Consider the following 57,083-nt stretch of genomic DNA (forward strand, 5'->3'; position numbering starts at 1 on the left):
ATGGCGGCGCCGAGATCGTCAGCCTGCTGAAGACCGGTTCGGCCTTCTACGCGCCCGCCGCTTCGGGTATCGCGATGGCTGAAGCCTATCTCAAGGACCAGAAGCGCGTTGTGCCCTGCGCCGCCTATCTCGATGGCGAGTACGGCCAGAAGGACATCTATGTCGGCGTTCCGGTCGTGATCGGCGAGGGTGGTGTCGAGCGCATCGTCGAGATCGAGCTCAATGCCGCTGAAAAGAAGGCCTTCCAGAAGTCGGTCGACGCCGTTGCCGGCCTCGTCGACGCCTGCAAGAAGATCGACCCCAGCGTCGCCAAGGGCGCCGCGCCGAAGGGCAAGAAGAAATAAGTTCGAAGCCTTCGAGGTTTCGATTGCCGAACGGGCGGACAGAAATGTCCGCCCGTTTTGTTTGTCGTTCGTGTGTGCGGACTTGCAGCGGCGTGGCGGCGCGCTAATCTTGCTCACCGAATTGAGGGTAGACGATTCATGGAACTGAAGATCGGCGTGAAGGCCCTTGCGGCCATTGTTGTCATGGCTGCGGCGCTTCCCGGCATCGCCGAAGCGCGCGGCGGCGCCATGCTCTATCGGGACGCGGGGTTTCGCGGTGGCGCCGTGCGTATCGATCGCGACATTCCGAATCTCAACGAGCTGGGCGTCGGCGATGCGGCATCGAGCATGTCGGTGCGGGGCGGCGCGTGGGAAGTTTGCGAGCATGTGAATTATCGCGGACGCTGTGTCGTGATCGATGGCGACATGGCCGACTTCCGCGAGATCGGAATGAACGACAAGGCGTCGTCGATCAGGCGGGCCGATTATCGCGGCGGCTATCCGCGCCCTGATCGCCCGCGCGACAGGGAAGGCGGCATCACGGTCTTCCGGAATGCCGGGTTCTCCGGCGGATCCATGAGTTTCGATGGCGATGAGCCCGATCTCGGGCGGTACGGCATCAACGATCAGATCTCGAGTCTCGACGTCGCATATGGCGTCTGGGAAGTTTGCGAGGACATTCGCTATCGCGGACGCTGCTTCACCGTCGACGGGCGTATCGGCAACCTCGACCGAATGGGATTCAACGACCGGATTTCTTCCATTCGACGGCTTCGCTAAGGACGGCTTGATCGCGCCGCGATACCGATTTAATGTATTACATTAAATCGGAGAGGGGTTGGATCATGAGCAAGGCGCGTATGGCCGCTGCACTCGTCGCGGGGCTGGCATCGGTGGTGGTGGCTGCGGGCGCCGCCGTATGGACGGTGCCGTCGCTTCAGGATGCGCTGGTGCAGCGCGTCATCGATCAGCGGGTCGGTCTGCATGATCGGGACGGGCTCCTTGACGACGGGGCGCTGCACGTCGTGCTTTGCGGCACGGGGTCGCCCATGCCCGATTCGACGCGCGCGGACGCATGCACGGCAATCGTGGCGGGCGGGCATATCGTCGTCATCGATGCAGGCCCAGGCTCCTGGACGAGCTTTGCCGGCACCCGGCTGCCCGCCCAGAAGATCGACGCGGTGCTGCTGACGCATCTCCATTCCGATCATATCGACGGCCTGCCCGAATTCGCGGTGCAGACGTGGATATCAGGCCGCAAGGTGCCGCTCGACGTCTTCGGGCCGGGCAAGGCGCAGGAGGTCAAGCCCGTGGTCGATGCGGCGGGCAGGATACATGGCGCCAGCGGCACGAAGGAAGTGGTGCAGGGGATCTCGCTCGCGCTGGACGCGGATTCCGGCTACCGGATCGCGCATCATGACGCCGATCATCTGATACCGGAGGCGGTGGGCATGACCGCGCATGAGATCGCAACGCCCGCGCCCGGAGAGCTTGTTACCGTCTTCGACAAGGATGGGCTCAAGATTTCCGCCTTCCTTGTCGACCATCGTCCGGTGGAGCCCGCTTTCGGCTACCGCGTGGAATATGGCGGGCGCGTCGCGGTTCTCTCCGGCGACACGAAAAAGAATGCGAACCTCGCGCATATGGCGGTGGGCGCCGACCTCCTCATCCATGAAGCGCTCAACCGGGAAATGGTGGCGAAAGTCGCCGCCGGTCTCGATCGCGCGGGCGATCACCGTCTGGCCAAGATGGCGCGGGATACGCTCACCTATCATACCTCGCCGGTCGAAGCGGCCGAGATAGCGGGGGCGGGCCATGTGAAGCTTCTCGTCTACGCCCATGTGGTGCCCCCGCTGCCCAATGCACTCGTGCGGCGCGTCTTCCTGCGCGGCGTCGATGCGGTGCGGGGCGAGGGCGATACGAAGCTCGGCTATGATGGCATGATGATCACGATGCCGGCCGGATCGCAGGCGATCTCGATATCCGATCTGCTCTGAGCCTCCGATTCCGGGCTTCGCGGAAAGTCGGCGGCGACGGCGGTCGCCCCGACGAGCGCACGGCATAGGCGTCATATTTGTCTGGTTTCATGGGCACGGCCGCCCATGTTGCGGTCATTCGTCGCCCAGTTGCATACAGTCTGTGCAACCTGCCGCAGCGTCGGCGCCAAAAATTTTGTACTGATAATTCTGTAGGTTAGCCGATCCGATACTCTGAACCTGGATTCAGCATTTGGCAGTTGCGCCCCCGGCGCCGGGTGCTATAAATCCCCGCAAATACGATTTCCCATCGGGGCCTGCGACCTTCCGCCGCCCCTCATGCCGGACGGATCGCATGAATATCCATGAATACCAGGCCAAGGCCGTGCTCGCGAAATATGGCGTGGCGGTTCCCCGCGGCTTTCCTGCCTTTAGCCCTGACGAAGCGGTGGAAGCCGCCAAGAAGCTTGGCGGCCCTGTCTATGTCGTGAAGGCCCAGATTCATGCGGGCGGTCGCGGCAAGGCCGGCGGCGTCAAGGTCGTGAAGTCGCTGGACGACGTGAAGAGCGAAGCGACGCGGCTCCTCGGCTCGACGCTGGTGACGCACCAGACGGGTCCGGCCGGCAAGCAGGTCAACCGCCTCTATATCGAGGAAGGTTCCTCGATTGCCCGCGAACTCTATCTCTCCGTGCTCGTCGATCGCGCGACCTCGCGCATCGCCTTCATCGTGTCCACCGAAGGCGGCATGGACATCGAGGAAGTCGCGCACAAGACGCCGGAAAAGATCCTCACCTTCTCGATCGACCCGGCTTCGGGCGTGTCGAGCTTCCATGGCCGCAAGGTGGCTTTCGCGCTCGGTCTCGAGGGCGATCTGAATGCCCAGGCCGTGGCTCTGGTCGAGAAGCTCTACAACGCCTTCGTCGAAGAGGACATGGCGCAGCTCGAGATCAACCCGCTGGTCGTCACGGGCGACAACAAGCTCGTCTGCCTCGATGCCAAGGTCGGCTTCGACGACAACGCGCTTTACCGCCACAAGGACATCGTCGAACTCCGCGACATCACGGAAGAAGATCCGGCTGAAGTCGAGGCGTCGAAATACGACCTCAACTACGTCAAGCTCGACGGCAAGATCGGCTGCATGGTGAACGGCGCCGGTCTCGCCATGGCGACGATGGACATCATCAAATATTACGGCTCCGAGCCCGCCAACTTCCTCGACGTCGGCGGCGGCGCGACGAAGGAAAAGGTCACGGCGGCCTTCAAGATCATTCTTTCGGACAAGAATGTCGAAGGCATCCTCGTCAACATCTTCGGCGGCATCATGCGCTGCGACATCATCGCGGAAGGCGTCATCGCCGCCGCGAAGGAAGTGAGCCTCAAGGTTCCGCTCGTCGTGCGCCTCGAAGGCACGAACGTCGAACTCGGCAAGAAGATCATGGCCGAATCGGGCCTGCCCATTATTTCCGCCGACAATCTCGCCGACGCGGCCGAGAAGATCGTCAAGGCCGTGAAGGAGGCTGCGTAAATGGCTGTTCTCGTCAATTCGGAAACCAAGGTCATCACCCAGGGTTTCACCGGCAAGCAGGGCACGTTCCATTCGGAGCAGGCCATCGCTTACGGCACCAAGATGGTTGGCGGCACGTCGCCGGGTAAGGGCGGCACGACGCATCTCGGCCTGCCCGTCTTCAACACGGTCGCCGAAGCTGTCGAGCGCACCGGTGCGACGGCATCCGCCATCTACGTGCCGCCGCCCTTCGCCGCCGATGCGATCCTCGAAGCGATCGACGCAGGCATCGAGCTTGCCGTCTGCATCACCGAAGGCATTCCGGTTCTCGACATGGTGCGCGTGAAGCGCGCGCTTTCGGGCTCCAGGACGCGCCTCGTCGGTCCGAACTGCCCGGGCGTCATCACGCCGGGCCAGTGCAAGATCGGCATCATGCCGGGCCACATCCACAAGCCGGGTTCGGTCGGTATTGTTTCGCGTTCCGGCACGCTTACATATGAAGCCGTTGCCCAGACGACGGCGGCCGGTCTCGGCCAGTCGACCTGCATCGGCATCGGTGGCGACCCGGTCAATGGAACGAACTTCATCGACTCGCTCGAGATGTTCCTTGCCGATCCGCAGACGGAATCGATCATCATGATCGGTGAAATCGGCGGCACGGCCGAGGAAGAAGCAGCCGACATGATCAAGGCGTCGAAGGTGAAGAAGCCGATGGTTGGCTTCATCGCCGGCGTCACGGCCCCTCCCGGCCGCCGCATGGGCCACGCGGGCGCCATCGTGTCCGGTGGACGCGGCACCGCGGAAGCCAAGATGGAGGCCATGAAGTCGGCCGGTATCCGCGTTTCGCCCTCGCCGGCGGCACTCGGCACCACGCTGGTCGAAGTTCTGAAGGGGCTCTGAAGAGATTGCGGGACCGCAGCTCCGGCTGGCGGTCCCGCATAATAGTTGTCGAGCGTGTCGAAGCCGTCCGGCTCGGGTTTCGGGCGGCAGGCAGCCTCTATCAATAGGGGGTGCGAGGGTTCTTCGCACCGGACACCGAATGAGCAATGACAGCGCCAATGAGCGCTTCGAGCGGACGTCCTTCCTTTACGGAACCAACGCAGCTTTCGTTGAAGAACTATATGCCCGCTACCAGCAGGACCCTTCGTCGGTCGATGCGGAGTGGCGCGATTTCTTCGACGGTCTCGGCGATGCGCCCGAAGATGTGCTGAAGGAGGCCAAGGGCGCCTCCTGGAAGCGGGCGGATTGGCCCGTCGCCGCCACGGGCGATCTCATCTCGGCCTTCGACGGCAACTGGGCCGCGGCCGAGGGCCCGATCAAGCAGAAGATCAGCGAGCGCAAGGGTGGGGCGAGCGAGGCGGAAATCCGCGCCGCGACGCTCGACTCGGTGCGCGCGCTCATGATGATCCGCGCCTATCGCATTCGCGGCCATCTCGACGCCGATGTCGATCCGCTGCAGCTTCGTCCGAAGTCGGAGCATCCCGAGCTTCAGCCGGAAAGCTACGGCTTCGGCCCCGACGATCTCGACCGTCCGATCTTCATCGACAATGTGCTCGGCCTCGAAACCGCGACCGTCCGCCAGATGCTCGACATTCTGCGCCGCACCTATTGCGGCACGATCGGCGTCGAGTTCATGCATATCGGCGATCCGGAAGAAAAGGCCTGGATTCAGGAACGCATCGAAGGCCCGGACAAGGAAGTCACCTTCACCGAGATGGGCCGCCTCGCCATTCTCGACAAGCTGATCGCCGCCGAAGGCTTCGAGCGTTTCGCAGGTATCAAATATATCGGCACCAAGCGCTTCGGCCTCGACGGCGCGGAAGCGATGATCCCGGCGCTCGAACAGATCATCAAGCGCGGCGGCAATCTCGGCGCCAAGGAAATCGTGCTCGGCATGGCGCATCGCGGGCGCCTGAACGTGCTCGTCAACGTGATGTCGAAGTCCTATCGCGCGATCTTCCACGAGTTCAAGGGTGGTTCCGCGAATCCTGAAGACGTGGATGGCTCTGGCGACGTGAAGTATCACCTCGGCGCATCGTCGGACCGCGAGTTCGACGGCAACAAGGTGCATCTGTCGCTGACGGCCAACCCCTCGCATCTCGAAATCGTCGATCCGGTCGTGCTCGGCAAGGCGCGCGCGAAGCAGGATCAGCTTCACGACACGCAGCGCGGCTCCGTCATCCCGCTTCTCATTCATGGCGATGCCGCCTTCGCGGGTCAGGGCGTAGTTGCGGAATGTCTCGGCCTTTCGGGCCTCAAGGGGCATCGCACGGGCGGCTCGATCCATTTCATCATCAACAACCAGATCGGCTTCACCACGAGCCCGATCTTCTCGCGCTCGTCGCCCTATCCCTCCGATGTGGCGAAGATGGTGCAGGCGCCGATCTTCCATGTGAATGGCGACGATCCGGAAGCGGTCGTTCATGCGACGAAGATCGCGACGGAATTCCGCCAGCGCTTCAACAAGCCTGTCGTCGTCGACATGTTCTGCTATCGCCGGTTCGGCCATAACGAATCCGACGAGCCGAGCTTCACCCAGCCCCTGATGTACCAGAAGATCAGGAGCCACCCGACGACGCTCGAAATCTATTCCGAAAGGCTCATCAGTCAGGGCCTCCTCACGAAGGAAGAGTTCGACCGGCGTCAGGATGCCTTCCGCGCCGAGCTCGACAAGGAACTCGAAGCCTCGAACAGCTTCCGTCCGAACAAGGCGGACTGGCTCGACGGTCGCTGGTCCGGTCTCGGCCGGGCTGAAGGCGAGGCGCAGCGCGGTGAGACCGGCGTCGAACTCGATATTCTGCGCGATGTCGGCAAGCGCCTTACCGCAGTGCCTGAAGACTTCAACGTCCACAAGACGATCCAGCGTTTCCTCGACAATCGCGCCAAGATGATCGAGACGGGCGAAGGCGTCGACTGGGGCATGGCGGAAGCGCTGGCCTTCGGCACGCTCTGCAAGGAAGGCTTCAAGGTCCGCCTCTCCGGTCAGGACTCCGAGCGCGGCACCTTCGTGCAACGCCACTCGGTTCTCAACGATCAGGAGACCGAGGAGAAGTACATCCCGCTCAACCATGTGGCCGAAGGTCAGGCGCCCTACGAAGTCATCAACTCGATGCTTTCGGAAAACGCGGTGCTCGGCTTCGAATATGGCTACAGCCTCGCCGAGCCCAACGCCCTGGTGCTCTGGGAAGCGCAATATGGCGACTTCGCCAATGGTGCGCAGGTGGTGATCGACCAGTTCATCTCGTCGGGCGAGCGCAAGTGGCTGCGCATGTCGGGCCTCGTGATGCTTCTGCCGCACGGTTATGAAGGCGCGGGCCCCGAGCATTCCTCGGCGCGTCTCGAGCGCTATCTGCAGATGTGTGCTGAAGACAACATGCAGGTTGCGAACTGCACGACGCCGATGAACTACTTCCACATCCTGCGCCGTCAGATGCACCGGAAGTTCCGCAAGCCGCTCATCATCATGACGCCGAAGTCGCTTCTGCGTCACAAGCGCGTCGTGTCGAACATCGAGGAATTCGGGCCGGGCTCGAGCTTCCATCGCGTGCTCTGGGACGATGCGCAGCTTCTCAAGAACGAGAAGATCAAGCTCGTCAGCGACGACAAGATCAAGCGCGTCGTCATGTGCACCGGCAAGGTCTATTACGACCTCTATGAGGAGCGCGAGAAGCGCGATATCAGCGACGTCTACCTGATGCGTGTCGAGCAGCTCTATCCGTTCCCGGCGAAGTCGCTGATGACGGAGCTGGCGCGCTTCCCGCAGGCGGAAATCGTCTGGTGCCAGGAAGAGCCCAAGAACATGGGTGCCTGGACATTCATGGAACCGAATATCGAATGGGTGCTGGGGCAGGTCGGCGCGCGTTACCGCCGTCCGCGTTACACCGGCAGGCCCGCCTCCGCGGCAACGGCGGTCGGCCTTGCGAGCAAGCATATCCAGCAACTGAATCAGCTTCTGTCGGACGCGTTGCAGATCGACTGAGACTTCCTCTGAAAGGCGGAAAGAAATGGCCACGGAAATCAAGGTGCCGGCACTCGGCGAATCGGTGACGGAAGCGACGGTCGCGCAGTGGTTCAAGCAACCCGGCGACGCCGTTTCGGTGGACGAGCCGCTGGTCGAGCTCGAAACCGACAAGGTGACGGTCGAGGTTCCGGCGCCGGCGTCCGGCGTGTTGTCGGAAATCTCGGTGAAGGTCGGCGAGACGGTTGCGATCGGCGCCATTCTCGGCGCGATCGGCGAGGGCACCGGCAAGGTCTCAGCCAAGCCCGCCGCGAAGAAGGAAGAGCCGAAGGCTGCAGCGCCCAAGCCCGCAGCGGCACCCGCGCCGAAGCCCGCGCCTGCGGCGAAAGCAGCAGCGGCCGAGGGGCTCGCGCCTTCCGTGCGCCGGATCGCCGAAGAGAACGCGCTCGACACATCGAAGATCGAAGGCACCGGCAAGGACGGCCGCATCACCAAGGGTGACGCGCTGGAAGCGGCGGCGAAGCCTGCGGCCGCGCCCGCCGCGCCCGTTCAGGTCCGCGTTGCCACTCCCGCCGATCAGTCGGCGCGCGAGGAACGCGTCCGCATGACGCGCCTGCGCAAGACCATCGCGACGCGCCTCAAGGAAGCGCAGAACACGGCAGCCATGCTCACCACCTTCAACGAGGTGGACATGACGGCGATCATGGCACTTCGCAATCAGTACAAGGACGTCTTCGAGAAGAAGCATGGCGTTCGCCTCGGCTTCATGGGCTTCTTCGTGAAGGCCTGCATCGCGGCGCTGAAGGAAATCCCGGCGGTCAATGCCGAGATCGACGGCGACGATCTGATCTACAAGAACTACTACAATATCGGCGTGGCGGTCGGCACGGATCGCGGCCTTGTCGTGCCGGTGGTGCGCGAAGCGCAGGAGCTTTCCTTCGCCGACATCGAAAAGACGATCAACGAATACGGCAAGCGCGCCCGCGACGGTCACCTGAAGCTCGAAGAGCTGCAGGGCGGCACGTTCACGATCTCGAATGGCGGCGTCTACGGTTCGCTGATGTCGACGCCGATCCTCAACGCGCCGCAGTCCGGCGTGCTCGGCATGCACAAGATTCAGGAGCGCCCCGTCGCCCTCGGTGGCAAGGTCGAAATTCGACCGATGATGTATCTGGCGCTCTCCTACGATCACCGCATCGTCGACGGCAAGGAAGCGGTGACCTTCCTCGTGCGCGTCAAGGAAGCGCTGGAAGATCCCCAGCGCCTTCTCCTCGATCTCTGATTGTCCGTTTTAACGTCCGGTATGAAAGGCTCCCGCCATGGCTGACAGTTTCGATCTCGTTGTCATCGGTGCGGGGCCCGGCGGATATGAATGCGCGATCAAGGCCGCGCAGCTCGGCCTCAAGGTCGCCTGCGTCGAGAAGCGCGATGCACTGGGCGGCACCTGCCTCAATGTGGGCTGCATTCCCTCCAAGGCGCTTCTGCACGCGTCGGAACTTTTCGCCGAAGCGCAGCACGCCTTTCCGGGCATGGGCATCGACGTCGGTACGCCGAAGATCGACGTGAAGAAGCTCATCGCCTTCAAGGACGAGGCGGTTGACGGCAACACCAAGGGCATCGAGTTCCTCTTCAAGAAGAACAAGATCGAATGGGTGAAGGGCGAGGGCGTCATCAAGGCGCCGGGCAAGGTTCAGGTCGGCGACCGTCTGCTTGAGACGAAGAATATCGTCATCGCCACGGGCTCCGATGTTGCGCGGCTTCCGGGCATCGAGATCGACGAGAAGACAGTCGTGTCCTCGACCGGCGCTCTGATGCTCGACAAGGTACCGGGCCGGCTGCTGGTCGTCGGCGGCGGCGTCATCGGCCTTGAGCTCGGTTCCGTCTGGGGCCGGCTTGGTGCCAAGGTCACCGTGGTCGAATTCCTCAACGACATCCTTCCGGGCATGGATGGCGAAGTCGTGAAGAATTTCACGCGCATCCTCAAGAAGCAGGGCTTCGAGTTCAAGCTCGGCTCCAAGGTGACGAAGATCGACAAGGCGAAGACGGGTCTCAAGGTTTCGGTGGAGCCCGCTGCGGGCGGCGAGACGCAGATCCTCGAAGCCGATGTGGTCCTCGTCGCCATCGGTCGTGTCGCCTATACGGGCGGTCTCGGCCTCGACAATGTCGGCGTCAAGACGGACAAGCGCGGTCGCGTCGAAGTCGATCAGCATTTCAAGACCAACGTCGATGGCATCTATGCGATCGGCGATGTGATCGCCGGCCCCATGCTCGCGCACAAGGCCATGGAAGAAGGCGTCGCGCTTGCCGAGCAGCTCGCCGGCCATTGGGGCCATGTGAATTACGATGTCATTCCCGGTGTCGTTTACACCGCGCCCGAAGTCGCCTCTGTGGGCAAGACGGAAGAACAGCTCAAGGCCGATGGCGTCGAATATAACGCGGGCAAGTTCCCCTTCACGGCGAATGGCCGCGCCAAGGCGAACAAGACGACCGATGGCTTCGTCAAGATTCTGGCCGACAAGACGACCGACCGCATCCTCGGCGTTCACATCATCGGCGCCAATGCGGGCGAGATGATCCAGGAAGCCGTGGTGGCGATGGAGTTCTCCGGCAGTTCCGAGGACATCGCGCGCATGTGCTTTGCCCATCCGACGCTGTCGGAAGCGGTGAAGGAAGCGGCGCTCGCGGTCACGGGTTCGCCGATCCATATGTGATCGGCAGGCCGGGGCTCAGTGCCCCGCGCGTGGATGCGCCTTGTCGTAGACCTCGAGCAGCCGCTGGCTGTCGACCTCGGTATACATCTGCGTGGTCGAAAGACTGGCATGGCCCAGCAATTCCTGAATGGTCCGGAGATCGCCGCCGCCCGCGAGGAGATGCGTCGCGAAGCTGTGGCGCAGCGCGTGGGGCGTTACCGTATCGGCGAGGCCGAGCTTGCGGCGGAGCTGGATGACGGCTTCGCGCACGATGCGTTGATCGACGCGCTTGCCGCGCGCGCCGACGAACAATGGATCGTCAGGCGTCAGGCCGAAAGGGCATAGCCGCACATATTCGTCCACGGCTTCGCGCGCGACGGCGAGCACTGGCACCATGCGTTCTTTCCGGCCCTTGCCGATGACGCGCAGCGTGTCGCGCAGCGGCGCCTCCCCGCGGTTGAGCGAAAGCGCTTCCGCGATGCGGAGCCCGCAGCCATATAGCAGCGTCAGAATGGCGGCGTTGCGTGCGGCGATCCAGGGCGCGCCTTCGCGCGCGTTCGCCTCGTCGATCAGGTTGAGGGCGGCATCAGGCGTCAGTGGCTTCGGGATCGCATGCGGGATCTTCGGCGAGCGCAGCGCGGTGATCGCTGCGTTGGACACGATGCCCGCACGATCGAGAAAGCGGAAGAAGGAGCGGATGCTGGAGAGCGCGCGAGCGAGGCTCCGGCTTTGCAGGCCCTCGTTGCGCCGCAGTGTCAGAAATGCGCGGAAGTCGCGCAGCTGGAGCTTCCGCAGCGCGTCCAGATCGGCGGGGCCGCCGAGGTGATCGGTGAGGAATTCGAAAAAGCGGGTGAGGTCGCGCAGGTAGTTCACGAGCGTCGCCGGGCTTGCGCGGCGCTCTGCCATCAGATGCGAATACCAGGAACGAAACTCGAGGCGCAGGTCGGAGGCGGCGGCGATCGATGCGGCCGCCTCGTCGGGCGTGGGCGCGAGAACGCCCGTCAGAGATCCGGCGGAAGCTCGAGCCATCGACGCACGCAGCGCTCCACGACACGGCCCAGGAATTCGAGAAGGTCGGCCGCCTGTTCGGGATGGAACTGTTCCGGCTCGAAGCCGCCAAGCGCGAGCAGGCCGGGCGGTGACACGCGCGAGAATTCGAGCCTGACAAGGGCTTCCGACTGCACCTCGTCGGCGAGGTGGTTGTAGAGGCCGCGGCTGCCGCGCACATTGGCGACGAGGCGATAGGGCACGGTGCCGCCCATCATGCGGGCGACGCCGCCCGGTTCGAGCACACGCACGCTGCGCACGCCGATGGCCGAGACGCCATTCGTCGTTTCGATGCAGATCGCGGCGGCGCGCGAGCCGAGCATGCGGGCGAGGCCGTCCGGCGACGTGATGAAGTCGATCAGGTGCTCGAAGTCGCGCGCATCGAGAAGGGCGAGCGCGGCCTGATGCACCTGTTCGCGGGCAAGGCTGTTCAGCGACGAAGCCTCGATCAGGTCCGACTGGATGTCGCGCAGGGTGCGAACCTGATTCTGGAGCTTGCCGATGATGAACTGCTGCATGTCGACCACATTGTGGCCTTCCATGCGGGCCGGCGCGAGAGCCGCAACCAGCTCCGGATCGTTGGCCAGAAAGTCGGGATGCGCCAACAGGTAGTCCCGCACCTGGGCCACGGAAAGGCTCGGCTCGGAACGCCTGATACGCTGCTCGGCTTCGTTGCGGTCGTTATAGTGGCTCATGGCGTCGGACTACCTTCAACTGGCTTGTCTGTTTGTCGTGTTCCGGGGCAAGCCCGTGCCCAAAGTGCCCCGGAGGTCTTAGAGAATCTTCTGTCCCGTCTTCTTCCAGTCGGCGAGGAACTGTTCGAGCCCCTTGTCGGTCAGCGGATGGGCCGCAAGCCCGCGCAGGACCGCCGGCGGAACCGTCGCGACGTCGGCGCCAACCAGAGCCGCGTCCTTCACATGGTTCGCGGTGCGGATCGAGGCGGCGAGAATTTGGGTCTTGAAGTCGTAATTATCGTAGATGGTGCGGATTTCTTCGATCAGCTCCATGCCGTCGAGATTGATGTCGTCGAGGCGGCCGATGAATGGTGAAATGAATGTTGCACCGGCCTTGGCGGCGAGCAGCGCCTGATTCGCGGAGAAGCAGAGGGTGACGTTCACCATCGTGCCTTCGCTTGTCAGCGTCTTGCAGGTCTTGAGGCCGGCCCAGGTCAGCGGCACCTTCACGGCGATATTCTTGGCGATCTTGGCGAGGAAGCGGCCTTCCTTGAGCATTTCATCGGCGTCGAGGGCCGTCACCTCGGCGCTGACCGGCCCGTCGACGATTCCGCAGATTTCCTCGACGACTTCGAGGAAGTTGCGGCCGGACTTGGCAATCAGGGAGGGATTGGTGGTCACGCCATCCAGGAGGCCGGTGGCGGCCAGATCCTTGATTTCGGCGATATCGGCGGTGTCGACAAAAAACTTCATTTGTGGGGCTTTGCTCTTGAGGCGATTACGGTCGCTTATGTCAGTCCAGTAGAGGTCGCGGCGCAACCGTCTTTTTTCTTTTTTTGCCCATTGGAGGGTCAGGTGCAAGTCGCGACGTTCCGCTTGCTTTATCAGGTATTACACTGTCGCGTCGCCTTTGAACTTTCCTCCCCGAAGTAGAGCGGATGCCCGTTAAGACATTGCCGAAAAGCGTCAGCGTTCTCATTCCGCTCGCCCTGCCAGCACCTTACGACTACGAGGTTCCTGACGGGTTAATCGCGGAGCCGGGTTCCTATGTAATTGTGCCCTTGGGGGCGCAGCAGATTCTCGGCGTCGTATGGGGCGAGGGAACGGGCGAGGTCGATCCGAAAAGGTTGAAACCGATTCTCGAAGTGCTCGACGTGCCGCCCATGCCGGAGGTGTTACGGCGATTTGTCGACTGGCTCGCCGCCTATACGCTCAATCCGCGCGGCTCCGTGCTGCGCCTCGCCATTCGCGCGCCCGGCGCGCTGGAGCCGCAGCGCATGCGGACTGCCTACCGCCTTGTGGACAAGCGCCCTGCGCGGATGACGCCGGCGCGGCAGCGTGTTGTCGACACCGCAATGGATCAGTTTGCGCGCACCACGCGCGAACTTGCGGAGGAGGCGGGCGTTTCAGATGGCGTTGTGCGCGGTCTCGTCGACGCGGGCGCGCTGGTGCCTGTCGATCTGCCGACCGAGGCGCCGTTCCCGACGCCTGACGTTGCGGCTGTCTCGAAGTCGCTCTCGCCCGAGCAGCAGGCGGCCGCGACGACGCTGCGCGAACGGGTCGATGCGAACCGCTTCGCTGCGATTCTTCTCGACGGCGTGACGGGATCGGGCAAGACGGAGGTTTATTTCGAGGCTGTGGCCGAAGCGCTGGCGCAGGGCCGTCAGGTGCTGATCCTCTTGCCGGAAATCGCGCTGACGAGCCAGTTTCTTGAACGTTTCCAGGGGCGCTTTCACTGCCGTCCCGCAGAGTGGCATTCGGAACTTTCGAGCCGCGAACGCACGCGCGTCTGGCGCGGCGTTGCGGAGGGCCGCGCCCGTGTCGTCGTCGGCGCGCGCTCGGCGCTTTTTCTTCCCTTCCCTGAACTCGGCCTCATCGTTGTCGACGAGGAGCATGAAGCCGCTTTCAAACAGGAGGAGGGCGTCACCTATCATGCGCGCGACATGGCTGTGGTGCGCGCCTCGCTCGGACAGTTTCCGATCATCCTCAGCTCCGCTACGCCGTCGCTCGAAAGCGCGGTCAATGCGGAGCAGGGGCGCTATGAACGCATCGTGCTGCCGGAGCGGCATGGCGTTGCGGAGCTTCCCTCGATCACCGCGATCGATATGCGTACCGAGCCGCCCGAGCGCGGACGCTGGCTTGCGCCGCGCCTCGTCGAAGAAATCGCGAATGCGCTGGCGGCCGGCGAGCAGGCGATGCTCTTCCTCAACCGGCGCGGCTATGCTCCGTTGACGCTTTGCCGAACCTGCGGGCATCGCATCGAATGCCCGCAATGTTCGTCATGGCTCGTCGAGCATCGTTTTCGCCGCGAACTCGTCTGTCATCATTGCGGCTATTCGGCGCCAGTGCCGAAGGCATGCCCTTCCTGCGGCGCGGAGGACTCGCTCATCGCCTGCGGACCGGGCGTGGAACGCATCGCAGAGGAAGTGGCGGAGCGCTTTCCCGAGGCGCGGCTTGCCGTTCTCTCAAGCGACAATCTCCGGGGGCCGCAATCGCATGAGGAAATGTTCCGTGCGATCGAGGCGCGCGAAGTGGACATCATCGTCGGTACGCAGATCGTCGCGAAGGGACATCACTTCCCCTGGCTCACGGTGGTTGGCGTCGTCGATGCCGATCTCGGCCTGGAGAACGGAGATCTGCGTGCCGCGGAGCGGACATTTCAGCTCTTGCAGCAGGTGGCGGGGCGCGCGGGCCGCGCAGAGAGGCCGGGCCGTGTCTTCCTCCAAACCTATATGCCAGAACATGCCGTCATGCGCGCGCTCGTCGCGGGAAAGCGCGACGCGTTTTTGAAACGCGAAGCTGAGGCGCGGGAGCGTGTCGGCCTGCCACCTTTCGGTCGGCTCGTCGGCATTGTCGTTTCGTCGGAGAATGCGGCGTTCGCACAGAAATTCGCCCGCGACATGGCGCGGCACGCGCCGCAGGCGGAGGAGGTATCTGTTCTCGGGCCCGCGCCCGCGCCGCTCGCGCTGCTCAGGGGGCGCACGCGGCTCCGTTTCCTCGTCAAGGCGACCCGCAACGTCAATATTCAGGCCTATATGCAGGCATGGCTCGGCGAGATGAAGGTGCCTGCCGCGATCAGGGTCTCGGTCGATATCGACCCTTACAGCTTTCTCTAGGCCCTTGGCCCCCCGCCTGCTGAAAGCATTTCATTAAGCATTCCTTCGTATGGTTTACGGGAAATGAACATCAGCCCGTGAGGCTCATATGAAATGCGCCGTCATTACCCCGGTCGGCCCGGGGCATAAGGACACCTACGAGATTTGCCGCCGATCGATCGAGGCGGCGTGGGACCATGGGCATGGGCCTTTCGAGGCTCTGGCGATTCTGCCGATGTGGGACCTCGAGGGTCAGCATGGCCGCTCCGCCCGGCGCAATGCGGGCATAGACGAGGCGGCCGCGCTCGGGTGCGACTGGCTTTTCTTTCTCGATGCGGACGATCTCTTCAATGTGGGCACCTTCGTCGCCTTCGGAAAATATTGCGACCGCTACGACGCCGTCTGGGGAAACATCTGTGAGAACATGTTCGGGACGGAGCAGATCAAGCTCCGCGAAGGACAACTCGTCGCCACGGAGAGCATCGGCGATATTCTCTCGACGCCACCTTTCCTCACGCTGCAGATGGGGCATTTCGTCCGCACGGAATGTGCTGCGGCGGTGAAGTTCGACACGGAGATGAACGCGGGCGAGGACTTCAAGTTCTACCTTGGACTCTGGAGCAGGTTTCGTTGCGCCAAAGTGCCGGAGATCTTCTTCATCAATCGCCGCGGCTATCATTCCACGGGGCCGCGTTCGGCGGACGGACAGCAATGGACCCGCGCCGTGCAGGGCGTCATTCACGATTGCTGCAAGGCGCTGAATTTTTCCTGCGACGTGAATTTCGACGGCAAGGCAACGCGCTTCGCCATCGACAATCCGTCCGACATCATTCAGCAGCATCACCTGCAGGGCGCGTTCTTCGAGATCGATGAATTGAAGGTGGTTCGCGACGTCGTCGGCCCCGGCAAGACCATTGTCGAGGTCGGCGCGAATATCGGCAACCATCTCGTCTTCTATGCGCAGCACATGGAGTCGAAGAAGATATTCCCCTTCGAGCCGAACCCCGCCGCCATCGGGCTCTTGCGCCGGAACATCGAAGCCAACGGTCTCGGCGAGATCGTCGATGATCGTGGTATCGGCATAGGCGCGGGCGCGCGCTACGGGACTTTCTCGATTGAACTTCCCTATGACAACAATCTGGGTGCCGCGCGGCTCGTCGAAGGAGGGGTGGAGCGGCTGGAGGTCTTTCCGCTGGACGAACGCCTCAAGGGCGAGGCGGTCGATTTCATCAAGATCGACGTCGAAGGCATGGAGTTCGATGTGCTGGAGGGCGCGGCCCGGATCATCGACCAGAATCGGCCGGTTCTCATGGTCGAGGTGTTCCGGGACAAGATTTCGGCCTTCGAGGCCTGGTGCCGGGACCACGGTTACAAGATCAGGAACCGCTTCCACTGTGTCCACGCGGTCAATTTTCTGGCCGTCGCCGCCTGAACCCTCGTCGGGAGCATGCATTAGCGCCGCTGTCCGGCCCGGACAGCGGCTTTTTGCCGTCCCGCTTGTCCAGAATGTCGCACCCTGCCAATTGCAGGCCGGGATGTTGCACATGCGCGGGGCTTATGTTACCAAACGCGCGGCCTTGGGGGCAGCGGGACCTCTCTCTCCCCTTGGCCAAAATAAGCTAGCGAATTCAATTGGTTGGTGGGCCGCCCCGCAGACGGTGCACTGATCGCCAAGAACCTACGGGCGAGCGCGCCAAGTGGCATCTGAACACATCGTTTCCGGCATGGCCGGCCGTTACGCAACGGCACTGTTCGAACTCGCCGAGAGCGAAGGCTCGCTCGACGCGGTTGCGGCTGATCTCGGCCGTATTCGGTCGCTGATCGACGGCAGCGCCGATCTCAAGAGTGTCGTCCTGAGCCCCGTGCTCGGCGCTGAAGAGCAGGGTCGCGCTTTCGCGGCCATTCTCGATCGCGCGGGCATCAAGGGTCTCGTCGCAAATTTCATCGGCCTCGTGGTCAAGCGCCGGCGCCTTTTTGCGCTGCCGGACATGATCGCGGGTTTCAACCGTCTTCTCGCCGCCAAGCGTGGCGAGGTGTCGGCCGATGTGACTTCTGCCCATCCGCTCTCCGATGCACAGCTTTCGAGCCTCAAGACGGCGCTCAAGGCTGCGACGGGGCGCGATGTTCTTATCAATACACGCGTCGATGAGGGGCTCCTCGGTGGGCTCATCGTCAAGGTCGGGAGCCGGATGATCGATTCGTCTCTCAAGACCAAGCTCAATTCTCTCAAGCTTGCCATGAAAGAGGCCTCCTGATGGACATTCAGGCTGCGGAAATTTCCGCAATCCTCAAGCAGCAGATCAAAGGGTTCGGCGCGGAAGCGCAGGTCTCGGAGATCGGCCAGGTGCTCTCCGTCGGTGACGGTATTGCTCGCGTTTACGGTCTCGACAACGTCCAGGCGGGCGAAATGGTCGAGTTTCCGGGCGGCATCCGCGGCATGGCGCTGAACCTCGAAAGCGACAATGTCGGCGTCGTTATCTTCGGTAACGACCGCGACATTAAAGAAGGCGATACGGTGAAGCGCACGGGCTCCATCGTGGACGTGCCGGTCGGCAAGGGCCTTCTCGGCCGCGTCGTCGACCCGCTTGGCAACCCGATCGACGGCAAGGGTCCGATCGTGTCGGACGAGCGCCGTCGCGTCGACGTCAAGGCGCCGGGCATCATTCCCCGCAAGTCGGTGCATGAGCCGATGCAGACGGGCCTCAAGGCCATCGACGCGCTGATCCCGATCGGCCGTGGCCAGCGCGAGCTGATCATCGGCGACCGCCAGACCGGCAAGACGGCCATCGCCATCGACGCCATCCTGAACCAGAAGCCGCTCAACCAGGGCGACGACGAAGGTCAGAAGCTCTATTGCATCTACGTCGCCATCGGCCAGAAGCGCTCGACGGTTGCGCAGATCGTGAAGACGCTGGAAGAAAACGGCGCCCTTCAGTACACGATCATCGTCGCCGCGACGGCCTCCGAGCCGGCGCCGCTGCAGTTCCTGGCGCCGTTTGCCGGCTGCACCATGGGCGAATATTTCCGCGACAACGGCATGCACGGCCTCGTCGTCTATGACGATCTGTCCAAGCAGGCCGTCGCTTACCGCCAGATGTCGCTGCTGCTGCGTCGTCCGCCGGGACGCGAAGCCTATCCGGGCGACGTTTTCTATCTCCATTCCCGTCTGCTCGAGCGCGCCGCGAAGCTCAACGACGAGAACGGCAAGGGTTCGCTCACCGCTCTCCCGATCATCGAGACGCAGGCGAACGACGTGTCGGCCTATATTCCGACCAACGTGATTTCGATCACGGACGGCCAGATCTTCCTCGAGACGGATCTCTTCTATCAGGGCATCCGTCCGGCGGTGAACGTCGGTCTCTCCGTGTCGCGCGTCGGTTCGTCCGCCCAGATCAAGGCGATGAAGCAGGTTGCCGGCAAGATCAAGGGTGAGCTCGCGCAGTACCGCGAAATGGCGGCCTTCGCGCAGTTCGGCTCCGATCTCGACGCCGCGACGCAGCGCCTTCTGAACCGTGGTTCGCGCCTGACGGAACTGCTCAAGCAGCCCCAGTTCTCGCCCCTCAAGGTCGAAGAGCAGGTGGTCGTGATCTATGCCGGCGTGAACGGCTATCTCGACAAGCTGCCGGTCTCCGATGTCGGTCGTTACGAGCAGGAGCTTCTGCGCAATATCCGCACGAGCCACACCGGCATTCTCGATGCGATCCGCACCGAGAAGCAGGTCTCGAACGACACGGAAGCCAAGCTCAAGGCGGCGGTCGAAAGCTTCACCAAGGCGTTTGCCTGATCTAAGAACCGGGTAAGGCCTCATGGCGAGCCTCAAAGACCTAAGAAACCGCATCGCGAGCGTAAAGGCGACGCAGAAGATCACGAAGGCGATGCAGATGGTCGCCGCCGCGAAGCTTCGTCGTGCGCAGGAAGCTGCGGAAGCGGCGCGTCCCTATGCGACGCGCATGGACAATGTGCTTGCCAATCTCGCTGCGGGAATGGCGGGCCGTGACGACGCTCCGAAGCTCCTCGCGGGCACGGGCAGCGATCAGGTCCATCTCGTGATCGTGGCGACCGCCGATCGCGGTCTCTGCGGTGGTTTCAACTCGTCGATCTCGCGTCTCGCACGTGAGCACATCTACAAGCTCCAGCGCGATGGCAAGACGGTGAAGATCGTCACCGTCGGCCGCAAGGGCCGTGATGCGCTGAAGCGCCTTTTCGGCGACAAGATCGTGAAGAGCTACGAGTTCACCGGACTTCGCTCGATCGGTTTTGCCCAGGCTGAAGAGATCGCGCAGGCTGTGCGTGGCATGTTCGACGCGGGCGAGTTCGACGTCGCGACGATCTTCTTCTCGAAGTTCGTCAATGTGGTGACGCAGATACCGACGGCGCAGCAGCTCATTCCGGCAAGCGTGCCGGTCGCGGGCCAGGGCGGCGTCGACCTTGGTGGCGCCGTTTACGACTATGAGCCGGACGAAGCCGAAATCCTGAAGGATCTGCTTCCGCGCAATCTTGCGGTGCAGATTTTCAAGGCGCTCCTCGAGAATGTGGCGGGCGAGTTCGGTGCCAAGATGTCTGCGATGGACAACGCGACGCGCAATGCGGGCGAGATGATCAAGAAACTCCAGATCACCTACAACCGTTCGCGTCAGGCGATGATCACCAAAGAACTGATCGAAATCATTTCGGGCGCCGAAGCCCTCTAAAGACTTGCCCCTGACGGGAAGATTAAGGAAGCCCAATGAGCAACCCAGTCGGAAAGATCGCACAAATCATCGGTGCCGTCGTGGACGTCCAGTTCACCGACGCGCTGCCGGCCATTCTGAACGCGCTTGAGACGAACAATGGCGGAAACCGCCTTGTCCTCGAAGTCGCGCAGCATCTGGGCGAGAACACGGTTCGCACCATCGCGATGGACACGACCGAAGGTCTGGTGCGCGGCCAGGAAGTGCGCGACACGGGAAGCGCGATTTCGGTTCCCGTCGGCGACGGCACGCTCGGCCGCATCATCAACGTCATCGGCGAGCCGGTGGACGAAGCCGGCCCCGTGAAGGCCGACGCGACCCGCGCGATCCACCAGGACGCGCCCGCCTTTGTCGAGCAGTCGACGGAAGCCGAAATGCTCGTCACGGGCATCAAGGTCGTCGATCTTCTCGCGCCCTATGCGCGCGGCGGCAAGATCGGCCTCTTCGGCGGCGCCGGCGTGGGCAAGACGGTTCTCATCCAGGAGCTCATCAACAACATCGCGAAGGCGCATGGCGGCTACTCCGTGTTCGCCGGCGTCGGTGAGCGTACCCGTGAAGGCAACGACCTCTATCACGAGATGATCGAGTCGGGCGTGAACAAGGACCCGCGCGAGAACAATGGCGATACGACCGGTTCGAAGTGCGCCCTCGTGTTCGGCCAGATGAACGAGCCCCCGGGAGCCCGCGCCCGCGTCGCTCTGACGGGTCTGACCGTCGCCGAGCATTTCCGCGACAAGGGCCAGGACGTGCTCTTCTTCGTCGACAACATCTTCCGCTTCACGCAGGCGGGTTCGGAAGTGTCGGCGCTTCTCGGCCGTATTCCTTCGGCCGTGGGCTATCAGCCGACGCTCGCCACCGACATGGGCGCGCTGCAGGAACGCATCACCACGACGACCAAGGGTTCGATCACCTCGGTGCAGGCCATTTACGTGCCCGCCGACGACTTGACCGACCCGGCGCCTGCGACTTCGTTCGCGCATCTTGACGCGACGACCGTTCTCAACCGTGCGATCTCGGAAAAGGGCATTTATCCCGCCGTGGACCCGCTCGACTCGACCTCGCGCATTCTCGAGCCGCGCGTCGTCGGTCAGGAGCACTATGAGACCGCGCGTCGCGTGCAGGAAATCCTTCAGCGCTACAAGTCGCTGCAGGACATCATCGCGATCCTGGGCATGGACGAACTCTCGGAAGAGGACAAGCTCGTCGTCGCCCGCGCCCGCAAGATCGAGCGCTTCCTGTCGCAGCCGTTCCACGTCGCCGAAGTCTTCACCGGTACGCCGGGCTGCCTCGTCGACATCAAGGACACGGTGAAGGGCTTCAAGGGTCTCTGCGATGGCGATTATGACCATCTGCCGGAAGCTGCCTTCTACATGGTTGGCACGATCGAAGACGCGATGAAGAAGGCCGAACGCCTTGCGGCGGAAGCTGCCTAAGCAGATCTAGGACGGAACGAGCCTCATGGCCGATAAGCTGCATTTCGACCTCGTGTCCCCGGAACGGCTTCTCCTCTCGGAGAATGTCGACATGGTGACCGTGCCCGGCAAGGAAGGTGACTTCGGTGTTCTCGCCGGACACTCGCCCATGATGACGGTGCTTCGCCCGGGCGTGATCAATGTCGACGAGGCCGGCAAGCCGCAGCGCCGCATTTTCGTGCGGGGCGGCTTTGCCGAGGTCACGCCGGCGGGTCTCACGGTTCTGGCCGAGCATACGATTCCGGTCGAGGAACTCGATCAGGCGAAGCTCGATCTCGAAATCGGCTATGCCGCGGAAGATGTCGCCGACGCCACGAGCGATGACGCCCGGCTGGCGGCGCAGGAGAAGCTCGATCATCTGAAACAGATGCATCTGGCTCTCTGAGGCTCCCCGAAAATCCATATATCGAAGGGCGGTGCCTAGGCGCCGCCCTTTGTTTTTTTGGGCGATGCTGCGGTTTTTTGGCGCGTGTTGCAGCCTTAACCCGTTGATGCCATTGCGATATAGTTTCCCATGGTGCTTGTTAGAGGGCCGGGGAAGCAGAACGTAGAAAAAGCTGGATCGGAAGATGAGCCGTCACTGGACACTCGACGATATCAAATGGGCGGATTTCGACGCTTCCAAGGTCGATCAGGATATTCTGCGCGCGGTGAAAGCGGCAGCCATGGTCGAGTACAATGCGCCCGACTACGTCACCTATCTGTGCAATGTCTTCTCCGACCGGCCGGACGTGAAGGAAACCGTCCATCGCTGGGGCGAGGAGGAGGTGCAGCATGGTGCGGCGCTCGCGCGCTGGGCAGAGCTTGCCGATCCGGACTTCAGTTTCGAAGCGGCATTCAAGCGTTTCCGCGACAGCTACAAGATTCCCACCGATGCGATCCAGTCGGTGCGCGGAAGCCGCGCGGGCGAGCTCGTGGCGCGCTGCGTCGTCGAAAGCGGCACGTCGTCCTACTACACCGCGATCAAGGATGCGACCGACGAGCCGGTGCTGAAGCAGATCGCAGCCAACATCGCCGCGGATGAATTCCGTCACTACAAGCTTTTCTACGATCAGTTCAACTCGCTTGGCGAGGCGCAGCCCTCCATTCTCTCCCGTGCGCGCATAGCGATCGGGCGCGTTTCAGAGGCCGACGACGACGAGTTGGCCTGCGCCTATTACTCCGCGAACACCCCCGCCGATGGCAGCGTGCCTTACGATCGGGCGCGTTTCGCGAAGGCTTATGAAAAGCGCGCGCTGGGTCTTTATCGCAAGCAGCATGTCGACCGCCTGGTCTCAATGGTCGGCAAGGCAGCTGGCCTGAAGCCGCATGGCGTCATCATGCGGATCGTCGGATCGGCCGTATGGGCCTTCTGGAGCATGCGGTCGAAGCGGCTGGCGAGCGCCGCCGTCTGACCTCAACTGGAGGCGGAGAACCAGGGCAGCGGTTCCGCCAGGCCGTCGCGGTTTCTCATATCGAAATAGACCAGGGATTCCGCGTCGGCATTAAAGGCCGTCGCGAGAGCGGGCGCCGCATCGGCTGAACTCGTCGCCAGAATTTGTCCGCGCGCAATTGTCTCGCCGCGTTTGACCGCCAGCGTTCCAAGCCCCCCGATAACAAGCCGGTGTCCGCCCGACAGGCCGACGATCAGAACCCTCCTGTAGCCCTTGAACTCGCCTGCAAACAGAACGCGGCCATTCACCGGGCTTTGCAGATCGCAGTTGCCCGGAACGTCGAGGGCGATGCCGCCCGATCCCCGTGCAGTCGGCGACACGCCTGAAAAATGCGCCCGCCGGTGATCTATCGCGCCACCGCGACGGATCGCCAATGTTCCCGTTTCGCCGATGGTGCAGGACTGCGTCTCTTTCTGTTTCTCTGCCGGAGCAGGTTCGGCACGCTCCATCGCCGCTCGTGGCGGATTGGGCGCCGCCACCGCCGGTCTGGTCAGGGGCTTGATGGCCGCCGGAGTGTCTTCCAGTTCGGCAGCTATACTCGCGCGAATATCCTTGCAGATCGCGGCATAAGTGCGCGGCCAATAGGACCTGTCGACATTGTGCAGGCAGTCGCCGAGATTTGGTGGGCGCGCTTCGATCCCGGCGACAGACGAGATGAAATCCCGCGCCTCATCAAGATCGAGCCCGGCTCCGAGCCCGACAATGCAAGCGGCGCCGAGGCAGATATTCGCGACGTGGCGCAAGGCGCTCATGGCGTCGCTGCTCTGGTGTGTACGCTTTCCATCCCTGACTCGAACAAGATACTCCGTCAGGGGAATAGCGCGCAGACCTTGTTTTGGTTCCGTCTTCCGCGATGGCGTGCAGCTTGATCCTGTTTGGATATTGTTTTGCACATTAACCATTCTCGCGCGTTCAATGTGAAACGAATGCATGGATGTGGCCGGGCACGTTCAGGGCGCACCATCGTTTGTTCAAGAGGGGGCGGAAGGGGAATGGCGGCCTGAAAATGCGTAGTCAATCCATCGGCACGAGCGAGCAGTATTGGCGAGACCGTTACGGACTTCCTCCGCGCTCCGAGGAGAGAATGCCTCCGGCCTCGCGCTCGACGCGCCGCCATTGGCGCATATCGCCACGGAGGCCCGCGCGCTCCGCGGGCGCGATGCATCTGCTCGACGCCGTGGCGTCAAAGCGAGGATTTGTCCTCAAGCTCGGCTTTGCAGCTCTTGCTGCGATCTGGATTGCCGTCGGCGGTCTGTTCCTTGCCCGTCTCGAGTTGAACTCCGCGCAGGGCGCGTCGGCGCCGGGCACTTTCGACGTCGATCAGGAGGGAGGGCTTGCACGGCTCTTCGTGTCGCGCAGCCATGATGCGTTGTTATCGGACAATGCGGCAGCGAACGAAGCCGCACTCATCGCTCTGCGTGGATATATTCTCACCGGCAGCGAGGGGTTCAGGACAGAGTGGCAACGCAATGTCGCGCTCTTCGATGCGTCGCAGGGAGCCATCGTGAAGAGCTCGCGGGGCTGGACCGACGGTCGGCAGCTTCTTCAGCTGACGGATTTTCGTCGAACCTCGGAGGAGCTTCTCGCCGAAGAGCGGGTGATCGCGGGAATTGTCGGAACGCCCAACCGGTTTCCGGGCTTGAGGCTCTATGACGAGGAAGTTTCGCCAGCCTTCGACGAGGCGCTCAGACTCTGCGATCTGATGCTGCAATCCATCATGACGTCGAACTGGCCGGATAGCGCATCGAGCGTCGACGCACTGGCGCGGCTGCGCGGCGACCTGCGGACGATGAGGGCGGGGCTGGCCTTGTACCTGCACTCGAGAGCGACGACGATGCCGATAGAAGTCGAGGCGGCCTACGAGTCGTTTCAAGGCGCCGACGGCATTCTTTCCGCGCTTCGCATCAAGGCCAGACCGGAAGACCAGGCGAAGTACGACCGTCTGTCGGCGCTGCTCCAGTCGACGGACAAGCAGTTGCAGCAGATTCTTGCACTGAAGCGGACCGCGCGCTGGGACTATGCCGACTATGCGTTCAGGCAGAAGGTCATGCCGCTATCGGAAAAGATTTCGACGACGCTCGGCGACTGGAGGAACGGAAGCTAGAGCGGCTTCGCGAGCGGCCCCAGTTCACGCACGATCTGCTCGTAGACGCCGCGCTTGAACGGGACGATCAGTTCGACGAGTTCGCTCACGGGCACCCATGCCCATTCGCTGAATTCCTGATGCGCGTCGGCGGTGAGGTCGAAGTCCTCGTCGCGGCCGAGATAGCGCATCGCGTACCATTTCTGCTTCTGGCCGCGATATTTCCCTTTCAGCGCGTGGCCGACGAGATGCGGGGGAAGGTCGTAGGTGAGCCAGTCGGATGTCTCGCCGATGATCTCGGCATTGTCGATTCCGGTCTCTTCCTTCAACTCGCGGAAAGCAGCCTCGCGCGGATCTTCGCCCGCGTCGATGCCGCCCTGCGGCATCTGCCATGTGAGAGGCGATCCGGTATCTACCTGCTGAATCCGGTTGCCGGCCCAGACGAGACCTTCCTTGTTGATGAGCATGATGCCCACGCACGGGCGATAGGGGAGGCTCTCGGGATCGACGGTCTTTGGTTCGTCGCGCTTCACCATTTCCATTTGCTCCCGTTACTTCGGTCCGTGCGCGGTCGCCGTCACCGGAACCAGCACAACGCCATTGCCCTTCAGGCCTTCCGCCCAACGCGCCACCTCGTCCACCGTAACGGGGAAGGCGGAGGCGATGCCCACGGCGAGCCCGGACTGTTTGGCGCTATCCTCAAGCATGGAAAGGGACTGCTTGATGACGTCGGGGTTCTGCACGGGATCGATCATGCGCGTGCCTTGCGCGACCGGCAGTCCGATTTCGCCGCCGAGCTTCGGCGCGAGGCTGCGCTGCGATGTGCCATTGTCGACATACATGAGGCCACGCGATTTGAGCGCGGCGAGGATGGGCGACAGCGCATCGGCGGCGCTCGTGAAGCGTGCGCCCTGATAGTTCATGACACCCGCATAACCTGCAAAGCGGCTCATCTGCCATTCGAGGCGCGAGATATTCTCTGGGGCCTGAAGGTTCGTCAGAAGCGTGTAGGGGCCCGGATCGTTCTGCGGATAGCCGAAGGGTTCCATCGGCAGTTCGAGCAGGACTTCGTGGCCCGCCGCGCGCGCCTTGCCGATCCATTCCTGCAGTCTGGCGCCGTAAGGCGCGAAGGAGAGGGTTACCTCAGGCGGCAATACCTCGATCGCATGAGCGGTCGCGCTTTCGCTGATGCCCATGCCGCTGACGACGACGGCAACGCGAGGACCGTCGGGAAGGCCCTTCGGCAAGGGGCGCGCATAAACCTTCCACGCCTGACGGCCATCTTTGGAAATGACGGGCAGCGGGCCTTGCGTGCCATTCGCGACCAGAGCTGGGTCGGGCGCTGGGCGAAGCGGCCCGATAGCGTCCGGCGCAGGCGTGTTGTCGTCGCTCGGTGCTGACTCAGCGCCGACGATTCTGACGCCGTCGGCCGACGCGGGCTCATCGCCCTGTTCGACGCGCTTTGCGGCGTCCAGCAGGGCCTGCTCGTCGGCACTGGGCTGGTCGGGATCGGGAAGTGTCGTCCCGGCCTTGGGCGCGGCTGGCGTCTCGTCCGGATTGCTGGGGCGCAGTTCGGCTGGCGGCGCCGGCGGTTGCGCGGGCTCGGGCGCAACCGCCAAGCGCACCACAGGCTCGCCTGCCAGCTTATGGTCCGAGAGGAACAGCCATCCAAGCGTGCCGCCAAAGACGAGGGCGACAATGATCGCCGCGATGGCGAGCAGCCCGGGACGGCGCGTCTCGTCGCCGGTCATGGCAGACAGCGGGTTACGCGGCATCGCGAATTTCCTGCGGCATGGTCTGCCCAAGCCGTGTATCAGCCGACGCAATCACGCCTTTGCCCCCTTGCTGCCCAGTATACGCCCGGTTTGCGCGCTGTCAGTTCGCGCTTGCCGAGGCCGTGCCCTTGAAAGCGGCATCCTTGCGAACGCCGTTCAGAAGGTCGATCGCATAGAGAAGCTGCCTGTCGTCCTTTTTGTCGGTCGGCACAAAGGAATCCGAACCGGCGACTTCCTTGGCGCCGTCTTCGGCAGCGAGGTGTCCGGGAAGCTCGGCTTCACCGGTGACGAGGGTGCGCTTCTTGAGCTTCGGATCGACGTTTTGCTCGACCTGAATGTCCGGCACGATGCCCTTGGCCTGGATCGAATGGCCCGACGGCGTGAAGTAGCGCGCCGTGGTCAGGCGCAGCGCGCCGTCCGAGCCGAGCGGAATGATGGTCTGCACCGAGCCCTTGCCGAAGGAACGCGTGCCGAGGATCGTCGCCCGGCGGTGATCCTGCAGCGCGCCCGCGACGATTTCAGAGGCCGAGGCCGAGCCGCCATTGATGAGCACGATAACGGGCTTTCCGCCGGTCATGTCGCCGCCGCGCGCATTGTAGCGCTGCGTGTCTTCCGAATGACGTCCGCGCGTCGAGACGATCTCGCCCTCACTGATGAAATCGCTGCTGACGGCGATCGCCTGTTCGAGAAGGCCGCCGGGATTGTTGCGGAGGTCGAGGACATAGCCCTTCACCTTCGCCGTCCCGATCTGCTTCTTCAGCGTCTGGACCGCCTCTTCCAGCAGCTCGCCGGTCTGCTCGTTGAACGAGGTAATGCGCACATAGGCGATATCGCCCTCGCGGTGGTACTTCACCGACTTGATGGTGATGATGTCGCGCGTGAGCTTGACGTCGAAAGGCTCGTCGACGCCCTTGCGCACGACCGTCAGCGTGACTGCGGTATTGACCGGCCCGCGCATCTTGTCGACCGCGTCGCTCAGCGTCATGCCGAGGATCGGCTTGCCGTCGATATGGGTGATGTAGTCGTTGGGGCGAAGGCCGGCGCGGCTCGCCGGCGTTTCGTCGATCGGCGTCACGACCTTCACGACGCCATTCTCCATCGTGACCTCGATGCCGAGGCCGCCGAACTCGCCGCGCGTCTGCACCTGCATGTCGCGGAAGTTCTTCGGATTCATGTAGCTCGAATGCGGGTCGAGCGAGGTGAGCATGCCGTTGATCGCGGACTCGATCAGCTTCGTATCGTCCGTCGGCTCGACATAGTCGGCGCGGACGCGTTCGAACACGTCACCGAAAAGATTGAGCTGGCGATAAGTATCGCTGTCAGCCGCCTCGGCAATGCTGTTGAGGTTGCCCGGCTGCAACGCGAATACGGTGAGGGCCGAGACGATCGTGCCAATCGCAAAACCGCCGATCACAGACTTTTTCATTTATCCACGAGCCTTCTTATCACTCATCATCAGCCACGGGCGGGGATTGATCGGGTCGCCATCTTTCCGGAACTCGATGTAAAGCACGGGCCGCTGCCCGGCTTTCGCGTTCCGGTTGGAGCCGCCGTCCCGTTCGGCTGCCCCATCGTCTTGAGCCAAACTGTCTGGAGAGGGAGACGGGCCCATGATGCCGACGGGCTCCCCGGCAAGAACGGTCTGGCCCGCTGCTCCGTTGATTTTGCTCATGCCCGCCAACAACACATGGTAGCCCTCGCCCACCGATATTATCAAGAGTTGCCCATAGGCGCGAAAGGGGCCGGCGAAGACGACCTTGCCGTCAAAGGGCGCGATAACCTGCGCGTCGGGCCGGGTTGCGATCTGGAGGCCCTGTATCCGCCCGCCGAGACCGTTCGGCGCACCGAATTCCCTTAGCACGGCTCCGGTTACCGGCAGGCGAACAAGACCTTTTGCCTCCGAAAAAAGGCGCGATGAAGGCGATGAACCTTCGCTCCGGGGGGGGCTGAGTGTGGCGACCTGTTCGGGTTGGCCCGAGGGCTCCTGCACAGGTTCCTGGCCGGCTGTCACGACCGGCTCCGGCGGCGCCACAGGCTTCATCCGGGCGGGGTCCGGGCGGGGAAGGGGAATGCGCTGGGCGGCGGTGGCCTCGAGCCGGGAGATCAGATCGGTAAGGTCTGTGGCCTGCCGGGAAAGCCGCTCGGCCCGGCTTTGCTCGGTTTCCGCCGCCGCGACCAGCTTTTGCTGGCGGGCGACCTTCTTGTTCAGCAGGGTTTCGAGCCTCGCCTTGTCGCGTTCGAGCGATGCCTGGGCGTCGGCAAGGGTCTGGCGCTCGGCCATGATGGCAGTGCGCAGCCGCGCGAGTTCCTCGAGCTTTGCCTTCAGCGCCAAGGCCTCGGCGCGAAGTTCCGGCACGGCGGAGCCCAGAAGGATGGCGCTGCGGATGGCCCCCAGCGCATCGTCGGGCCGCACGGCGAGGGCGGGTGGCGGATGGCGGTCGAGGCGCGCCAGCGCCGCGAGAAGGTCGGCCATTTCTCCGCGGCGGTGTTCGAGCCGGAGGAGCAGGTCGGCTTCCGCCGCTTTCAGCGCCACGAGCCGTTCCTCGGAGGCCGAGACGTCCTTTTCGCGCGCCTGCACATTCGCTGCCGTTTCGATGAGGCGGCTGCGTATCTCGGCGATTTCCTTGCGCGCATCCTCGGACTGCGCCTCAAGCGCCTTCTTGCGCTCGACGCTCGTGTCGAGCTGGTGCTTCAGGGTTTCAAGCGCCGACGGGTCGGCGACTTCGGCCCGTGCGGGCCCGGACCACGGCGCGGAGATGGCTTGCATCAGCAGGCCCGCAAGAGCGAGCGGGGCTATGCGCTCAGGCCGTGACACGGGCAGCCTGTTCCGCCCCGGCGAGGAGCGAGAGACCTGTCATGCCTTGCGGAACCTCAATGCCCATCAGGTCCAGCAGCGTCGGGGCCACGTCCGCCAGCGTGCCCGGCCGAAGCATGGAGCTCTTGCCGATTCCGCTCACGATGAACGGGGTGCGCGACGAAGTCGGTCCGCGCCAGGGCGCGCCGGTCGCGGGATCCACCATGACTTCGCCCTTGCCGAATGCGCTGGTCACGACCATCGCCGCCCCACGCTTCTCGACCTGGGCCGCAAGCCTGCCCAGCTGCTTGTCGATGGCCTCGGCGGCATCGACCGTGGCGCGCAGATTGCCCGTGCGGCCGAGGATGGCGACGTTCGGCATATGCAGCGCGACAAAATCGCGGTCGCCCTTGCGCACCGCGTCGATGGCTTCGGCGACGAGATCGGTCGTCGCAAGTTCGGGACGCTTTTCGAGCTTGGCGAAGGGCGGGCTTTCGGCGACGCCGATCGTCTCGCCGTCATGGATATTGCCGACGCCGCCGCGCATGAACAGCGACAGGTTCGTTTCGGCAATGGTCTCCGTCAGCAGGAGTTGCGATCGGCCTGCGCGCGCAATCGTCTCGCTGAGCGTGGGCGTGACGGGGGGCGCGGCGAAAAGCGGCTCGACATGCGGCCTTGCACGGCCGTCGAGTTCGCAGAGCGAGGCGAGGCCGGAGAGAAGCGAGGCTGCGGGGCCGTCGAGCATGGCCTCGATGAGCAGGCGCCCGAGATCGGGCTGAAGGTTGACGAGGAGGAGCGCGTCGTCCTGTCGGATGCCTCTGTACTTCGTCGAGACGGCGGGCGGCACGCGATCGTCGGCGAGCCCCTTCCTGTAGACCTCGCTGAGATAGGCGGTGGGATATTCCGTGCGCGGCGCCTCGGCCGTGAGAATGGCCTTCATCGCCGATTTCAGAAGGTCGCCCTCGCTCGGCTCGTCGAAAGCATAGGCGCGGCCCATGATCGTTCCGAGGCTCGCATGCTCGGCGCCTGAAATATCGTCGAAGAATTCTGAAAGATAGTCGACGCCGCCCTGCCGCGCCGCATCCTGCCCGTCCATGACCGCGTGTACCCAGACCTGCACGCCTTCGTGACTGAGCAATGCGGCCAGAACGGCAAGGTGATGCTGATGCCCGGCGATGCCGCCCGGCGAGATCATGCCGACGAGGTGAATTGCGCCGCCGCGCGAACGGGCGCGCTGGACGAGCCTGGTGAGCGCCGGGTTCGCGCTGATGGCGCGGGCGTCATCCTGCTGAATGGCGCGATTGACGCGAAGGATCGATTGCTCCACCGGGCGGCCGGCGCCAAGGGTGAGATAGCCTGCCCGCGCATTTCCGGGCTTGCCTGCCGAAAGTCCTACATCCTCGCCTGAAGCTGAAAGGAGCGTCTGCGCGGATGCTGCGGCCAGACGGTCATAGATCGGCGTACGCGCCATCGCGAGCGCATTTCCCTCGCGCTCTGCGCGAATTCCCCAGCCGTCCAGAAGGACGAGAACCAGGGGTCTGACGCCGACAAACCCGCTCATAATTTCTGAATTAATCAGCCCCGACTCAATGCCTGCATGTTCGCCACGCAGTACGGACGAAACTATTCCAAGGCATGAATCCTGTCCATGACCACGATGCGACATCGCTGCCATATTGATCGTTCCGGCGGCGCTGCGACGAGGCGGTCAGACGCGGTGATAGGGGTGTCCGGCAAGAATCGTCACGGCGCGGTAGATCTGCTCGGCGAGCATCACGCGGACGAGCATGTGCGGCCATGTCATGGGGCCGAAGGCGAGGACATGGGCAGCCTCTTCGCGAAGCGCTGGCGAGAGGCCTGCCGCGCCGCCGATGATGAATGCGACATCCGAATGTCCTTCGTCGCGCCAGCGGCCAAGGCGTTTTGCGAAGGCCTCGCTTGGCTCGGCGCGGCCGCGCTCGTCCAGCGCGACCAGAAGCGCCCCGCGCGGAATTGCGGCGCGCAGCAGTGCCGCTTCGGCCTCCTTGAGCGGGTTTGTATCGAGGCGACGCTTCTCCTCGACCTCCTTCAGATTGAAGGCCGTGATGCCGATGCCGCGGCCAGCGGCTTCGGTGCGCGAAACATAGTCGTCGAGAAGCTCCTTCTCGGGGCCGGCGCGAAGCCTGCCGACGGCGCAGAGATCGATGCGCATGGGGGCCTTTCTTCAGGCGCGCAAGCGGCACAGCGGACAACCGCTGCGCCCTGTCGCGCAAGGACCGAAAAAATGCGCTGCCGTCAGACGGCGGCTTGCTCGGCCGGAATATTGGCCGACCACATTTTTTCGAGCTTGTAGAAGTCGCGCACCTCGGGGCGGAAGATGTGGATCAGCACATCGCCGCTGTCGATCAGAACCCAGTCGCCCTGCCGAAGGCCTTCGACATGCGCCGCGCCATAGCCGGCTTCCTTCAACCGGCGAAGGAGATGCTCGGCGACGGCGGCGACATGACGCGCCGAGGTGCCGCTCGCGACGACCATGTAGTCGGCGATCGGAGTCTTCCCGGCGAGGTCGATGGAGACAATATCCCCGGCCTTGTCCTCGTCGAGACTCTTGAGAACCAGGGCAAGATGGGCAGCGGCTTTCGACGTTACGGGATCGGCTTTTTTTGAAGCCTTTTTCGCAGCGGGCCTCTTGGCCGTAGCCTTGGCGGCTGTCGCCTTCTTTGCGGCGGGCTTCGCCTTCGCTGCCTTCTTGGGAGCTGCTGCTTTCTTTGGGGCGGCGGCTTTCTTCGGAGCGGCTGCCTTCTTCGGGGCTGCTTCCTTCTTCGGTGCCGAAGCGGCTTTCTTCGCCGTCGACGCCGTCTTGGTTGCGGACCGCTTTTCGGTCTTGGCAGCAGTTGCCTTCGACGCGCTTGCGGGCTTGCGCTGGACCTTGGTGTCCTTCGTGGGGCTGCTCAGGTAATGGCTCCTTCTGTCCTGACTCGAGGATCGAAGCCGACCGCCGAAGCGGATTCGGCTACCCCAAGATTAGGGGCGCGATGCTCCGAGTTCAATCTATCCGTTGAATCGAACGCCTTTATGACTCTCCGCGCGCCGCCCGTATAGAGGTCGCGGAAGCCGGGTGCTCGCGTCCGTCGAGAAACACGAGGGCTGGCGGCGCGACGCGGGCGAGAAGGCGCGCGTCGCTTTGATCGAGCGTCGCCGGCTTGAGCATCATGGCGGCTGGAGAAAGCCGCGCCTTCAGCGTGAAGCCCGGCCTTGGGTAGACTGCCATGGCGATTTCATGCGTCAGTTCCCGCCATTTCGCCCAGCGCGGAAGTTGCAGCAGATTGTCCGCGCCCATCAGCCAGACGAAGCGGATATCCGGGTGACGCGCCTTGAGCGCGCGCACCGTGTCGATCGTGAAGCGGGTGCCGAGCCGCGTTTCGATGTCGGTGACGACGATGCGCGGATCGCCGGACTTCGCGACAAGCTCTTCGGCCGCCTTGACGCGGGCTTCCTGCGGCGCCATTCCCGATGCGCTTTTCAGCGGGTTCTGCGGCGAAACGAGCCACCAGATGCGGTCCAGCGCCAGCGCCTTCAGGCACATGCGCGTGAGATGCAGATGCCCCTCATGTGCGGGATTGAACGAGCCGCCGAGCAGGCCGACCGTCATGCCCGGTGCCAGCGCTTCGCTGCGTTTCATGGGCGGCGTCCGTTCACGGCCTGATCTGGCCGTTGCCGCGCACCACATATTTGAAGCTCGTCAGCTGCTCGACGCCAACGGGCCCGCGCGCATGGAACTTGCCGGTCGCGATGCCGATTTCCGCGCCCATGCCGAACTCACCGCCATCGGCAAATTGCGTCGAGGCGTTGTGGAGCACGATGGCGCTATCCACCACTGCGAGGAAACGATCGGCGGTCTTCTGGTTCGCCGTGATGATCGACTCCGTGTGGTGCGAGCCGTAGCGCGCGATGTGGCGCATCGCTTCCTCGACGCCGCCGACGACGCGCACGGAAATGATCGCGTCGAGATATTCGGTGCTCCAATCGGCTTCCGTCGCGGGCTTCACGCGGGCATCGACCGCGCAGGTGCGCTCGTCGCCGCGCACTTCGCAGCCCGCGTCGAGCAGATCCTTGACGAGAACGGGAAGATGCGTCGCCGCACAGGCTTCATCGACAAGCAGTGTTTCCGCCGAGCCGCAAACGCCGGTGCGCCGCAGCTTCGCGTTCATCACGATCTTGCGCGCCATTTCGAGATCGGCGTCCTTGTCCACATAGACGTGGCAGATGCCTTCGAGATGCGCGAAGACGGGCACGCGCGCTTCCGACTGCACGCGGGCGACGAGGCTCTTGCCGCCGCGCGGCACGATGACGTCGATATTGCCGTCGAGGCCGGCAAGCATTTCGCCGACCGCCGCGCGATCCGTCGTCGGAACGAGCTGGATCGCATGCTCGGGCAGATTGGCGGCCATGAAGCCTTCGACGAGCGATTCATGGATGATGCGGCTTGAATGGCTGCTCTCGGAGCCGCCGCGCAGGATTGCGGCGTTGCCCGACTTCAGGCACAGCGCGCCTGCATCCGCCGTCACATTGGGGCGGCTTTCATAGATGATGCCGATGACGCCGAGCGGCACGCGGATGCGCTCGATGTGAAGACCGTTCGGGCGGTCCCACTCAGCGATCTTCGAGCCCACGGGATCGGGAAGGGCGGCGATATCCTCAAGCCCCTTCGCCATGGCTTCGATGCGCTTCTCGTCGAGCATCAGGCGGTCGAGCAAGGCGCCCGACAGACCCTTCTCCTTTGCCGCGGCGAGGTCTTTCGCATTGGCTGCGAGAATGTCGTCGACATTGGCGCGCAGAACCATGGCGGCGCCGAGTAGGCCCGCATCCTTCTGCTTGGTTGGCGCCAGGCTGAGCTTTTCGGCGGCGGCGCGGGCGCGCTTGCCCATCTCCGCCATGAGGGCGGCAACGCTGTTCCGGTCTGCGTCGATTTTCACAATGCTCACGAGGCCACCTGTTTTCTGCTCGTTCTCTCATGTGTAGCGCCGTCGACCCTACCGCAAGGGGCGGAGGCCGGCACGGGCTTTGTCTCAGGCCTTCATCATCACCAGATCGTCGCGATGGACCATTTCGGCCCGGCCCGCGAAGCCCAGAAGCTCCTCGATCTCGCTGCTGTTATGGCCCTTGATGCGCTGGGCGTCCTCGCTCGAATAGGCGGAAAGCCCGCGCGCGATCTCGATGCCATTCTCGTTGAGAATGCTCAGCGCGTCGCCGCGCTCGAAGCGGCCCTCGACGGCGGTGATTCCGGCGGGGAGAAGGCTCCGGCCATGGCGCAGCGCATTGACCGCGCCGTCATCGACCGTGATCGAGCCCATGGTCTTGAGGCTGCCGGAAATCCAGCGCTTGCGCGAGGCGACGGGCGTGGTGCGCGCCGTGAACCAGGTGCAGCGCGCGCCTTCTTCCAGCGCGCGAAGCGGGTGCAGCGTGCGGCCGTTCGCAATCGCCATGTTGCAGCCGCCATCGGTCGCGATGCGGGCGGCGGCGACTTTCGTCTTCATGCCACCGCGGCTCATCTCGCTCGCGGCGTCGCCCGCCATGCCCATGATTTCGGGTGTGATATCGGCGACTTCGGGGATATGCGTCGCGCCGGGTTCCGAAGGCGGCGCGGTATAGAGGCCGTCCACGTCGGAGAGCAGGACGAGGCAGTCCGCCGAGATCATGCTCGCGACGCGGGCGGCGAGGCGGTCATTGTCGCCATAGCGGATTTCGCTGGTCGCGACAGTGTCGTTCTCGTTGATGACGGGCACGGCGCCGAGACGCAGCAGCGTGTTGATGGTCGAGCGCGCATTGAGATAGCGCCGCCGCTCTTCCGTGTCGTCGAGCGTCAGCAGAACCTGGGCGCATGTGCGGCCGTAGGCGCTGAGGATTTCCTGATAGGCATGGGCGAGGCTGATCTGGCCGACGGCGGCGGCAGCCTGGCTTTCCTCGAGTTTCAGCTTGCCCGAAGGCAGGCCGAGGGCGCGGCGGCCGAGTGCGATGGAGCCGGACGAGACGATCAGCATTTCCTGTCCGCGTGCGCGCATCGTCGCCACGTCTTCGATGAAGGCGTGAAGCCAGGTGCGGTTGAGCTTGCCGGTCTCCTTGTCGGTCAGAAGGGCGGAGCCGATCTTGACGACAACGCGTTGGGCATTGCTGAGGCGCGCGATCATTTGCAGACCTCGCAGCGAACTCCTTGTCCGATCATGGACGCCATCCTTCTTCCGGCTCTTCAGCCGCCTTCTTTTCTTCAGCGTTCGCCGCGGCGATTTCGTCGGCGACCAGGTGCAGCACCTTGTCGACGCCTTCGCCCGAGACGCCGGAGATGACATGCACCTTCTTGCGGCGGCTCGCCTTCACCAGCGCCTTGCGCTTTTCCTCGCGCTCTTCTTCCGACAGCGCGTCGCATTTGTTGAGGCAGAGGATCTCGGGCTTCTCGTCGAGCCCGGCGCCATAGGCTTCGAGTTCGTTCCGGATGACGTGATAGGCCTCCGCCACATCCTCCTGCGTGCCGTCCACGAGGTGAATGAGAACGCGGCAGCGCTCCACATGGCCGAGGAAGCGATCGCCGAGCCCTGCGCCTTCGCTCGCACCTTCGATGAGGCCTGGAATGTCGGCCAGAACGAAAGTGCGCGCATCGACGCTCACCACGCCGAGGCCGGGCGTCAGGGTGGTGAAGGGATAATCCGCGATCTTGGGCTTTGCCGCGCTCACCTTGGCGAGGAAGGTGCTCTTGCCCGCATTGGGCAGGCCGACAAGGCCCGCATCGGCAATGAGCTTCAGCTGGAGCCATACCCACATTTCCTGGCCTTCCTGGCCGGGATTGGCACGGCGTGGCGCGCGGTTGGTCGAACTCTTGAAGTGGGCGTTGCCGAAGCCGCCATTGCCGCCCTTGAGCAGCACGACGCGCTGGCCGACCTTCGTAAGATCGGCGAGGAGCGTTTCCCCCTCTTCGTCATAGACCTGCGTGCCCACGGGTACTTTCAGCACCGCGTCGGCGCCGTTGAAGCCGTGACGGTTCCGGCCCATGCCGTGCATGCCGGTCTTGCCCTTGAAATGCTGCTGGTAGCGATAGTCGATGAGCGTGTTCAGCCCCTCGACGCATTCGACCACGACATCGCCGCCCTTGCCGCCGTCGCCGCCGTCGGGGCCGCCGAATTCGAGAAATTTCTCGCGGCGAAAGCTGACCGCGCCGGCGCCGCCGTCGCCAGCGCGGACATAGATTTTCGCCTGATCGAGAAATTTCATTCTGTCGTCTCTCTTGCGAGGAGGTTGTGCGTGGCCGCCCGCGCCCTCGGCAGTTCCATCCGGAGGCCACGCAGCTTGGCGCGCCGCGCTTCCGACCAGATCTCGTTTTCCGCAATATAGCGGAAGCCGAGCTTGGTCAGAACGCGGCCCGACGCATGATTTTCGACAATGTGCCCCGCCGTCAGCCTTTCAGGGGAAAGGCGCGCGAAAGCCTCGGCGATGAGGCGCCTGCCGGCTTCCGTCGCGATGCCGCGGCTCCACCAGGCCTCGCCGATCCAGTAGCCGAGTTCAAAGGCGTCGCCGCCCTTGTCCGACGCATCGAGACCGATCGAGCCGACCAGTTCGCCGTCCCGCTCGATGGCATAGGCATAGCTCTGCCCTGCGGCGCGGCGCGCATCATGCGTCGCGATCCACTCTTCCGCGAGACCGTCCTTATAGGGGTAGGGCACGCGAGCCAGCATGCTCGCCACTTTCCAGTTGCCGGCGAGCGCCTGAACGCGCGGCGCGTCGTCGAGATTGAAGTGCCTCAGGACCAGCCGGTCCGTTCTCAGAACGTCCTGCATCGGGGGCTCTCCTGGCCCCGAGAGGGCATTAAAAAAGGGAGATGGCGGCCCATCTCCCTCTCGATTTCGATGGTCGCCACCTGCGAGGTGGCGAAACCTCGCGTCTTCAGTCGGCCGCAGCCGCCGGAGCGCCGGCCGGCATGACGGATACGTAGGTGCGGCCGTTTTTGCGCGCACGGAAGGACACAACGCCCTCAACGGTCGCAAAAATGGTGTGATCCGTGCCGATGCCGACATTCGCGCCGGGGTGCACCTTGGTGCCGCGCTGACGAATGATGATGTTGCCCGGAATGACGGCTTCGCCACCGAACTTCTTCACACCAAGACGACGACCGGCGCTATCGCGACCGTTGCGGGATGAACCGCCTGCTTTCTTATGAGCCATTTGTCTCTACTCCTGCCTCAGCCTGCGATCTCGACGATCTTGACGAGCATCAGATCCTGGCGATGGCCGTTCTTGCGGCGATAATTCTGACGACGGCGCTTCTTGAAGACCGTCAGCTTCGGGCCGCGCGTCATTTCGACGATCTCGGCCTTCACGCTCGCGCCTTCGACGAGCGGCGCGCCGATCTTCGTCGCGCTGCCTTCGCCACCGATCATCAGGACCGGAAGGTCGATCTTGTCGCCGGCGTTCGCTTCGACGCGCTCGACTTCAAGGAGTTCGTCTTTAGCGACTTTGTACTGCTTGCCGCCGGTCCGGATGACTGCGAACATGGGAAACCACCATATAACGGAAAAGGGCCAGGCGCGGCGGAAGTGCCGCGGCCCGGGCCGAATTGGGGGGGAATATACAGGGGGAGGACCGCCTGTCAAGGCGAGAAGGCCTTGGGAACCGGCCCTTTCAGCCCCTTTCAGTCTGTCGGAAAGAACGCCAGAGGCAGACTCCGAGAAAATAGACCGAGACGAGCAGGAAGGCTCCATAAGCCACCGGCATGGCTTTCGCCGGGGTAAGGCTGGGCCCGCTCGCCAGCACCAGCGTGAAGGTAAGAGCTCCCCAGGCCCCCGTCATGAGCAGATTTAGTGACCGGAGCGCCCGGACACGGAAGGGATGGATGAATTTGAGCGGCACGAAGGTCAGGGCGCCCAGCACCGCGATGGCCGCCAGATTCGCCCAGGGGCCGCTCGTCGTCAGATAGAAATAGAGGATGACGAGGTTCCAGACCGCCGGAAAGCCGGAGAAATAATTGTCCGATGTCTTCATGTCCTTGTTGCCGAAGCAATAAAGGGACGTCGTCATGATGTAGGCGGCGGCGGGAATCTCGAAGCCCGATGGGACCATGCCGAAGCGGTAGACGATGAGGGCCGGGATTACCGTGTAATTGAGGTAGTCGATGATGTGATCGAGGATCGCGCCGTCGAATCGGGGCGCGAATTCGGTCACGCGGACCTTGCGGGCCATTGGCCCATCGAACCCGTCGATCAGCAGCGCCGCGCCGAGCCAGAGCAGGACGAGGCGCAAGTCGACCGCAATCAGCGCCGCAATGGCCAGCAGCCCGGCCACGGCGCCCGAGGCCGTGAAGGCATGGACCGCCCAGGCGGCAAAGACCCGCGGCCGGAGCCGTTCCACTCCGGGCTTGGCAGCTTTTTGCTCTGTACGCGCGTCGCTCATGGCGAAACTTTAGCAGGATCGCGGCCGCCAAAACGCCCTTTCTGCGCAGCGACGCAAAAAGGAGAGATTTATGGCCGTTCAGGCACTTGTGCCGGCGCAATAGCTCGGTCTACATTCCGCGCCGCTTCCACATGGCAGCCGCGCGCCCCGCCGCCGGCCCCATACCTCGCGGAGAGGTGGCTGAGTGGTTGAAAGCACCGCACTCGAAATGCGGCATAGGGGTGACTCTATCGGGGGTTCGAATCCCTCCCTCTCCGCCAAGAATCATTGTAACTTATTGAAATATATAAATATTTATGATGCGGCTAACTCCGGCCCATCATCCAGCCCCACATCCCATCAATGCCAGCGTGGCTCGCCTGATCCGGGATTTGTCCGAATTTGAGGTGAGGAGCGCCCGAAAAGACCTCGTTGGGATTTGTTGCCCTGCTGCGGGATGAGGTGCGACGAGTAGTTGCTGCATTGGCCGAATCGGTTCAGCCTTTCTTTAAGTCAAACGAAATCAGGGACTTCGTTATCTCTGCCAGTCTGACTGCATTTTCAGTTTGAGCGCATGACGCGCCTTCATCAGCCCGCAAAGCAGCGGGAGAAGGACGCGTATGCCAATTCCTCCAGACGATCTTCATTCTCAGCCCGGTCTGTTCGGTCAGCTCGACCTGCCCGTACCTCACAGGCAGGAACAAGGTGTTGCGGCTCCTGCCCCGGCACGATCTCCGGCGCCCTCTAATAAAGCCGGCGCGGCGGATGAGATGCGTCCCGCTGAACCCGCTGATGCGGTGCCCGTGCGCAGGAAGCGGCGGAAGGCCGGATGTGAGAGCGCAAGCGCGCGCACGATCTCATCTGAAAAATCGGCCTCGTCTGAGAACACGAGCGGGATCGCAACCCTTCAGCCGCCCTCTCAGATGCTCGCTGATTTGCCGGAGCGCTATTTCACCGTGAGGCAGGTGGCTACACGCTATCGCGTCGGCATTGCGACGGTCTGGCGCTGGGTCAAGGAGCAGGACGGATTTCCGGAGCCTGTTCGTCTTTCAAAGGGGACCACACGCTGGTGCGAGGCTGACCTGTTGCGCTTCGAAATCGCAAGGAGGGCGGGCAAATGACGGCCTCCCTTGTGCCCGCCTGGTACGGCGGTTCTCAGCCATCTCTCCACGCCGAGATTTCAATCGACCGTGAGGGAGGCTGCTGATGCGCCGCCGTCACCATCCCAACAAGGCTAAATCAAATTGGGTCTATGACCTCAAGGCGACCCGTTCGCTCTATGACGTCAGCAGAAACACCCCCCTGAACTGGATCAAGCAGGGGCTTCACCCAATCGACGATCAGAAGCCGGTGGCGTTCCGCGGCGACGAGCTCAATCGCTTTCATCTGCAGCGAAGGCAGAATCTGCGGTGTCGCTTGGAGCCGCATGAATTCTTCTGTGTCGGGTGCAAGCGTCCCAAGCAGCCGCTTGATGGTGAGATTGATGTCATCTCGTCCCGCAAAGGCGCAGCTCATATCACGGGCGTGTGCCCGGACTGCAATGGCGCCGTCTTCCGGTTTGTGGACCCGCAGGGGACGTCCGCGTTCTTCGAAAAATATGCGGTCAAGAGCAGAGACAAGAAATGACACTAGTGTGAGGACCCTGTTCTCGCTGTTGTTGTGCATTGAGCAATTCAGGATTGTCGAAATGTCGAACCCGAAAAATGATCGCTGCCGTCTGGCGTATCAGGCGCATCTCCGGCATGCCAAAGGGCTCAGTGAGAAGAGCATGGATGCGGCGCTGTCAGCATTGACCGAATTTGAGGTCTTTACGCGTCATCGTGACTTCAGGCTGCTTCATCGAGAGCAGATCATCGGCTTCAAGGATCATCTGATGACTCGCGCGAGCCGCGCCGATGGCCAGCCTCTCAGCGCCTCTACGATCATTCATACGCTCGGTCACTGTCGGGCATTCTTTACCTGGCTCGTCGAGCAGAGAGGCTATCGCAGCATGAACGCGACCGAGGTGGACTACTTTGCGCCGCCGCGCCGTGAGGTCATGCGTGCGCGTACGCTGCCTCCCAAGCCGGTTCCGACTCCCGACGAGGTCCGCCGTATCCTTTCGACCATGCCCGGAGAAACGCTTCATGCTCGCCGGGACAGGGCGATCATTGCTTTCATGTATTTGACCGGGATCAGGGTCAACGCGGTTGCCTCATTGCGTCTCGGGCATCTCGATATGGTCTCAAGGACGGTCTTTCAGGATGCAGGCGTCGTTCGCGTCAAATTCTCGAAGAGCCAGGTGACTTCGTTCTTTCCTGTTGGGAGCGATATCGAGCAGATCGTTGTGGACTGGGCGCTGGAACTCTGCCAGCGCGGCTATTCACCCGACGATCCGCTCTTTCCTCGGAACGGTGAGCTGGGTGACAACGGCGACAGCGAGATTGCGCGCGAATGCTGGTCTAACTCCGCACCCATAAGACGGATATTCAAACGCGCATTTGAGGATGCGGGCATCAGCTATTACACGCCTCACGCATTCCGAAAGACGCTGACCCGCTTGGGGCTCGAAATGTGCGATACAGTGGAAGAGTGCTGGGCCTGGTCGCTCAATCTCGGTCACAACTCGCTCAATACAACCCTTCAGCATTATGGGGTGCCGTCGGATGAGCGTCGCCGGCAGGTGCTGGGCGCGCTGGGCCGGTCGATAGACGAAACCATGGACGAGGGGACCGAGGCTTTACTGCCATTGTTCAGGACAAATCCTGCCTTTGCGCGAGCCGCCAGAATCTTTGCACGGCAAGAGAGGTCGGCTGAATAATTCCGTGTCTCGACGAGCTTGAAGGAGCGTCGTCATGTCGTGCTGGTCAAGACTGAGGACTCATCCCGTGGGGCAGCTGGACTGCCCTCGCTGGAGGCGCGCGAAGAAGACCGTTCGCAGCTTTCAGGAGAGCAGTTAATCGTTCGATCGGTCCGCTCGAGGTCGATCACATCGACTTCGAGAGCATGAAAGCGCCAGCGGATTGGTGACATGGAATTCCGCATCGCCATCCGCTTGTATAGACGATGCTCAACAAACTCTTCGCTACGAAGGTAGTAATGGGAGCCTAAGGGCGCGCCAAAAAACCTCTCTGGCGGCGTCATGTATGTCTGTAGCCGCCTATTAGGCCTCATCGTCCGGCGGGGCGACGCTGGCCTGCCCGTCGTCAGATGAAACCGAAATTTGCCAACCCAACCGGATCATTCGGTGGGGGAAGGTCATTGAGGTGGAGGAGTGCCCCGCGGGCGAAGGCGCGTCTGGGCGATGCGGAATTTGCCGGAACACACTCAGTGATCGTCTTCGATGTCTTGATCTCATCGGCCACCATGTCGCCCTGGCCGCTTTCCGGGGCGCGACCTGGCGGGATCTCGTGCACCCATAGGCATATTAGGCAGGTCGATGAAGCCCCGTAGGGAGGGGGCAGGGCCCCAATTTGAAGATATGACTTCATCTGGGGACGGAAAGAGCTTGCCGATTCCCGAGTACGGAGTATTTTTGGTTAAGACAACCTTTAGGGACCCTCGCCCGTGAGCTACCCAGCACCCCGCCTAGCATCCTGCAGCCGCATTAACCTGTGCGGACGAGGATGCATATGCGCCAGCTGCATGCTGGGAGAGGGTGCCTTTTAGGCGATCAGGTCGTCACCCAGGCAGGCTTCAGGCCGACGCCCCTCACCCGGTTGAACACGGGGAGGGGCGTCGGCTTTTTCAGACTCTGAGGACTGTCATGGATCACAGAAACTTTAACACTATCTCCGTCGAGAACGGGGTCCCGATCAAGGCCTGGACGAAAGGCGTTCCGGTTGACGCGGCTGCCGAGCAGCAGCTCCGGAATGTCGCTGGCCTGCCTTTCGTGTTTCATCACGTCGCCGCCATGCCGGATGTCCATTGGGGTATGGGTGCCACGATCGGGAGTGTGATTGCGACGCGCAAGGCCATCATCCCGGCGGCGGTGGGCGTGGATATTGGTTGCGGCATGATGGCCACCCGCACAAACATTTCTGCGGCGCGCCTGCCCGACGATCTTCGCTCGATCCGCCTTGCCATCGAGGCTGCAGTGCCGCATGGCCGCACCGACAATGGCGGCGCAAACGATCGGGGCGCATGGAGCGAGGTGCCGCAGGCGGCGGTCAAAGTCTGGGCCGGATTGGCGCAGGATTTTGCTCAATTGTGCGAACGGACGCCGGCGCTTGCCCGGTCGAGGTCCATCGATCATCTCGGGACGCTTGGGACCGGCAATCATTTCATCGAGCTCTGCCTCGACGAGGCCGACATCCTGTGGGTCATGCTGCATTCCGGTTCCCGCGGCGTGGGGAACAGGATCGGCACGGTCTTTATCGAGCTCGCCAAAAAGGAGATGGAGCGCTTCTTCGTGCATCTGCCCGACGCAAATCTCGCTTACCTCCCCCAGGGGACGGAGCACTTCGCGGACTACATGAGAGCGGTCTCCTGGGCCCAGAAATTCGCGCGTGCCAATCGCCAGCTGATGATGGACGGCGTGCTCGCGGCGCTTGCCCAGTTCTTTCCCGACATTGAAACCGACGAGATGGCCGTCAACTGTCACCACAACTATGTCGATACGGAAGAGCATTTCGGGGAAACGGTGCTCGTCACCCGCAAGGGGGCTGTCCGCGCACGGGCGGGCGACCTTGGCATCATTCCGGGCTCCATGGGGGCCCGGTCATTCATCGTTCGCGGCAAAGGCAATCCCGAGAGCTTCTGCTCCTGCTCTCATGGGGCGGGGCGCCTCATGAGCCGCAATCAGGCGACCAGACAGTTTTCGCTGGAAGATCATGCCGTCGCCACCGCGCACGTCGAATGCCGGAAGGATGGCGGCGTAATCGATGAAACGCCGGGCGCTTATAAGGACATCAATGCGGTCATGAATGCTCAGGCCGATCTTGTCGAGATCGTCCACACGCTGCGTCAGGTGGTCTGCGTCAAGGGGTGAGGTGGAATAGCCGTGGAACAAGCCGATGAAGGCGGGCGCCAAGGCGCACGCAAAGGCTCAGTAAGGCAAGGGTGCCGATCTCAGCATTGAGGCAAAGCACGCCGAACTGCTGGCCATCGGTGTGATATCCTCTTCTCGCTCTTGTTGTGCGGTGAGCGGCCGTAGCAGCGGCGCAGAGGCTTCGAGTGGGTTGGCTTGTATTTTATGGTGGCCTTTGGTGCTGAACGCAGACCAATCAGGTGCTTCTTTGTCGGACAGCTAAGCTGAGATAGCGTTTTTATTCGTCTCTTATTGCTTGGAAGATCATCCTGTTGTCAGGGCGTGTCGCCTGGTTGTTGTGATACACGAGATCGTTCATTTGCAGAAGCCACCACACGCGGGCGGTCTGGCGGCATGTGGAGCGCGCCATGACCGATTGCGTGTGGGGCAAGATTTGGTTGGCGGAGCAGGGAGTCAATGCCGAAGGAATCTGAAACGATGGCGGACTATTTCACCAGTGAACACTTCGAACTGCTGAACAGATGGAGGGGGCAGAAGCGCGACGGATCGAACGAAGAGCAGAACCGTGCCTACAACGACCTGAAAGAGGCGTGTCAGGTGACGGAGGCGTGGGCGGAAAGGGTGAAGGACAAACTGTTCCCTCAAGGGCGCGTTAATATCCGCAAGAAGCCAACCAACCAAGGCCAGAATTTCTTGGGTTATAACTGGGCGAAGATCTACCCGTCGTCCGAGGCACCGAAGGAACTGGCCTACACTGTTGGCATCGATGCTGAAGTCGGCTTCGTGGTCAAGATCGATCTGGTTGATACCCAGACGGAGGATGCCGATCTGCGCCCAAAGTACGAAGAGATCCGCGGGCCATTCATGGCATCGCCTATCGTGGCCGTCTTGCCCGCCGCCGATGGACTGAGCAAGTCGTTCTCGGAATTGGTGGAATGGTCCGTGGAGGCCATTCAAACATTCCGACCGCGCTATGACGACCTGGTCGCCGAGCTGAAGCTCGACAAGACACTGAGCGACGAAGATGAGGCTGGCGATTCCGACAAGATGAGTCAGCCCATCAACCGCATCTATTACGGCCCGCCCGGCACGGGCAAGACCTATGAGTTGTCGAAGCTGTTCAAGCGAGAATATGAGCAGGCCATGACCTCGGTGTCCAACGAGGAATGGCGCAATCAGTTCATTTCGGAAAAAATTGCCTCAAGCAAATGGTGGGAAGGCGCTGTGTTGGCCTTGTACGACCTCGGCGGGAAGGCGACCGTCAGTCAGCTCTTGGAGCACCCCTTCATCAATGCCATCGCCGAGGCCAAGGGGCGCAAGGATAACCTGCGTCAGACGATCTGGATCACGCTGCAAGAGCGCACCATTGATGAGTCTGTCACCGTCAAGCAGAGGTTGCGATTCAGTCCGCAGGTGTTCGACAAGGACGAGAACTCGGTCTGGCGCTTGGCCGGTGATTGGCGGGAGGCATGCGGCGGCCTCGCGGCTTTGGTCGACGAATACCGAGCCGGGGCCCCATTCTCGGAGGTGCTTCGCCGCTACAGCTTCGTCACCTTTCACCAGTCCTATGGGTACGAGGAGTTCGTCGAGGGCCTTCGCCCGGTGCTCGGCGGCGACGCAGTGGCTGGCGAGATTCAGTACGAGATCCGATCCGGTGTTTTCAAGGAGCTGTGCCGCCGGGCACGGTCGGCACCACACCAGCGATTTGCAATGGTGATCGACGAGATCAACCGAGGCAACATTAGCAAGATCTTCGGTGAGTTGATCACTTTGATCGAGTCCGACAAGCGCGAGGGTGCAGAGCATGCAGTGTCGGTGACGCTGCCATACTCTGGTGAGAGCTTTTCGGTGCCGGCCAATGTCGATATCATCGGCACAATGAACACAGCAGACCGTTCGCTGGCGCTTCTGGATACCGCTCTGCGCCGCCGGTTCGAGTTCGTACCGGTAATGCCCGATGCCCGTGATGAGCCTGGCGCGCCGCTCGCAGGACTGCGCGTCACGCTGGGTGACAAAGAGATCGACGTGCCTCGCCTGCTCGATGCTATCAACCAGCGTATCGCAGCGCTCTACGACCGGGACCATTGCATCGGCCATGCCTACTTCACGCCGTTGAAGAAGGTGTCTGATGGAGCCGAACGACTGGTGGCGCTGCAGAAAGTGTTCAGTACACGCATCCTACCCCTATTGGAGGAGTACTTCTTCGAAGATTGGCAGAAGATTCGTCTTGTGCTGGCCGATAACCAAAAGCCAACTCTCGCGCAGCTTGTTGTTGTCGAGAGTCTCGACCACGAGGACGATCTGGGTCGTCTGTTCGGTGGCGACCACGGCTTGGACACCTACACCACCAAGCGCCGGTACACGGTGCATGAGGCTGCGTTCTCGAACCCGGATTCCTACATCGGCATCTACCAAAACTTGTCGATCTAAATCCGGAGGCGCTGGTGAACGGCATCACGATCTACGAGGACGAGGCGCTAACCGCTGCGAAGCCGGGCCTGGCAGACGTTGAGGGTTTGCACGGCGTCCCGGTACACGGCGTCCCGGTAAATGTCTATGGGTGGCTGGAGGACCAGTGCCTGCGGTCCGCAGAGCGGGGCGAGGCGGCATGGCTGCGTCTGACCCAGCGCCGTGGGCGCCGCGTTGTGCAGGTCAAAAGCTTCGTCGGCGTGATCCGTGCTCCAGACGGCTTCCAGGTCGAGGTGCTCCCAAAGGTTGGTAAGGCGATTGGTGGTGGCAAGATCGAGGCTCGTCAGCTTCTGATCGAGATGCTCTGCTGCCTCCGAGACTTTCGCCATGTTCAGACCGATAGCGCCAAGATTTTAGCCGTGCGCATGCCGCTGCTGGAGGTGTTCATCGCAGAGTATCTGCGTGCAGTCGAACACGTGGTCAAGCGCGGGCTGCGCAGCGACTATTCGAGCAAGCGGGACAACCTCTTCGCTCTGCGGGGCAAGCTGCTGATGGCGCCACATTTACGGCAGAACCTCTGCCGGGCCGATCGCTTCTTCACCGAGCATGACGAGTTTGAGATCGATCGGCCGGAGAACCGGTTGCTGTGCGCCGCGTTGCGCCGCGTGTTGACGCTGTCGGCCTCGCAGACCAACCAGCAGCTGGCCCGCGAGCTGACCTTCGTGTTTGCGGATGTCCCGGTGTCGGCACAGCCTAGCATCGACTTCCAGCAGGTGCGGATGGACCGGGGAATGGGCTACTACGCCGATGCGTTGGCCTGGGCCCGCCTCATCCTCGACGAGGAGTCGCCCTTGACCGGGGTCGGAGGCCGCAGCGCGCCATCGCTGCTGTTCCCGATGGAGGCGGTGTTCGAGGCGTTCGTCGCCAAGCACCTTGCGAACCAACTGGCGCGGCCTCTGATCCTGAAGACGAAAACCCGAAGCCATCATCTGGTTCGCCATCGCGAGCAGCACTGGTTTCGATTGGAGCCGGATCTGTTGGTCCGTTGCAATGGCAGTGATGTGTTGGTGCTGGATACCAAATGGAAGCTGCTGGATGGGCTGAAGGCGAATGGGACGGACAAGTACGGCCTGTCGCAAAGTGATTTCTATCAGTTACAGGCCTACGGCCTGAGCTATCTGGGAGGCCGGGGTGAGGTGGTGCTGATCTACCCCAAAACAGCCTCGTTTGATCAACCGCTGCCAGTGTTCGAATTCCCCAAAATCGAGGGGCTGAGGCTGTGGGTGCTGCCGTTCTGTTTGAAGTCGCGGCGCCTTTCAATTCCGGAAGAGGCGCCTTTTGCCGATGTATTCCTTGGCAGGAATTGACGTACCATTCTTCTTCCTCCCGGCAGGGTTTCCAATGGGCATAGGGGCTGGTATCCAATCTGCAGACTGATCTTATGGGTAAATTGAATTGCTCAGGGGAAGAAGTGCTCATCGTTGAGCAAATCTTCGACATCGCTTGGCCTGTAGCGAAAGCCGGCGTTCCGGAATTGCTCGATGATTTCAGCCCTTCCCGACGGCGAGAATTGTCGCGCTCCGGAGGGGCCTTCGATATTGCTTACAACCCATCCGAAGAACGCATCTTTTCTCAAGGAGATCACCGCCGGGGCGCCCCCGAGCCAGCGGTAGAAGTAATAGCCGCCTGTGACCATGGGCGTGACATATGAGCGGAGACAGTTCTTAAACTCCTTGGCGACCTCCACGAGTTCCCGGGGGGACTGGATCGGCCTCAGAAGCGAGTTACCCGGCCAAGGCGCCTCAATGGCTGGGGATTTTTCAAGCCAGCGACCAAACCAATGTCTGATCTGCTCAAACTTCTCGATCTTGCTGAATGACTGCCAGATCCGCTGATGATCCTTGGATGGAAAGATCTTGAGCAAGGCATCGAAATAGTAAAGTGCGCTTTCGGCCTGGGTCGATGACCTCACTGCGCCGATCAGGTTCGTCGACAGAACTTCTCCAGGGAGCATCGAAACGACGTCGAGGAGGTCGGGGGTGACCGCTGCGCTATGGGCCAGGAGCTTGAGCCTTTTGTCGGACTCAACTGCTTCGATCAGTTTCTGGTAGTAGCCGAGAGGCAAGGGATAAGCACGGATCTTCCTCAGAATCGAGAGGAGGCCCGTCGGTGTTTTCCCCAGAGTTTCCACGCAGATATCCTTCGCCGGTGCGGATGCAAGCAAATCACCGAGATAGAGCGCCTCGTCGACTGACCGGATTCCGTGAATCTCGATGGCGAGGTAGACAAGGTGATGCCACCAGGTGTCGGCAGTGTCGACATGTCCGGCAAAGCGGGCCGATGAGGCCACAAGAAGCATGACCTGCGGCGCCATTCGGCCGTGCCTTACGGTTGCTTCGGTGAGAATGTCTGCGGGCTCCGTCTTCCTGCTCCGCGGTTTGGGCACATCCATGTCACTGGACTTAAGTTCGCATTCAGAAGGGGCGGACGCTGGGCTCATGTGGAACCTCTCGATGACTTCGACAGGTTCGAAAAATAGTCGCTCTCTACGTCAAATTCTGACGTATCGTTGTCCAAGCATCTGGGAGCCGTGAGCCGGTTTAGGGGGTGGCGTGCAGGCATGAGCTACGAAAAGGCAGAAGAACTTATTCATCTCGCGACGCTCATGCAGGGCTCGGCCGAAGGGGTGTCACTCTTGGATATCACGCGCGAGTTCGGGGTGTCGCGGCGGACCGCCGAGCGCATGCGTGATGCGGTACAACGCCTCTGTCCTGACATCGAAGCCATTGATGACGACGGCGGGCGCCGGCGATGGCGGATCCGAGGTGCCAACGTCCTGGCACAACTTGCAACCGTGAATGCGCCGGAGCTTGCGGCACTCGAGCATGCGATTGAGCTACAGGCGAATGTTCGTCAGGGGGATCACCACGAACGCCTTCTGAGCCTGTCTGAAAAGCTCCGCGCGGCCCTGACGCACCGGCTGCGGACTCGCCTGGAACCGGATATCGAGGCCTTGATGGAGGCCGAGGGCCTTGCGATGCGGCCTGGCCCCCATCCCCTGGATGAGCATCACGTTGTAACAGCGCTGCGCGACGCCATCCTGAGTTCGTCTGTCGTGCTCCTGCATCATCAGCCGCGAGGATCAAAAGCCAAAAGACGTCAAAAGGTCCACCCCTACGGCTTTCTGTATGGTAATCGACACTACCTGGTCGCTTTCAGCATCGAGGCTCGTGATTTCCGCCTCTTTACGTTGAGCAACATCGATCATGTCGAGGCGCAAACGGAGCACTTCGCGCGCGATCCGGAATTCTCGCTCAAGGCATATGCGGAACGATCATTCGGCGTCTTTCAGGGCGACGAAGTCCAGGACGTTGAATGGCGTTTTGCTCCGGAGGTCGCCGACGACGTAAGACGGTTCCTTTTTCATCCGACGCAAACAATGGAAACCAACGACGATGGAAGCATTACTGTTCGCTTCCGTGCCTGCGGCCTTCGTGAGATGTGCTGGCATCTCGTCACTTGGGCCGGCTACGTCAAGGTTGTTGCTCCGAAGGAGCTGAAGGCCGCTTATAAAATGAACGTGTTGGAGACACGCGTCTGACGCCGGGAGCCTCCTCACTCGACGACAGGATAGTAGGGCGCACCGAAGGCGATCGACGGATTGTCCATCATCAGGTCGATGAACAACGGCAGCAGGAAGCCAAGAATGGCAGCGCCGTCTCGCACCTGGGGGCGATTGACACTGCTGTTCCAGGTAGCGCCGCCGTGAACCAGCTGATTGCGCAGAACATAAAGCCGATCAAAGAGCGTCGTGAGGATCAGTCTGGTATCTCGATTCTGGAGGGCGAGCCCAATTCTCCTCCTGCTCTTCGCAAATCGATCTTCCCAGTCCTCGTATCCGTCGATGCCATTTTGAAAGTGCCAGAACGGCTGAAAGACGTACTGATTGTCGAGGAGTAACCTGATCGAGCGCGAGAACCGGTCCCAGATTGCGTCGTAAATCCTGTGATCGATATCAACCGCCAGAATTCGCTCGAAGAAGGCGTCAAAATTCGTTCGCTCACCGGATGGCGATGCCTCCGGAATGTCTTCCGCGTAGGCTGAGTTGAATGCGATCCAGAGAAATATGAAGGCAGCATCCTGGTCGCCCTCTTCTCTCTCAGCCCTTTGGAGCCAGCTTATCGAGCGATGCACACGAAGTGCGAGGTTCTCGGGGAAGCCCTGACGAATCGCACGTTGCTTGTCCTTCAAACTTGCGGGCGTTGGGCTCTCATTATTCTTCTCGTGTTTCATCGTGTCTCTCGAATTGGGCCTGTGCCAATGATCGGAAGAAATTCTTGTGCAATCGGTCGCTGTCCGACGGTAAACCTTCGCCATCGAGAGGCCGACAAGCCGAGCTAAGTCACGAACCGGGTCAAAGTGGGAATGGCTCTCTTTGAGTAAGATATTGCCATAGCCGTATCATCGCGAATGTATCGAGGCGGCAATACTCTCTTAGTTGACTCTCGATCTGGTTCTTCCGCTCCTCGGATGTGGCCGGCGAGATCGCTTCAAGATATCCGCTCATCGCCATTCCACCGTCCTGGATTCCGTCCAGTGCATCATATCGGAGGTCGGGCGCGATCGCCGGCAGGACGGATTTGATGCTCCAGCTTCCTTGCTGGCTCGGATGATAAAAGCGGTCGCGTGCCACAGGCAGGAGATCGACAATCCGATCATTGATGGCCGACAAGCGGGGCTTCAACCGCGGATAGCGGTCGGCCAGTTCACTTATACGGCCTTTTTCAAAGCCCGCATTGTAGACGAAGACGGGTCCGCTCTCTCCGCATGCGTTGATGAGGGCCTCTGCGAAAGCTTTCGATGGGTCGCCACCGCTCAGATCCAGGAATTCCTGCTGCGCAAGGGTTCCGCCGCGCGACAAGCGATGTACGCTGAATTGAAATGGGATCTGCTGGTAGGGACGCGTTCCCTTCCAGATAGGAACGGCAAATTGAACGGTCTCAAAGTCGATGAAATAAGCTGGCAACTTGTGGGAGGCGAGGTCGGCACTGGCGCCGTTGGAGTCGAAAAAGATCTCGTCCGAAATCGTGGAGGCTTTGACCCGACGCTGACGATCGTTGAGGTGTTCGTCAGGAATCTCGTGCATTTCGATCCAGCCGTTCTGCTCGATCAATGCCTTTAATGCCTTCGTTCGTCCTCCCGGAAGCCACCCGATGGGATGCGTCGCCTGAGGCTCCTGACCTTGGCAATGCGCAAGAAAAGGGCATTCAAAGGGATCGTTGCAATGTGGGCCCGTTCGAATATCGGGCTCTGTGCGTTTGCGGGCGACCGCCTGCGCCTCGGAGATCCATTCGTCTACCTCCGCCCCCCTGCCAAATGCTTCTTCCGTCAGATCCTCCTCCACAAGCAAGCCCCGATAATCGTCGTCTCCGGGGTAGGTCCAGCTACTGTCTACATGCGACAGTGCAATCGCCGCCAAGGACACGCCGGCCTGCATTGCCACGCGGGCCTGAATGGCCACATCATCCCGATGATAATCTTTGACGCTTGTCGACGATTTGACCTCAACCATACGCCAGGCACGCGTTCCGCCTCTCTGTATCGGAAGCATGATGTCGGCAAAGGCGAGCGCGCCACCCGCCGCGAACCCGGCCTCAAAGATAGGCTGCCCGGATTTCAGAAGCGTCTTTGTGCGTGCAAAAGCGGCTTCAAAACCCTCGGCCTGAGCGTCGATGAGCTGACCATTTCCTTTCGGGTCATATAGCTTTCGAGCGATGTCGCCGACCTGATGTCCGGTCTCAAAACGCGCCTCCGCCTGCGGAGAATCTTCACGGAGATCTGGGCGATGAATCTCCAGCCAAAGCCGCTTTGGACACTGCCTGAAGGCAACGAGCTTTGATTTTGACAAATTGGCCATTTCAATTCTTATGTCAGAAGATCATGATCAACTATCGAATGCTGCCCGATCCATGGCAAAAGATTCTTGAAGAGCCTTGGCATGTATTCCGCTCCCTCGACTTGGCGCGACCGATTGATCCTACGCTTCTGCGAAGTATGACTGGTTCCCCCTCATGGATTCGAACCACGGTTTGCTGAACCAAAATCAGCCGTCCTACCGCTAGACGAAGGGGGAACACTCAGATTCAGGCGTGAATTAATTCACTGTCTTGGGCGCAATGGCGGGGGCTGACCCTGCGCCATCTTCCTGAAATTGAAGCGTTGGCTATAACTGTCCTCTTGGTCAATCATCACGGCCTCTAAGGATCGTCGGGAGGTCTCGGTTCGAGCCGAATTTGTAGATCGCTTAGCATGGAGGTATCCATGCCCTTGCCGGCGAGAGTTTGCAGGTAGCTCAGTAGATCGTCCTGCCGCGGCTGGCCGAAGGCCAGACGATAGACCGTGAGGCTGCGCTTAAGCCAGGCGAGTCGCGTGACTTCCCGACTGAACGGCAACATCGGCACGCGCCGCTCGACCCGCACGGAACCTTCGTAGATCCAATAAGGGATGAGATCAGTGTCGACCGCAGCCTCCGAGCGCGCGCGCTCGAACATGAGCTTCCACGGATCGTCAGGAGTCTGCCCACGGCCCCTGACGACAGCGGCCTGGCGTTCGGCCAGGTTGAGGCGCACTGCATGGCCCTTGAAGCGGTGGACACGGCCTTCGCGCTGTTCAAGGTCCACCGGGTTGCCCGGCAGGTTCCAGTGATAGACGCGATAGCAATAGGGATGGAAGTCCAGCCCTTCCTGGCCGACCGATGTTGTGGCGAGAACGAACGGCCGGAACGGTGAGTTGAAGGCATCGCGCACGCCTCCGAGCCGGGCGACGGCGCCGTCCTCGTCCTTGTAGTCGGCGAGCCGCATGGCGAAGCGACCGCGCATCTGGAATTTGCTGATGGCGAGGGACTCTCCATCGATATGCACATCATCGACATCGATCTGCGACGGGCGGATGGCCAAAGCCTGGGCCATGGCGCGGGCGACGCCGATTGCGCGTTCCTCGGCCGGGCGGGAGCCGAGACCTTCGGCATCGAGGAGGTAGTGGGCGTATTCGTCCAGGACGGCCTGAAGATTGTGCTGCGCGCAATAGACCAGCACGCGGCGCCAATAATGATCGTCGTTATCCCGCCGCAGCAGGGCGACCGCGTCATGCTGATTGAACAGCGTGCGGAACGACCAAGCGACCTCAGCGGCGGCGCTGAGCATGCGCGGGTTGTCCCAAGCCAGCTCGGGCGCGATCCGCTTGAGGGCGCGAAGCGCACAGACGGCGGGACTGCCGAGCGCAACGTCAACCAGCAGATCTGAAAGATCGGCGGGCAAAGCGCCAATGTTGCGCATCTTCGCCGCTCCCGCCAGTTCGGCGACATGATCCTGGAAGGCGTCTTCGCTCGCCAAGGCACGCATGCCGTGGGGCGTCTCCAGCCAGGCGCGGGACCGCGCGCCACGCAGGTCATCGATCACGGCGGCGGCGGCCCACTCGGCGCTGTGCGCGTCCTGATGCGATACGGCTCCTTCCTGCAAAGTATCGAGGGCGGGCTTGAGGCGGCTGCCGATAGCGTCGCGCATTCCCTCCAGAGACAAGGCGGTCTCGGTTCCGCTGAACACCGCCAGCGGATCGGCCAGTTCGGCAAGAGCCGGCGACGGATAGATCAGCAGCAGCGCGCGCAGACCCGCGAGCCGACCCTGATCCTGTCGGAACTGCAAGGGACGCAGACGATGCTGCTCGAAATAGCGTCGGCCGGATTCGCCGACGCCCATGCGCCGTTCGGCTTCGTAGGACAGCAGGGCCGCGATCGCGTCGGGCACCATGGACCAGGACGAAAATATCAGCGCTTTGGTCAGCGGCGCCCCGGATCGCGCGTCGCCGTAATAGGGCATGGCGGCAGGTATCCAGAGATTCTGCTCAAGGTGCTGGCCGAAGATGTCGTTCATGATCGCGCGCATGCGGCCATTGGCCGGGTCCAGCGGCGCGTAGGCGTCGATGGCCTCGTGATCGAGCATGGCCGGTCGAGCCGCCTGAATTGCGGTGCGGAGCGCGGCCGAAGGAGCGTTGATCTGGTCTTCCAGCAGCCGCTTCAGGCTGTAGTGGCGCATGAAGTTGAGCAGATAGGGCGAGGACTTCCAGTATTCGATGATCTCGGGGGCATCGAGTGTGCGCGCCACCTGGGAAATGGCGGATGCCTGCGCGAGGTCGGCGGGCGCGACCGAGACCGTGATGGCGGGCTCGCTCATCATGGAGTCGCGCTCGACCGTCGATGCGACCCGTTCGGTTCGGGCGATCACCCGGCGCAGGCGCCGTTCGATGATCTGGCGGGTCTCGACCGCTGAGGCATGTGACTGCGGTAGGGCATGTAGGAGACCGCGGAAGGCGCGCATTTCGCGCGCCAGCGTGGCCGCCACCTCCGCCCCTTTTTCCCGGCCATAGAGGAAACTCAGGGTCTCAAGGAAGTCCTGATAGTGGTCGCCGTCGTCGGGCTCGTCGCCGGCGAGCGTGAGCATCCGGTAGGGCGTGGCGGAGAGCAGAAGGGTGCGGGCGGCGTGCCCGTCGCCTCCAGAGTAGTCGAACAGTTCGCGCGCGAGGATCGCCGCGTCGCTGTCGCCGTGCAGCAGATCCCGAAACCGCTGGAACTCGTCCATGATGATGAGGTCGGGTTGCAGCGCGTCTACGCAGGCATGGGACAGCTTGGCGCGAAGCCGAGCGACCAGGCTGTTGCGGGGCTGCGTCACCTCCGGAGGATAGGTGTCCCGGCGGCGTGGGAAGAGTTCGCAAACCCGTTCGAGTTCCCCGAAGAGGTCGCGATCCGCCTGTACATCGCGGCGGAAGCGTTCGATGATGCGTTTGTCGACACCTTCGAGGGTGAGATTATCCACGGCGCGGTTCCAGCCGTCGACGCCGGCCGTGACCTGCAACAGGTTGTGCAGGCCCCGCGGGTGCGTAACGAGATCGCGCAGGAGATGACACAACAAGGCACGTTCCTGCGTCACGCCCGTCGCGGAGCGCAGATCGAAGGTCGTGCCCGGCGTCAGGCTGATGAAGTTCACCTTGTTGGCGTCGAGGCCCGCCTGGTCGCGCAGCTGCAGGGGAACGAGGGTCATGCGGGTCGGTAGGGCCAGCTCGCGCCGCTCAAGGACGTTTAAGCGGTTGAGGTTCTGGGCGGCGATCGCCTGGTTCGAGCAGATGTAGAGGATGTCGATCCGTTTGGTGCTGTCCCACAGGTGCTCGATCATGCGGGCGATGACGCCGCGCGCCACCATTGTCTTGCCGAGGCCGACTTCGTCGGCGACCAGGAACTGGCGGACAGGGCTGTCCTGGCCGTAGAGCCGATCAAAGACATAATCGACGGTGCGCCGCTGAAAGACCTTGAGGGGGGCGAGCGCCGTATCGGCGCGGAACCGTTCATTTGGCATGCGGGGCATCCTGCGTAGCGAGCGCAATTCGGAAGGTGTTCCAGAGCGCGCGGAACTCGGCCGGAATGGGATCGGTATCGGCGCCGTCGCCGGTTTCCAGGCGCGCGATCAGCCGTTCGATGGCGCGGAGCTGGTCGCCGCCCTGGCAGAAGGCCCGAACCATCTCTTCGAGGATCGGCGCGTCGTCGCTTGCCGCGCGCCAGGCGCCCTGACCTGACCCGTTCTGCGCCGCGAGGGCGGCGGCGAAGGGATCGCCCAATTCGGAGAGCAGCAGCCGGAGATAGCGGAAAAAGGCATCCTTGCTGTCGATCACCCAGCGCAGGATGGCGGCGTGGCGCTCTGTGGGCAGTCCCTCCATCATGAGCCCGGTGCTGAACAGGATCGAGACGTCTTCCTTCTCGTCCGTCAGGTGACAGGCGAGGAAGCGGGTGAGGTCGACCAACGTCATCGCGCCAAGGTCGGCGGACTGTCCGTGCCGAAGCGGCTCCATGACATCGCGCGCATGCCCGTCGCCCCGCGTGATAGGCCAAACACGCAAGGTGCCGACCCCGGCAAGCGGAAGCCGTTCGGGTGGGACTAGCCAGACCCGCCAGACCGGCGCGCCATCGGCGGCGGCCTCGTCACCTTCGCAACGGAGCTTGAGGCCGCTGCGGCAAATCTCGCGCCGGGCCTCGTCCAAACGCGCCTCCGCTGTTCGTTGCGCGGCATCGGCGGCGTTCATCTCGTCGCGAACGAATGGCCGCGTCAGCCGGCCGAACCCCTTGTCGCCAAGGATTTCCTCAACGCTACCGACCTGCGACCGCTTTCCGGTCAGGGTCGCGAAGATCTCGACATTGCTGCCAGTCAGCAGCGCCGGCCGCGTGGCGTTTCCTGAGCCGACCGTGATCGCGGTGTCCCAGCCGCGCTCGGCTATGAACGCCTTGGCGTGGAGCCCTTGCAAGGCCGCTGCGTCTTCCTCCTCGCCATCTTCCGTGGCCGCCATCTCGTCGAGCACGGCCACGCGGGCAAAGCCATCCAGCGTGGCGCCGGGCACCTGTGCGAGTTCGTCGGACCGCCCGATGAAGATGGGCTTTTCGGAGCTGGGCAGGCCGGCGAGCAGCGACAAGGTCTGGTCGTCGCAAAAGGGCGAGACCACGCCCAGCCGAGCGCAGGGTTCCGGGCGCCATGGCTTGCCGCCGAGGCCGTTGACGGCGAAGGCGACGCTCTCGAATGGCTCGGGTAGGCTCCATTCGGCGCGGCGAATGTCTTCGGCTAGGTCATCGACAAGCGTCTTCGTTCCATCAGGAGCCCCGACGATCGCCAGATCGGGGAGTTGGCGAAGGAAGTCGGCGACGGGGCGGTTGACGGCTTTGGG

General features: G+C 62.4%; 50 protein-coding genes and 2 tRNA genes (2 of these 52 only partly in view). 27 read left to right on the forward strand and 25 right to left on the reverse strand.

Annotation, left to right across the window (positions count from 1 at the left end; all coding sequences use genetic code 11):
• The 8 genes from mdh to lpdA form a co-directional block, all read left to right on the forward strand.
• On the forward strand, positions 1 to 344 hold the 3' portion of the coding sequence (mdh, locus tag ABFC66_RS03370; protein WP_346739535.1) for a malate dehydrogenase. The gene continues 649 nt to the left of window position 1, outside the view; the window shows 344 of its 993 coding nt (coding positions 650-993); its start codon lies off the left edge, out of view; it ends in the stop codon at positions 342 to 344.
• A 138-nt stretch (positions 345 to 482) separates the two neighbouring features.
• Positions 483 to 1,103, forward strand: coding sequence for a beta/gamma crystallin-related protein (locus ABFC66_RS03375; RefSeq protein ID WP_346739536.1), 621 nt, complete (start codon positions 483 to 485; stop codon positions 1,101 to 1,103).
• Between the two features lie 65 nt (positions 1,104 to 1,168).
• On the forward strand, positions 1,169 to 2,320 hold the full coding sequence (locus ABFC66_RS03380) for an MBL fold metallo-hydrolase (protein WP_346739537.1): 1,152 nt from the start codon (positions 1,169 to 1,171) through the stop codon (positions 2,318 to 2,320).
• Between the two features lie 334 nt (positions 2,321 to 2,654).
• Positions 2,655 to 3,824 carry an ADP-forming succinate--CoA ligase subunit beta gene (gene sucC / locus ABFC66_RS03385; protein WP_346739538.1) on the forward strand — a complete coding sequence of 390 codons (1,170 nt, stop codon included), beginning with the start codon at positions 2,655 to 2,657 and terminating at the stop codon, positions 3,822 to 3,824.
• Entirely contained in the window at positions 3,825 to 4,703 is an 879-nt protein-coding gene (gene sucD, locus ABFC66_RS03390; RefSeq protein ID WP_346739540.1) for a succinate--CoA ligase subunit alpha, read from the forward strand.
• A gap of 139 nt (positions 4,704 to 4,842) precedes the next feature.
• Entirely contained in the window at positions 4,843 to 7,782 is a 2,940-nt protein-coding gene (locus tag ABFC66_RS03395) for a 2-oxoglutarate dehydrogenase E1 component (protein WP_346739541.1), read from the forward strand.
• A 25-nt stretch (positions 7,783 to 7,807) separates the two neighbouring features.
• Positions 7,808 to 9,043: a 2-oxoglutarate dehydrogenase complex dihydrolipoyllysine-residue succinyltransferase gene (gene odhB / locus ABFC66_RS03400; protein ID WP_346739542.1), complete on the forward strand. Its 1,236-nt coding sequence runs from the start codon at positions 7,808 to 7,810 to the stop codon at positions 9,041 to 9,043.
• A 37-nt stretch (positions 9,044 to 9,080) separates the two neighbouring features.
• A complete protein-coding gene (lpdA, locus tag ABFC66_RS03405; protein WP_346739543.1) occupies positions 9,081 to 10,472 on the forward strand; it encodes a dihydrolipoyl dehydrogenase in 1,392 nt (463 codons plus the stop codon).
• A gap of 15 nt (positions 10,473 to 10,487) precedes the next feature.
• Here the strand turns inward: lpdA and ABFC66_RS03410 are convergent, their stop codons facing one another.
• The 3 genes from ABFC66_RS03410 to fsa all read right to left on the reverse strand — a co-directional run bounded on the left by ABFC66_RS03410 (position 10,488) and on the right by fsa (position 12,925).
• Positions 10,488 to 11,480 (reverse strand): tyrosine recombinase XerC, encoded by a 993-nt coding sequence (locus tag ABFC66_RS03410; protein ID WP_346739544.1) that lies wholly within the window; start codon positions 11,478 to 11,480, stop codon positions 10,488 to 10,490.
• Positions 11,453 to 12,193: a DUF484 family protein gene (locus ABFC66_RS03415; RefSeq protein WP_346739545.1), complete on the reverse strand. Its 741-nt coding sequence runs from the start codon at positions 12,191 to 12,193 to the stop codon at positions 11,453 to 11,455. Before ABFC66_RS03415 ends, ABFC66_RS03410 begins: the two co-directional genes overlap by 28 nt.
• 78 nt (positions 12,194 to 12,271) lie before the next feature.
• Positions 12,272 to 12,925 (reverse strand): fructose-6-phosphate aldolase, encoded by a 654-nt coding sequence (gene fsa / locus ABFC66_RS03420; RefSeq protein ID WP_346739546.1) that lies wholly within the window; start codon positions 12,923 to 12,925, stop codon positions 12,272 to 12,274.
• 185 nt (positions 12,926 to 13,110) lie between these two features.
• On the opposite strand from fsa, the gene ABFC66_RS03425 reads away from it, so the two are divergent.
• The 8 genes from ABFC66_RS03425 to ABFC66_RS03460 all read left to right on the forward strand — a co-directional run bounded on the left by ABFC66_RS03425 (position 13,111) and on the right by ABFC66_RS03460 (position 22,863).
• Positions 13,111 to 15,288 (forward strand): primosomal protein N', encoded by a 2,178-nt coding sequence (locus ABFC66_RS03425; protein WP_346739547.1) that lies wholly within the window; start codon positions 13,111 to 13,113, stop codon positions 15,286 to 15,288.
• 88 nt (positions 15,289 to 15,376) lie between these two features.
• Complete coding sequence (locus ABFC66_RS03430; protein WP_346739548.1) at positions 15,377 to 16,699, forward strand: FkbM family methyltransferase; 1,323 nt, start codon at positions 15,377 to 15,379, stop codon at positions 16,697 to 16,699.
• A 265-nt stretch (positions 16,700 to 16,964) separates the two neighbouring features.
• Positions 16,965 to 17,522, forward strand: a complete 558-nt coding sequence (locus tag ABFC66_RS03435) for a F0F1 ATP synthase subunit delta (RefSeq protein ID WP_346739549.1) — start codon at positions 16,965 to 16,967, stop codon at positions 17,520 to 17,522.
• Positions 17,522 to 19,051: a F0F1 ATP synthase subunit alpha gene (gene atpA, locus ABFC66_RS03440; protein WP_346739550.1), complete on the forward strand. Its 1,530-nt coding sequence runs from the start codon at positions 17,522 to 17,524 to the stop codon at positions 19,049 to 19,051. The genes ABFC66_RS03435 and atpA overlap by 1 nt, the downstream gene beginning before the upstream one ends.
• A 22-nt stretch (positions 19,052 to 19,073) precedes the next feature.
• Positions 19,074 to 19,958, forward strand: a complete 885-nt coding sequence (locus ABFC66_RS03445; RefSeq protein WP_346739551.1) for a F0F1 ATP synthase subunit gamma — start codon at positions 19,074 to 19,076, stop codon at positions 19,956 to 19,958.
• A 35-nt stretch (positions 19,959 to 19,993) separates the two neighbouring features.
• Positions 19,994 to 21,430 (forward strand): F0F1 ATP synthase subunit beta, encoded by a 1,437-nt coding sequence (atpD, locus tag ABFC66_RS03450; protein ID WP_346739552.1) that lies wholly within the window; start codon positions 19,994 to 19,996, stop codon positions 21,428 to 21,430.
• 25 nt (positions 21,431 to 21,455) lie between these two features.
• On the forward strand, positions 21,456 to 21,854 hold the full coding sequence (locus ABFC66_RS03455) for a F0F1 ATP synthase subunit epsilon (RefSeq protein ID WP_346739553.1): 399 nt from the start codon (positions 21,456 to 21,458) through the stop codon (positions 21,852 to 21,854).
• A 184-nt stretch (positions 21,855 to 22,038) separates the two neighbouring features.
• Complete coding sequence (locus ABFC66_RS03460; RefSeq protein ID WP_346739554.1) at positions 22,039 to 22,863, forward strand: ferritin-like domain-containing protein; 825 nt, start codon at positions 22,039 to 22,041, stop codon at positions 22,861 to 22,863.
• A gap of 2 nt (positions 22,864 to 22,865) precedes the next feature.
• Here the strand turns inward: ABFC66_RS03460 and ABFC66_RS03465 are convergent, their stop codons facing one another.
• On the reverse strand, positions 22,866 to 23,654 hold the full coding sequence (locus ABFC66_RS03465) for a peptidoglycan DD-metalloendopeptidase family protein (RefSeq protein WP_346739555.1): 789 nt from the start codon (positions 23,652 to 23,654) through the stop codon (positions 22,866 to 22,868).
• 254 nt (positions 23,655 to 23,908) lie between these two features.
• Between ABFC66_RS03465 and ABFC66_RS03470 the strand changes: the two genes are divergently transcribed.
• Entirely contained in the window at positions 23,909 to 25,006 is a 1,098-nt protein-coding gene (locus tag ABFC66_RS03470; protein WP_346739556.1) for a hypothetical protein, read from the forward strand.
• Here ABFC66_RS03470 and ABFC66_RS03475 read toward each other — a convergent pair.
• The 4 genes from ABFC66_RS03475 to ABFC66_RS03490 all read right to left on the reverse strand — a co-directional run bounded on the left by ABFC66_RS03475 (position 25,003) and on the right by ABFC66_RS03490 (position 29,233).
• Positions 25,003 to 25,521 carry an RNA pyrophosphohydrolase gene (locus ABFC66_RS03475; RefSeq protein WP_346739557.1) on the reverse strand — a complete coding sequence of 173 codons (519 nt, stop codon included), beginning with the start codon at positions 25,519 to 25,521 and terminating at the stop codon, positions 25,003 to 25,005. The two genes, ABFC66_RS03470 and ABFC66_RS03475, sit on opposite strands and share 4 nt — an antisense overlap.
• Before the next feature lie 15 nt (positions 25,522 to 25,536).
• On the reverse strand, positions 25,537 to 26,760 hold the full coding sequence (locus ABFC66_RS03480) for a divergent polysaccharide deacetylase family protein (RefSeq protein ID WP_346739558.1): 1,224 nt from the start codon (positions 26,758 to 26,760) through the stop codon (positions 25,537 to 25,539).
• A 100-nt stretch (positions 26,761 to 26,860) separates the two neighbouring features.
• Positions 26,861 to 28,186, reverse strand: coding sequence for a S41 family peptidase (locus ABFC66_RS03485; RefSeq protein WP_346739559.1), 1,326 nt, complete (start codon positions 28,184 to 28,186; stop codon positions 26,861 to 26,863).
• Positions 28,187 to 29,233: a peptidoglycan DD-metalloendopeptidase family protein gene (locus ABFC66_RS03490; RefSeq protein ID WP_346739560.1), complete on the reverse strand. Its 1,047-nt coding sequence runs from the start codon at positions 29,231 to 29,233 to the stop codon at positions 28,187 to 28,189. It abuts the gene before it with no gap.
• Between ABFC66_RS03490 and ABFC66_RS03495 the strand changes: the two genes are divergently transcribed.
• Complete coding sequence (locus ABFC66_RS03495) at positions 29,192 to 29,572, forward strand: hypothetical protein (protein WP_346739561.1); 381 nt, start codon at positions 29,192 to 29,194, stop codon at positions 29,570 to 29,572. The genes ABFC66_RS03490 and ABFC66_RS03495 overlap by 42 nt on opposite strands.
• Here ABFC66_RS03495 and gpmI read toward each other — a convergent pair.
• From gpmI to rsfS, 3 genes are all read right to left on the reverse strand, one after another.
• The gene (gene gpmI / locus ABFC66_RS03500; protein WP_346739562.1) at positions 29,562 to 31,115 is read right to left on the reverse strand and encodes a 2,3-bisphosphoglycerate-independent phosphoglycerate mutase; all 1,554 of its coding nucleotides are present in this window, start codon (positions 31,113 to 31,115) and stop codon (positions 29,562 to 29,564) included. The genes ABFC66_RS03495 and gpmI overlap by 11 nt on opposite strands.
• A 147-nt stretch (positions 31,116 to 31,262) precedes the next feature.
• Entirely contained in the window at positions 31,263 to 31,745 is a 483-nt protein-coding gene (gene rlmH / locus ABFC66_RS03505; RefSeq protein ID WP_346739563.1) for a 23S rRNA (pseudouridine(1915)-N(3))-methyltransferase RlmH, read from the reverse strand.
• Between the two features lie 83 nt (positions 31,746 to 31,828).
• Positions 31,829 to 32,152 carry a ribosome silencing factor gene (gene rsfS / locus ABFC66_RS03510; RefSeq protein WP_346739619.1) on the reverse strand — a complete coding sequence of 108 codons (324 nt, stop codon included), beginning with the start codon at positions 32,150 to 32,152 and terminating at the stop codon, positions 31,829 to 31,831.
• Positions 32,153 to 32,222: 70 nt separating this feature from the next.
• On the opposite strand from rsfS, the gene ABFC66_RS03515 reads away from it, so the two are divergent.
• On the forward strand, positions 32,223 to 32,492 hold the full coding sequence (locus tag ABFC66_RS03515) for a hypothetical protein (protein ID WP_346739564.1): 270 nt from the start codon (positions 32,223 to 32,225) through the stop codon (positions 32,490 to 32,492).
• 114 nt (positions 32,493 to 32,606) lie between these two features.
• Here ABFC66_RS03515 and ABFC66_RS03520 read toward each other — a convergent pair whose 3' ends face one another.
• From ABFC66_RS03520 to ABFC66_RS03555, 8 genes are all read right to left on the reverse strand, one after another.
• Positions 32,607 to 33,215, reverse strand: a complete 609-nt coding sequence (locus tag ABFC66_RS03520) for a nicotinate-nucleotide adenylyltransferase (RefSeq protein ID WP_346739565.1) — start codon at positions 33,213 to 33,215, stop codon at positions 32,607 to 32,609.
• Positions 33,216 to 33,228: 13 nt separating this feature from the next.
• Entirely contained in the window at positions 33,229 to 34,470 is a 1,242-nt protein-coding gene (locus ABFC66_RS03525) for a glutamate-5-semialdehyde dehydrogenase (RefSeq protein WP_346739620.1), read from the reverse strand.
• Between the two features lie 132 nt (positions 34,471 to 34,602).
• Positions 34,603 to 35,721: a glutamate 5-kinase gene (gene proB / locus ABFC66_RS03530; RefSeq protein WP_346739566.1), complete on the reverse strand. Its 1,119-nt coding sequence runs from the start codon at positions 35,719 to 35,721 to the stop codon at positions 34,603 to 34,605.
• Between the two features lie 31 nt (positions 35,722 to 35,752).
• Positions 35,753 to 36,796, reverse strand: a complete 1,044-nt coding sequence (gene obgE, locus ABFC66_RS03535; RefSeq protein WP_346739567.1) for a GTPase ObgE — start codon at positions 36,794 to 36,796, stop codon at positions 35,753 to 35,755.
• On the reverse strand, positions 36,793 to 37,359 hold the full coding sequence (locus ABFC66_RS03540; protein WP_346739568.1) for a GNAT family N-acetyltransferase: 567 nt from the start codon (positions 37,357 to 37,359) through the stop codon (positions 36,793 to 36,795). Before ABFC66_RS03540 ends, obgE begins: the two co-directional genes overlap by 4 nt.
• Positions 37,360 to 37,465: 106 nt before the next feature.
• Positions 37,466 to 37,744: a 50S ribosomal protein L27 gene (gene rpmA, locus ABFC66_RS03545; protein WP_346739569.1), complete on the reverse strand. Its 279-nt coding sequence runs from the start codon at positions 37,742 to 37,744 to the stop codon at positions 37,466 to 37,468.
• A gap of 17 nt (positions 37,745 to 37,761) precedes the next feature.
• The gene (gene rplU / locus ABFC66_RS03550) at positions 37,762 to 38,073 is read right to left on the reverse strand and encodes a 50S ribosomal protein L21 (RefSeq protein ID WP_346739570.1); all 312 of its coding nucleotides are present in this window, start codon (positions 38,071 to 38,073) and stop codon (positions 37,762 to 37,764) included.
• 127 nt (positions 38,074 to 38,200) lie between these two features.
• Positions 38,201 to 38,968 carry a CDP-alcohol phosphatidyltransferase family protein gene (locus ABFC66_RS03555; protein ID WP_346739571.1) on the reverse strand — a complete coding sequence of 256 codons (768 nt, stop codon included), beginning with the start codon at positions 38,966 to 38,968 and terminating at the stop codon, positions 38,201 to 38,203.
• Positions 38,969 to 39,138: 170 nt separating this feature from the next.
• Here ABFC66_RS03555 and ABFC66_RS03560 point away from each other — a divergent pair.
• From ABFC66_RS03560 to ABFC66_RS03590, 7 genes are all read left to right on the forward strand, one after another.
• Positions 39,139 to 39,228, forward strand: a tRNA-Ser gene (locus ABFC66_RS03560).
• Between the two features lie 642 nt (positions 39,229 to 39,870).
• Positions 39,871 to 40,068 (forward strand): AlpA family phage regulatory protein, encoded by a 198-nt coding sequence (locus ABFC66_RS03565; RefSeq protein ID WP_346739572.1) that lies wholly within the window; start codon positions 39,871 to 39,873, stop codon positions 40,066 to 40,068.
• A gap of 85 nt (positions 40,069 to 40,153) precedes the next feature.
• Positions 40,154 to 40,573, forward strand: a complete 420-nt coding sequence (locus ABFC66_RS03570) for a hypothetical protein (RefSeq protein ID WP_346739573.1) — start codon at positions 40,154 to 40,156, stop codon at positions 40,571 to 40,573.
• Positions 40,574 to 40,634: 61 nt separating this feature from the next.
• Positions 40,635 to 41,747, forward strand: a complete 1,113-nt coding sequence (locus ABFC66_RS03575; RefSeq protein ID WP_346739574.1) for a tyrosine-type recombinase/integrase — start codon at positions 40,635 to 40,637, stop codon at positions 41,745 to 41,747.
• 945 nt (positions 41,748 to 42,692) lie between these two features.
• Positions 42,693 to 43,916, forward strand: a complete 1,224-nt coding sequence (locus ABFC66_RS03580; RefSeq protein ID WP_346739575.1) for an RtcB family protein — start codon at positions 42,693 to 42,695, stop codon at positions 43,914 to 43,916.
• 456 nt (positions 43,917 to 44,372) lie between these two features.
• Positions 44,373 to 46,346, forward strand: coding sequence for an AAA family ATPase (locus tag ABFC66_RS03585; RefSeq protein WP_346739576.1), 1,974 nt, complete (start codon positions 44,373 to 44,375; stop codon positions 46,344 to 46,346).
• A 14-nt stretch (positions 46,347 to 46,360) separates the two neighbouring features.
• A complete protein-coding gene (locus tag ABFC66_RS03590; RefSeq protein ID WP_346739577.1) occupies positions 46,361 to 47,692 on the forward strand; it encodes an McrC family protein in 1,332 nt (443 codons plus the stop codon).
• 92 nt (positions 47,693 to 47,784) lie between these two features.
• Here the strand turns inward: ABFC66_RS03590 and ABFC66_RS03595 are convergent, their stop codons facing one another.
• On the reverse strand, positions 47,785 to 48,699 hold the full coding sequence (locus tag ABFC66_RS03595; RefSeq protein ID WP_346739578.1) for a hypothetical protein: 915 nt from the start codon (positions 48,697 to 48,699) through the stop codon (positions 47,785 to 47,787).
• A gap of 246 nt (positions 48,700 to 48,945) precedes the next feature.
• Here ABFC66_RS03595 and ABFC66_RS03600 point away from each other — a divergent pair, with 246 nt between their 5' ends.
• Positions 48,946 to 49,926 carry a WYL domain-containing protein gene (locus ABFC66_RS03600; protein WP_346739579.1) on the forward strand — a complete coding sequence of 327 codons (981 nt, stop codon included), beginning with the start codon at positions 48,946 to 48,948 and terminating at the stop codon, positions 49,924 to 49,926.
• Between the two features lie 14 nt (positions 49,927 to 49,940).
• On the opposite strand, the gene ABFC66_RS03605 is transcribed toward ABFC66_RS03600, so the two are convergent.
• The 5 genes from ABFC66_RS03605 to ABFC66_RS03625 form a co-directional block, all read right to left on the reverse strand.
• Complete coding sequence (locus ABFC66_RS03605) at positions 49,941 to 50,618, reverse strand: hypothetical protein (RefSeq protein ID WP_346739580.1); 678 nt, start codon at positions 50,616 to 50,618, stop codon at positions 49,941 to 49,943.
• A gap of 121 nt (positions 50,619 to 50,739) precedes the next feature.
• Positions 50,740 to 52,242 carry a DUF2779 domain-containing protein gene (locus ABFC66_RS03610; protein ID WP_346739581.1) on the reverse strand — a complete coding sequence of 501 codons (1,503 nt, stop codon included), beginning with the start codon at positions 52,240 to 52,242 and terminating at the stop codon, positions 50,740 to 50,742.
• A 142-nt stretch (positions 52,243 to 52,384) separates the two neighbouring features.
• A tRNA-Gln gene (locus ABFC66_RS03615) sits at positions 52,385 to 52,458 on the reverse strand.
• Between the two features lie 124 nt (positions 52,459 to 52,582).
• Complete coding sequence (locus ABFC66_RS03620) at positions 52,583 to 55,729, reverse strand: helicase-related protein (RefSeq protein WP_346739582.1); 3,147 nt, start codon at positions 55,727 to 55,729, stop codon at positions 52,583 to 52,585.
• Positions 55,719 to 57,083, reverse strand: the 3' portion of a protein-coding gene (locus ABFC66_RS03625) for a phospholipase D family protein (RefSeq protein ID WP_346739583.1). 492 nt of this gene lie beyond the right edge of the window; the window shows 1,365 of its 1,857 coding nt (coding positions 493-1,857); its start codon lies off the right edge, out of view — the gene reads right to left on this strand; its stop codon occupies positions 55,719 to 55,721. Before ABFC66_RS03625 ends, ABFC66_RS03620 begins: the two co-directional genes overlap by 11 nt.

The organism is Parvibaculum sp. (assembly GCF_039680535.1).
Taxonomy (GTDB): domain Bacteria; phylum Pseudomonadota; class Alphaproteobacteria; order Parvibaculales; family Parvibaculaceae; genus Parvibaculum.

Coding starts and splice junctions, on each gene's coding strand:
- sucC (WP_346739538.1), top strand. CDS start 2,655: ATGAATATCCATGAATACCAGGCCAAGGCCGTGCTCGCGAAATATGGC.
- atpD (WP_346739552.1), top strand. CDS start 19,994: ATGAGCAACCCAGTCGGAAAGATCGCACAAATCATCGGTGCCGTCGTG.
- ABFC66_RS03465 (WP_346739555.1), bottom strand. CDS start 23,654: ATGAGCGCCTTGCGCCACGTCGCGAATATCTGCCTCGGCGCCGCTTGC.
- ABFC66_RS03470 (WP_346739556.1), top strand. CDS start 23,909: ATGCGTAGTCAATCCATCGGCACGAGCGAGCAGTATTGGCGAGACCGT.
- ABFC66_RS03490 (WP_346739560.1), bottom strand. CDS start 29,233: ATGGCCGACCTTCTCGCGGCGCTGGCGCGCCTCGACCGCCATCCGCCA.
- ABFC66_RS03480 (WP_346739558.1), bottom strand. CDS start 26,760: ATGCCGCGTAACCCGCTGTCTGCCATGACCGGCGACGAGACGCGCCGT.
- ABFC66_RS03375 (WP_346739536.1), top strand. CDS start 483: ATGGAACTGAAGATCGGCGTGAAGGCCCTTGCGGCCATTGTTGTCATG.
- ABFC66_RS03570 (WP_346739573.1), top strand. CDS start 40,154: ATGCGCCGCCGTCACCATCCCAACAAGGCTAAATCAAATTGGGTCTAT.
- obgE (WP_346739567.1), bottom strand. CDS start 36,796: ATGAAATTTCTCGATCAGGCGAAAATCTATGTCCGCGCTGGCGACGGC.
- rpmA (WP_346739569.1), bottom strand. CDS start 37,744: ATGGCTCATAAGAAAGCAGGCGGTTCATCCCGCAACGGTCGCGATAGC.
- ABFC66_RS03425 (WP_346739547.1), top strand. CDS start 13,111: ATGCCCGTTAAGACATTGCCGAAAAGCGTCAGCGTTCTCATTCCGCTC.
- ABFC66_RS03620 (WP_346739582.1), bottom strand. CDS start 55,729: ATGCCAAATGAACGGTTCCGCGCCGATACGGCGCTCGCCCCCCTCAAG.
- rplU (WP_346739570.1), bottom strand. CDS start 38,073: ATGTTCGCAGTCATCCGGACCGGCGGCAAGCAGTACAAAGTCGCTAAA.
- ABFC66_RS03520 (WP_346739565.1), bottom strand. CDS start 33,215: ATGAAACGCAGCGAAGCGCTGGCACCGGGCATGACGGTCGGCCTGCTC.
- fsa (WP_346739546.1), bottom strand. CDS start 12,925: ATGAAGTTTTTTGTCGACACCGCCGATATCGCCGAAATCAAGGATCTG.
- ABFC66_RS03495 (WP_346739561.1), top strand. CDS start 29,192: ATGGCGGTCGAGGCGCGCCAGCGCCGCGAGAAGGTCGGCCATTTCTCC.
- ABFC66_RS03475 (WP_346739557.1), bottom strand. CDS start 25,521: ATGGTGAAGCGCGACGAACCAAAGACCGTCGATCCCGAGAGCCTCCCC.
- ABFC66_RS03415 (WP_346739545.1), bottom strand. CDS start 12,193: ATGAGCCACTATAACGACCGCAACGAAGCCGAGCAGCGTATCAGGCGT.
- ABFC66_RS03605 (WP_346739580.1), bottom strand. CDS start 50,618: ATGAAACACGAGAAGAATAATGAGAGCCCAACGCCCGCAAGTTTGAAG.
- rlmH (WP_346739563.1), bottom strand. CDS start 31,745: ATGCGCATCGATCTCTGCGCCGTCGGCAGGCTTCGCGCCGGCCCCGAG.
- ABFC66_RS03610 (WP_346739581.1), bottom strand. CDS start 52,242: ATGGCCAATTTGTCAAAATCAAAGCTCGTTGCCTTCAGGCAGTGTCCA.
- ABFC66_RS03540 (WP_346739568.1), bottom strand. CDS start 37,359: ATGCAGGACGTTCTGAGAACGGACCGGCTGGTCCTGAGGCACTTCAAT.
- ABFC66_RS03575 (WP_346739574.1), top strand. CDS start 40,635: ATGTCGAACCCGAAAAATGATCGCTGCCGTCTGGCGTATCAGGCGCAT.
- ABFC66_RS03600 (WP_346739579.1), top strand. CDS start 48,946: ATGAGCTACGAAAAGGCAGAAGAACTTATTCATCTCGCGACGCTCATG.
- ABFC66_RS03395 (WP_346739541.1), top strand. CDS start 4,843: ATGAGCAATGACAGCGCCAATGAGCGCTTCGAGCGGACGTCCTTCCTT.
- ABFC66_RS03525 (WP_346739620.1), bottom strand. CDS start 34,470: ATGGCGGAGATGGGCAAGCGCGCCCGCGCCGCCGCCGAAAAGCTCAGC.
- gpmI (WP_346739562.1), bottom strand. CDS start 31,115: ATGAGCGGGTTTGTCGGCGTCAGACCCCTGGTTCTCGTCCTTCTGGAC.
- atpA (WP_346739550.1), top strand. CDS start 17,522: ATGGACATTCAGGCTGCGGAAATTTCCGCAATCCTCAAGCAGCAGATC.
- odhB (WP_346739542.1), top strand. CDS start 7,808: ATGGCCACGGAAATCAAGGTGCCGGCACTCGGCGAATCGGTGACGGAA.
- ABFC66_RS03595 (WP_346739578.1), bottom strand. CDS start 48,699: ATGGCGCCGCAGGTCATGCTTCTTGTGGCCTCATCGGCCCGCTTTGCC.
- ABFC66_RS03485 (WP_346739559.1), bottom strand. CDS start 28,186: ATGAAAAAGTCTGTGATCGGCGGTTTTGCGATTGGCACGATCGTCTCG.
- ABFC66_RS03555 (WP_346739571.1), bottom strand. CDS start 38,968: ATGAGCGACGCGCGTACAGAGCAAAAAGCTGCCAAGCCCGGAGTGGAA.
- ABFC66_RS03380 (WP_346739537.1), top strand. CDS start 1,169: ATGAGCAAGGCGCGTATGGCCGCTGCACTCGTCGCGGGGCTGGCATCG.
- ABFC66_RS03455 (WP_346739553.1), top strand. CDS start 21,456: ATGGCCGATAAGCTGCATTTCGACCTCGTGTCCCCGGAACGGCTTCTC.
- ABFC66_RS03580 (WP_346739575.1), top strand. CDS start 42,693: ATGGATCACAGAAACTTTAACACTATCTCCGTCGAGAACGGGGTCCCG.
- sucD (WP_346739540.1), top strand. CDS start 3,825: ATGGCTGTTCTCGTCAATTCGGAAACCAAGGTCATCACCCAGGGTTTC.
- ABFC66_RS03445 (WP_346739551.1), top strand. CDS start 19,074: ATGGCGAGCCTCAAAGACCTAAGAAACCGCATCGCGAGCGTAAAGGCG.
- ABFC66_RS03565 (WP_346739572.1), top strand. CDS start 39,871: ATGCTCGCTGATTTGCCGGAGCGCTATTTCACCGTGAGGCAGGTGGCT.
- lpdA (WP_346739543.1), top strand. CDS start 9,081: ATGGCTGACAGTTTCGATCTCGTTGTCATCGGTGCGGGGCCCGGCGGA.
- proB (WP_346739566.1), bottom strand. CDS start 35,721: ATGATCGCGCGCCTCAGCAATGCCCAACGCGTTGTCGTCAAGATCGGC.
- ABFC66_RS03460 (WP_346739554.1), top strand. CDS start 22,039: ATGAGCCGTCACTGGACACTCGACGATATCAAATGGGCGGATTTCGAC.
- ABFC66_RS03410 (WP_346739544.1), bottom strand. CDS start 11,480: ATGGCTCGAGCTTCCGCCGGATCTCTGACGGGCGTTCTCGCGCCCACG.
- ABFC66_RS03430 (WP_346739548.1), top strand. CDS start 15,377: ATGAAATGCGCCGTCATTACCCCGGTCGGCCCGGGGCATAAGGACACC.
- ABFC66_RS03585 (WP_346739576.1), top strand. CDS start 44,373: ATGCCGAAGGAATCTGAAACGATGGCGGACTATTTCACCAGTGAACAC.